At 68.1% G+C, this 54,699-nt stretch carries 58 protein-coding genes and 1 tRNA gene (2 of these 59 only partly in view); 38 read left to right on the top strand and 21 right to left on the bottom strand.

The window, feature by feature from the left end:
• On the bottom strand, positions 1 to 97 hold the 5' portion of the coding sequence (locus FBZ83_RS18215) for a hypothetical protein (RefSeq protein ID WP_114856885.1). Its footprint begins 317 nt before the window's first position; only the first 97 of its 414 coding nucleotides appear in the window; the start codon lies at positions 95 to 97; its stop codon lies off the left edge, out of view.
• Between the two features lie 186 nt (positions 98 to 283).
• Between FBZ83_RS18215 and FBZ83_RS18210 the strand changes: the two genes are divergently transcribed.
• Entirely contained in the window at positions 284 to 991 is a 708-nt protein-coding gene (locus FBZ83_RS18210; RefSeq protein WP_145686621.1) for a Crp/Fnr family transcriptional regulator, read from the top strand.
• A gap of 25 nt (positions 992 to 1,016) precedes the next feature.
• Here the strand turns inward: FBZ83_RS18210 and FBZ83_RS18205 are convergent, their stop codons facing one another.
• Positions 1,017 to 1,430: a response regulator gene (locus FBZ83_RS18205; RefSeq protein WP_145686610.1), complete on the bottom strand. Its 414-nt coding sequence runs from the start codon at positions 1,428 to 1,430 to the stop codon at positions 1,017 to 1,019.
• Positions 1,431 to 1,663: 233 nt separating this feature from the next.
• Positions 1,664 to 2,458: a Crp/Fnr family transcriptional regulator gene (locus tag FBZ83_RS18200; RefSeq protein WP_114856882.1), complete on the bottom strand. Its 795-nt coding sequence runs from the start codon at positions 2,456 to 2,458 to the stop codon at positions 1,664 to 1,666.
• A 297-nt stretch (positions 2,459 to 2,755) separates the two neighbouring features.
• Between FBZ83_RS18200 and FBZ83_RS18195 the strand changes: the two genes are divergently transcribed.
• Positions 2,756 to 2,983 (top strand): hypothetical protein, encoded by a 228-nt coding sequence (locus tag FBZ83_RS18195; protein WP_145686593.1) that lies wholly within the window; start codon positions 2,756 to 2,758, stop codon positions 2,981 to 2,983.
• A 127-nt stretch (positions 2,984 to 3,110) separates the two neighbouring features.
• Here FBZ83_RS18195 and FBZ83_RS18190 read toward each other — a convergent pair whose 3' ends face one another.
• On the bottom strand, positions 3,111 to 5,720 hold the full coding sequence (locus FBZ83_RS18190; RefSeq protein ID WP_145686585.1) for a glycosyltransferase family 2 protein: 2,610 nt from the start codon (positions 5,718 to 5,720) through the stop codon (positions 3,111 to 3,113).
• Between the two features lie 455 nt (positions 5,721 to 6,175).
• Between FBZ83_RS18190 and FBZ83_RS18185 the strand changes: the two genes are divergently transcribed.
• The 3 genes from FBZ83_RS18185 (at position 6,176) to FBZ83_RS18175 (ending at position 7,069) form a co-directional block, all read left to right on the top strand.
• On the top strand, positions 6,176 to 6,589 hold the full coding sequence (locus tag FBZ83_RS18185; RefSeq protein ID WP_145686583.1) for an HIT family protein: 414 nt from the start codon (positions 6,176 to 6,178) through the stop codon (positions 6,587 to 6,589).
• A 121-nt stretch (positions 6,590 to 6,710) separates the two neighbouring features.
• Positions 6,711 to 6,887: a CsbD family protein gene (locus tag FBZ83_RS18180; protein WP_145686581.1), complete on the top strand. Its 177-nt coding sequence runs from the start codon at positions 6,711 to 6,713 to the stop codon at positions 6,885 to 6,887.
• Positions 6,887 to 7,069 carry a hypothetical protein gene (locus FBZ83_RS18175; protein WP_038527592.1) on the top strand — a complete coding sequence of 61 codons (183 nt, stop codon included), beginning with the start codon at positions 6,887 to 6,889 and terminating at the stop codon, positions 7,067 to 7,069. The genes FBZ83_RS18180 and FBZ83_RS18175 overlap by 1 nt, the downstream gene beginning before the upstream one ends.
• A 35-nt stretch (positions 7,070 to 7,104) precedes the next feature.
• On the opposite strand, the gene FBZ83_RS18170 is transcribed toward FBZ83_RS18175, so the two are convergent.
• Positions 7,105 to 7,581: an OsmC family protein gene (locus tag FBZ83_RS18170; protein ID WP_145686574.1), complete on the bottom strand. Its 477-nt coding sequence runs from the start codon at positions 7,579 to 7,581 to the stop codon at positions 7,105 to 7,107.
• Positions 7,582 to 7,713: 132 nt separating this feature from the next.
• Positions 7,714 to 9,540, bottom strand: a complete 1,827-nt coding sequence (gene typA, locus FBZ83_RS18165; protein ID WP_145676661.1) for a translational GTPase TypA — start codon at positions 9,538 to 9,540, stop codon at positions 7,714 to 7,716.
• 270 nt (positions 9,541 to 9,810) lie between these two features.
• Here typA and FBZ83_RS18160 point away from each other — a divergent pair, with 270 nt between their 5' ends.
• From FBZ83_RS18160 to FBZ83_RS18145, 4 genes are all read left to right on the top strand, one after another.
• Complete coding sequence (locus tag FBZ83_RS18160; protein WP_247888351.1) at positions 9,811 to 11,751, top strand: autotransporter assembly complex protein TamA; 1,941 nt, start codon at positions 9,811 to 9,813, stop codon at positions 11,749 to 11,751.
• A 113-nt stretch (positions 11,752 to 11,864) separates the two neighbouring features.
• Positions 11,865 to 16,181 (top strand): translocation/assembly module TamB domain-containing protein, encoded by a 4,317-nt coding sequence (locus tag FBZ83_RS18155; protein ID WP_145686566.1) that lies wholly within the window; start codon positions 11,865 to 11,867, stop codon positions 16,179 to 16,181.
• 126 nt (positions 16,182 to 16,307) lie between these two features.
• Complete coding sequence (locus FBZ83_RS18150; protein ID WP_145686560.1) at positions 16,308 to 17,006, top strand: rhomboid family intramembrane serine protease; 699 nt, start codon at positions 16,308 to 16,310, stop codon at positions 17,004 to 17,006.
• 76 nt (positions 17,007 to 17,082) lie between these two features.
• Complete coding sequence (locus FBZ83_RS18145; RefSeq protein WP_145686551.1) at positions 17,083 to 17,967, top strand: S-methyl-5'-thioadenosine phosphorylase; 885 nt, start codon at positions 17,083 to 17,085, stop codon at positions 17,965 to 17,967.
• 94 nt (positions 17,968 to 18,061) lie between these two features.
• Here the strand turns inward: FBZ83_RS18145 and FBZ83_RS18140 are convergent, their stop codons facing one another.
• The gene (locus tag FBZ83_RS18140; protein ID WP_145676656.1) at positions 18,062 to 18,475 is read right to left on the bottom strand and encodes a hypothetical protein; all 414 of its coding nucleotides are present in this window, start codon (positions 18,473 to 18,475) and stop codon (positions 18,062 to 18,064) included.
• Between the two features lie 109 nt (positions 18,476 to 18,584).
• Positions 18,585 to 19,505 carry a pseudouridine-5'-phosphate glycosidase gene (locus FBZ83_RS18135; RefSeq protein ID WP_145686541.1) on the bottom strand — a complete coding sequence of 307 codons (921 nt, stop codon included), beginning with the start codon at positions 19,503 to 19,505 and terminating at the stop codon, positions 18,585 to 18,587.
• Positions 19,506 to 19,655: 150 nt separating this feature from the next.
• Here FBZ83_RS18135 and FBZ83_RS18130 point away from each other — a divergent pair, with 150 nt between their 5' ends.
• The 3 genes from FBZ83_RS18130 to FBZ83_RS18120 all read left to right on the top strand — a co-directional run bounded on the left by FBZ83_RS18130 (position 19,656) and on the right by FBZ83_RS18120 (position 23,122).
• Positions 19,656 to 20,642 (top strand): ligase-associated DNA damage response exonuclease, encoded by a 987-nt coding sequence (locus FBZ83_RS18130; RefSeq protein WP_145686538.1) that lies wholly within the window; start codon positions 19,656 to 19,658, stop codon positions 20,640 to 20,642.
• A complete protein-coding gene (locus FBZ83_RS18125) occupies positions 20,639 to 22,216 on the top strand; it encodes a cisplatin damage response ATP-dependent DNA ligase (RefSeq protein ID WP_145686527.1) in 1,578 nt (525 codons plus the stop codon). The genes FBZ83_RS18130 and FBZ83_RS18125 overlap by 4 nt, the downstream gene beginning before the upstream one ends.
• Positions 22,217 to 22,348: 132 nt before the next feature.
• Complete coding sequence (locus tag FBZ83_RS18120) at positions 22,349 to 23,122, top strand: hypothetical protein (RefSeq protein ID WP_145686525.1); 774 nt, start codon at positions 22,349 to 22,351, stop codon at positions 23,120 to 23,122.
• 15 nt (positions 23,123 to 23,137) lie between these two features.
• On the opposite strand, the gene FBZ83_RS18115 is transcribed toward FBZ83_RS18120, so the two are convergent.
• From FBZ83_RS18115 to FBZ83_RS18095, 5 genes are all read right to left on the bottom strand, one after another.
• Positions 23,138 to 23,587 carry a GNAT family N-acetyltransferase gene (locus FBZ83_RS18115; RefSeq protein ID WP_145686523.1) on the bottom strand — a complete coding sequence of 150 codons (450 nt, stop codon included), beginning with the start codon at positions 23,585 to 23,587 and terminating at the stop codon, positions 23,138 to 23,140.
• An 8-nt stretch (positions 23,588 to 23,595) separates the two neighbouring features.
• Entirely contained in the window at positions 23,596 to 24,060 is a 465-nt protein-coding gene (locus FBZ83_RS18110; protein ID WP_145686520.1) for a DUF488 domain-containing protein, read from the bottom strand.
• Positions 24,057 to 24,476, bottom strand: coding sequence for a hypothetical protein (locus tag FBZ83_RS18105; RefSeq protein ID WP_145686517.1), 420 nt, complete (start codon positions 24,474 to 24,476; stop codon positions 24,057 to 24,059). The genes FBZ83_RS18110 and FBZ83_RS18105 overlap by 4 nt, the downstream gene beginning before the upstream one ends.
• Positions 24,477 to 24,556: 80 nt before the next feature.
• On the bottom strand, positions 24,557 to 24,979 hold the full coding sequence (locus FBZ83_RS18100; protein ID WP_145686515.1) for a hypothetical protein: 423 nt from the start codon (positions 24,977 to 24,979) through the stop codon (positions 24,557 to 24,559).
• Between the two features lie 113 nt (positions 24,980 to 25,092).
• A complete protein-coding gene (locus FBZ83_RS18095; protein WP_145686512.1) occupies positions 25,093 to 25,605 on the bottom strand; it encodes a ferritin-like domain-containing protein in 513 nt (170 codons plus the stop codon).
• A 128-nt stretch (positions 25,606 to 25,733) separates the two neighbouring features.
• Here FBZ83_RS18095 and FBZ83_RS18090 point away from each other — a divergent pair, with 128 nt between their 5' ends.
• Together FBZ83_RS18090 and FBZ83_RS18085 are read left to right on the top strand one after the other, a co-directional pair.
• Positions 25,734 to 25,976, top strand: coding sequence for a DUF6898 family protein (locus FBZ83_RS18090; RefSeq protein ID WP_145686510.1), 243 nt, complete (start codon positions 25,734 to 25,736; stop codon positions 25,974 to 25,976).
• A 327-nt stretch (positions 25,977 to 26,303) separates the two neighbouring features.
• Positions 26,304 to 26,618, top strand: a complete 315-nt coding sequence (locus tag FBZ83_RS18085) for a hypothetical protein (protein ID WP_186466120.1) — start codon at positions 26,304 to 26,306, stop codon at positions 26,616 to 26,618.
• Positions 26,619 to 26,761: 143 nt separating this feature from the next.
• Here FBZ83_RS18085 and FBZ83_RS18080 read toward each other — a convergent pair whose 3' ends face one another.
• The gene (locus tag FBZ83_RS18080) at positions 26,762 to 27,205 is read right to left on the bottom strand and encodes a MucR family transcriptional regulator (RefSeq protein ID WP_145686508.1); all 444 of its coding nucleotides are present in this window, start codon (positions 27,203 to 27,205) and stop codon (positions 26,762 to 26,764) included.
• A gap of 535 nt (positions 27,206 to 27,740) precedes the next feature.
• Between FBZ83_RS18080 and rpiB the strand changes: the two genes are divergently transcribed.
• From rpiB to FBZ83_RS18025, 11 genes are all read left to right on the top strand, one after another.
• The gene (gene rpiB / locus FBZ83_RS18075; RefSeq protein WP_145686506.1) at positions 27,741 to 28,172 is read left to right on the top strand and encodes a ribose 5-phosphate isomerase B; all 432 of its coding nucleotides are present in this window, start codon (positions 27,741 to 27,743) and stop codon (positions 28,170 to 28,172) included.
• 54 nt (positions 28,173 to 28,226) lie between these two features.
• A complete protein-coding gene (gene glyA, locus FBZ83_RS18070; protein WP_014240730.1) occupies positions 28,227 to 29,537 on the top strand; it encodes a serine hydroxymethyltransferase in 1,311 nt (436 codons plus the stop codon).
• A gap of 32 nt (positions 29,538 to 29,569) precedes the next feature.
• Positions 29,570 to 30,034: a transcriptional regulator NrdR gene (nrdR, locus tag FBZ83_RS18065; protein WP_014240731.1), complete on the top strand. Its 465-nt coding sequence runs from the start codon at positions 29,570 to 29,572 to the stop codon at positions 30,032 to 30,034.
• A gap of 17 nt (positions 30,035 to 30,051) precedes the next feature.
• Positions 30,052 to 31,170: a bifunctional diaminohydroxyphosphoribosylaminopyrimidine deaminase/5-amino-6-(5-phosphoribosylamino)uracil reductase RibD gene (gene ribD, locus FBZ83_RS18060; RefSeq protein ID WP_145686503.1), complete on the top strand. Its 1,119-nt coding sequence runs from the start codon at positions 30,052 to 30,054 to the stop codon at positions 31,168 to 31,170.
• Between the two features lie 113 nt (positions 31,171 to 31,283).
• Entirely contained in the window at positions 31,284 to 31,871 is a 588-nt protein-coding gene (locus tag FBZ83_RS18055; protein ID WP_145676639.1) for a riboflavin synthase, read from the top strand.
• Positions 31,868 to 32,992: a 3,4-dihydroxy-2-butanone-4-phosphate synthase gene (gene ribB, locus FBZ83_RS18050; RefSeq protein WP_145686501.1), complete on the top strand. Its 1,125-nt coding sequence runs from the start codon at positions 31,868 to 31,870 to the stop codon at positions 32,990 to 32,992. Before FBZ83_RS18055 ends, ribB begins: the two co-directional genes overlap by 4 nt.
• A gap of 22 nt (positions 32,993 to 33,014) precedes the next feature.
• Positions 33,015 to 33,479, top strand: a complete 465-nt coding sequence (locus tag FBZ83_RS18045; RefSeq protein WP_145686499.1) for a 6,7-dimethyl-8-ribityllumazine synthase — start codon at positions 33,015 to 33,017, stop codon at positions 33,477 to 33,479.
• A gap of 33 nt (positions 33,480 to 33,512) precedes the next feature.
• Positions 33,513 to 34,085, top strand: coding sequence for a transcription antitermination factor NusB (gene nusB, locus FBZ83_RS18040; protein ID WP_145686497.1), 573 nt, complete (start codon positions 33,513 to 33,515; stop codon positions 34,083 to 34,085).
• Complete coding sequence (gene thiL, locus FBZ83_RS18035) at positions 34,063 to 35,085, top strand: thiamine-phosphate kinase (RefSeq protein ID WP_145686495.1); 1,023 nt, start codon at positions 34,063 to 34,065, stop codon at positions 35,083 to 35,085. The genes nusB and thiL overlap by 23 nt, the downstream gene beginning before the upstream one ends.
• Before the next feature lie 89 nt (positions 35,086 to 35,174).
• A complete protein-coding gene (locus FBZ83_RS18030) occupies positions 35,175 to 35,633 on the top strand; it encodes a hypothetical protein (protein WP_145676634.1) in 459 nt (152 codons plus the stop codon).
• A gap of 205 nt (positions 35,634 to 35,838) precedes the next feature.
• Entirely contained in the window at positions 35,839 to 37,941 is a 2,103-nt protein-coding gene (locus FBZ83_RS18025; RefSeq protein ID WP_145686493.1) for a sodium-translocating pyrophosphatase, read from the top strand.
• Between the two features lie 70 nt (positions 37,942 to 38,011).
• Here FBZ83_RS18025 and FBZ83_RS18020 read toward each other — a convergent pair whose 3' ends face one another.
• Positions 38,012 to 38,479, bottom strand: coding sequence for an outer membrane protein assembly factor BamE (locus FBZ83_RS18020; protein WP_145676631.1), 468 nt, complete (start codon positions 38,477 to 38,479; stop codon positions 38,012 to 38,014).
• 129 nt (positions 38,480 to 38,608) lie between these two features.
• On the opposite strand from FBZ83_RS18020, the gene FBZ83_RS18015 reads away from it, so the two are divergent.
• From FBZ83_RS18015 to FBZ83_RS17980, 8 genes are all read left to right on the top strand, one after another.
• Positions 38,609 to 39,172, top strand: a complete 564-nt coding sequence (locus tag FBZ83_RS18015) for a ubiquinol-cytochrome C chaperone family protein (protein ID WP_145686491.1) — start codon at positions 38,609 to 38,611, stop codon at positions 39,170 to 39,172.
• A gap of 132 nt (positions 39,173 to 39,304) precedes the next feature.
• Positions 39,305 to 39,913 carry a YceD family protein gene (locus tag FBZ83_RS18010; protein ID WP_145686488.1) on the top strand — a complete coding sequence of 203 codons (609 nt, stop codon included), beginning with the start codon at positions 39,305 to 39,307 and terminating at the stop codon, positions 39,911 to 39,913.
• Positions 39,914 to 40,018: 105 nt separating this feature from the next.
• Positions 40,019 to 40,204 carry a 50S ribosomal protein L32 gene (gene rpmF / locus FBZ83_RS18005; protein WP_014240744.1) on the top strand — a complete coding sequence of 62 codons (186 nt, stop codon included), beginning with the start codon at positions 40,019 to 40,021 and terminating at the stop codon, positions 40,202 to 40,204.
• Between the two features lie 49 nt (positions 40,205 to 40,253).
• Entirely contained in the window at positions 40,254 to 41,306 is a 1,053-nt protein-coding gene (plsX, locus tag FBZ83_RS18000) for a phosphate acyltransferase PlsX (protein ID WP_145686486.1), read from the top strand.
• Positions 41,307 to 41,310: 4 nt separating this feature from the next.
• Positions 41,311 to 42,282, top strand: coding sequence for a beta-ketoacyl-ACP synthase III (locus FBZ83_RS17995; protein ID WP_014240746.1), 972 nt, complete (start codon positions 41,311 to 41,313; stop codon positions 42,280 to 42,282).
• Between the two features lie 138 nt (positions 42,283 to 42,420).
• A complete protein-coding gene (locus FBZ83_RS17990; RefSeq protein WP_014240747.1) occupies positions 42,421 to 42,759 on the top strand; it encodes an integration host factor subunit alpha in 339 nt (112 codons plus the stop codon).
• A 40-nt stretch (positions 42,760 to 42,799) separates the two neighbouring features.
• Positions 42,800 to 43,303: a MerR family transcriptional regulator gene (locus FBZ83_RS17985; RefSeq protein WP_145686483.1), complete on the top strand. Its 504-nt coding sequence runs from the start codon at positions 42,800 to 42,802 to the stop codon at positions 43,301 to 43,303.
• An 85-nt stretch (positions 43,304 to 43,388) separates the two neighbouring features.
• Positions 43,389 to 43,465, top strand: a tRNA-Pro gene (locus FBZ83_RS17980).
• A 140-nt stretch (positions 43,466 to 43,605) separates the two neighbouring features.
• On the opposite strand, the gene FBZ83_RS17975 is transcribed toward FBZ83_RS17980, so the two are convergent.
• On the bottom strand, positions 43,606 to 45,384 hold the full coding sequence (locus FBZ83_RS17975) for a cation:proton antiporter (RefSeq protein WP_145686473.1): 1,779 nt from the start codon (positions 45,382 to 45,384) through the stop codon (positions 43,606 to 43,608).
• Between the two features lie 262 nt (positions 45,385 to 45,646).
• On the opposite strand from FBZ83_RS17975, the gene FBZ83_RS17970 reads away from it, so the two are divergent.
• Positions 45,647 to 45,982 carry a hypothetical protein gene (locus tag FBZ83_RS17970; protein ID WP_145686460.1) on the top strand — a complete coding sequence of 112 codons (336 nt, stop codon included), beginning with the start codon at positions 45,647 to 45,649 and terminating at the stop codon, positions 45,980 to 45,982.
• A 49-nt stretch (positions 45,983 to 46,031) separates the two neighbouring features.
• On the opposite strand, the gene FBZ83_RS17965 is transcribed toward FBZ83_RS17970, so the two are convergent.
• From FBZ83_RS17965 to FBZ83_RS17945, 5 genes are read right to left on the bottom strand one after another with little or no spacing between them, the layout of a single operon-like run.
• On the bottom strand, positions 46,032 to 46,529 hold the full coding sequence (locus FBZ83_RS17965; RefSeq protein ID WP_145686451.1) for a DUF934 domain-containing protein: 498 nt from the start codon (positions 46,527 to 46,529) through the stop codon (positions 46,032 to 46,034).
• Positions 46,516 to 48,204, bottom strand: a complete 1,689-nt coding sequence (locus FBZ83_RS17960) for a nitrite/sulfite reductase (protein WP_145686447.1) — start codon at positions 48,202 to 48,204, stop codon at positions 46,516 to 46,518. The genes FBZ83_RS17965 and FBZ83_RS17960 overlap by 14 nt, the downstream gene beginning before the upstream one ends.
• Positions 48,205 to 48,239: 35 nt before the next feature.
• Complete coding sequence (locus tag FBZ83_RS17955) at positions 48,240 to 48,566, bottom strand: DUF2849 domain-containing protein (protein WP_247888350.1); 327 nt, start codon at positions 48,564 to 48,566, stop codon at positions 48,240 to 48,242.
• A gap of 24 nt (positions 48,567 to 48,590) precedes the next feature.
• Positions 48,591 to 49,415: a uroporphyrinogen-III C-methyltransferase gene (gene cobA / locus FBZ83_RS17950; protein ID WP_145686439.1), complete on the bottom strand. Its 825-nt coding sequence runs from the start codon at positions 49,413 to 49,415 to the stop codon at positions 48,591 to 48,593.
• Entirely contained in the window at positions 49,412 to 49,969 is a 558-nt protein-coding gene (locus FBZ83_RS17945) for a precorrin-2 dehydrogenase/sirohydrochlorin ferrochelatase family protein (RefSeq protein WP_145686432.1), read from the bottom strand. The genes cobA and FBZ83_RS17945 overlap by 4 nt, the downstream gene beginning before the upstream one ends.
• 209 nt (positions 49,970 to 50,178) lie before the next feature.
• Here FBZ83_RS17945 and FBZ83_RS17940 point away from each other — a divergent pair, with 209 nt between their 5' ends.
• From FBZ83_RS17940 to FBZ83_RS17925, 4 genes are all read left to right on the top strand, one after another.
• Positions 50,179 to 50,913, top strand: a complete 735-nt coding sequence (locus tag FBZ83_RS17940) for a phosphoadenylyl-sulfate reductase (RefSeq protein WP_145686430.1) — start codon at positions 50,179 to 50,181, stop codon at positions 50,911 to 50,913.
• A complete protein-coding gene (cysD, locus tag FBZ83_RS17935; RefSeq protein WP_035674621.1) occupies positions 50,910 to 51,707 on the top strand; it encodes a sulfate adenylyltransferase subunit CysD in 798 nt (265 codons plus the stop codon). Before FBZ83_RS17940 ends, cysD begins: the two co-directional genes overlap by 4 nt.
• Positions 51,708 to 51,725: 18 nt before the next feature.
• Positions 51,726 to 53,600 (top strand): adenylyl-sulfate kinase, encoded by a 1,875-nt coding sequence (gene cysC, locus FBZ83_RS17930; protein WP_145686428.1) that lies wholly within the window; start codon positions 51,726 to 51,728, stop codon positions 53,598 to 53,600.
• Between the two features lie 196 nt (positions 53,601 to 53,796).
• Positions 53,797 to 54,699: the 5' portion of an ABC transporter substrate-binding protein gene (locus FBZ83_RS17925; RefSeq protein ID WP_145686426.1), read on the top strand. 144 nt of this gene lie beyond the right edge of the window; 903 of the gene's 1,047 nt are visible here — the first part of the coding sequence; it begins with the start codon at positions 53,797 to 53,799; its stop codon lies beyond the right edge, outside the window.

Genomic DNA, 54,699 nt, shown 5'->3' with positions numbered 1-54,699 from the left:
GAATGGCGACGACCGACAGCAGGCGCTGCGAATCCACGCGGCCGGCGTTGGGGATCAGGCTGCGGGGAACGGGGCCGGAGGGCAGTTGGAACGACATGGCTCTCTCAATTCCGGTGGGCGCGTCCCATCCGTTCTGCCGCCTTCAGGGTTAACGGGACGTTAGCGATACCCGTCGGAGGGAGGAGGTTCCACCTTTGCGCAGCCCCGGCTATTCTGCCCGTCCACGACCACAGGCTGCCGCCTGGCAGCAACTGACGACCGCGCCAACGATCAAGGAGACGCCGTGCCCGCCGACGCTGGACCGTCCCGGCTGGATGGAATCACGCTGCTGAGCCCGCTGTCCGCGGAGGAGCGCGCCGCCGTGGCGCGCCTGTGCCGCTGGCGCCGTTTCCATGCGAACGAGCAGATCATCGACCATCAGGGAGACACGCGGGATGTGGCGTTGGTGGTCGACGGGCGCGTGCGGGTGCTGAGCCATTCGCCGGCGGGCCGCGAGATCAGCTTCGACGACATCGAGGCCGGCGGATTCCTGGGCGAGATGGCGGCCATCGACGGGCTTCCCCGCTCGGCCTCCGCGGTGGCGGTGGAGGAAGGGACGCTGATCGCCTTCCTGGCGCCCCGGCCCTTTCAGGACTTGGTGTCCGGCCATCCGGACCTCGCCATGGCGGTGATGCGGCGGCTGTGCCGGGTCGTCCGCATCGCCACCGACCGGGTGATGGAGCTGTCGACGCTGGGCGCCAACAACCGCGTCCACGCCGAATTGCTGCGGCTCGCCAAGCGGGCGCAGGTGGACGGGCGGACGGCGGTGATCGCGCCGATCCCCGTCCATGCCGACATCGCCAGCCGGGTCAGCACCGCCCGCGAGACGGTCGCCCGCGTGCTGAACGACCTCGCCCGCGATGGGCTGGTGGAGCGCCGGGCCGACGCGCTGGTCGTCCACGACCTGCATCGGTTGGAAGCTCTGGTGGAGGATGTCCGGTCCGGGGCCTGACGGGGCTTCGTCCGGAACCGGCGACTCAGTCGGCGCGCTCCAGAACGGTGAGGATCAGGGCGCGGAGCGATTCGGGATCATAGGGCTTGGGAAGGAAATACCAGCCGGCATCGCGGATTTCCGCCTGGGTGGCCGCGGACTCGTCCCCGGTGGTGATGATGACGGGGAGGGCGGGGCCGAGGTCCGCCAGCACCGTCCGCACCGACTCAGGAGCCTTGCCGTGCCGCCCCAGATGATAGTCGGCGACCAGGATGTCGGGGGGAGCCCCGCCGTTCAGCGCGTCCAGGAGAGCGGCGGGGGTCGGGGCGCTGACCAGCTGCATGCCCCAGTCCTCGAACAGGGTTTCCATGCACAGGCACAGCACCATGTCGTCCTCCATGAGGGCGACCGTCAGTGTGCCGGAGCTTGTGGATCGGCCGGCGAGGGGGGCGTCGGTCATGCGGTATCCAAATGAACAGCGGGGGACCAGTGAAACACAGGACGGCGATGCCGGATGCCCGATACCCCTCGTCCGGCCTGTTCGGGAAAACCGGGGCGGGGTGGCCGCTGTCCGCTCGGTGATCGGTTCACTCAATTATCTGAGCAGGCAATTTAGATTCTATATCGAACAGCGCACCACTGCATTGTCATAGGTTAATCGGAAGAGGATATCTTCGGGGTGCGACGATCGGGTCAGTCCCCCGCGCGCTTGCGGTCGGACTTGGCGTCCAGCGCGTGCTCCAGCTGTTTGGGCGCCTGGATCAGGTGGAGGTACAACTCGTCGAATTGGCCGACGGAGGCGAGTTGCTTCACGTCGTGGACGGTGATCTGCTGGCCCGCCAGGTCGATCAGCCCGATGTCGCGCAGCCGGCGGAGCGTCCGGTTGATGTGAACGATGCTGAGCCCCAGCGCGTCGGCCAGGATCTCCTGGGTGACCGGCAGGGTGAAGCGCCCTTCCTCGACCAGCCCGACGATGCTCAGCCGCCGCAGCAACTCCACGATCAAATGGGCGGTGCGTTCCAGCGCGGTGCGGCGGCCGACGCTGAGCAGCCGTTCGGCGATGATCGCCTCTTCCTTGGCGCCAGACCAGGCAAGGGCGGCGGCCAGACGCGGGAAGAGCTTGAACAGTTCAATGATGCGTTCCGGCTGGAAGTTTGCCACTTCAGCGGGAGTCAGAGTGGTGACGCCATGGTCGGCCGTCTCGAAGAGGTTGCAGTAAAAGCCGATGATGTCCCCTGGCAGGACAAAATTGACCACCTGCCGCCGCCCATCGGGAAGCGCCTTGTGACGGATTGCCCAACCTTTGCGCATCACCCGCACGCAACCGTAGCGTTCCCCCTGCTGAAGAAGATCGGATCGCGAGCCGTGCCTGGTAACATTGCGCTCCAATTCGTTGAGGAAGTTCTTCTCCTCATCTGTCAAGCTCATGTAACTCGTTATCTTGCGCCCCAGTGGAGATGAAGGTATGTTGGCCTGGGCGCGGGTCATTTCTGTTCCAGCCTTTGATCGTCCAATTGTTATGGCCCCGAAGCGAGTGCCACTGCCAGCCCAATTCCGGGCGGCCTCGAACGATTAAGCCAAACGATAAAACCATCTATAACATAGGTTAATGGGGCTTAGATTTTCTCGACCGGACAGGTGAGGGATCATATACAAAACTGTTGGTGGCATTGGCCGTATGGGGTTTTGAACGGCCGGCGGTGGTAACAGATCAGTGCGGGGGGCGGCATGGCGGCGGAGCGGGATGCGGCGGGACTGGCTGCCCTCTCGATTTGTGAATCACTTATGCTCGCACTGGTGGAGCGCGGGGTTCTACGGCTCGAGGAAGCGCATGCCGCGCTTGAGGACGCCGCCGCTGCCCACCAGAATCGCGATCCGAAGGTCGAGGACCCCAATCTGCATCGTTTGGCGCTGCAGATTGTCGAGCGCCTGATGATCCAGGTGAACGCCACCCATCCCGCGTCGGCGCAAATTGCGGTCGGCCAGATGGCGGACAGCGGTTCCCAGGACTGAGCAAGCGTGGGGCGGGCCGGACGGGCGATCAGCCAGTCGGGCGATCAGCCGCATCGACAAAACGAAGAGAGCCCCGCCATCGACTGGCGGGGCTCTCTTCGTTTCGCCGTGCGACGGTTGGGAGCGGTCAGTCCGCTCCGGCCCCGGCGGTTTCGGTCGGCTGCGGACGCTGCTTGCCCAACCCGATGTTCGGGAACGCATTGATCAGCGCCGTGATGAAGGCCGACAGGTAGGGCAGGGACTGCACGACCAGCAGGCCCGACCACATGAAGGCGTCGCGGTTCTCGTGGCCGAACACCAGCACGATGGCCAGAGCGGCGCCCCACAGGCCCAGCAGCAGCGCGATCTCCTCCCGCGCCATCAGGAAGGCCTGCATCAGCGCCGGCTGGTTCTCGCACTTCGGCGTGCGGACAAAGGGACGTCCAGAGGTGAGCATGCCCAGCCACATGGCACGGCCGACCGTGTGGGTCAGCGCCATGCCGGCGATGGCCGCCCCCACCTTGTCCCAGAATCCGCACTTCACCCGCGCCTCGTACAGCCAGAGCGAGGCGCCGACCTTGAAGGCGAAGACGCTGAGCGTCGGGATCATGAAGACGCTGGGCGGAAACTCGAAATATTTCGGGAAGGCGAGCAGGCCGATCGACCAGATGATGCCGGCGATGCCGAAGATCATGTGGGCGGCGTCGGCGAACCAGGGCAGCCAGCCGGTGATGAAATGGTACTTCTGCCCAGCGGTCAGGCGCGGGCCGCCCGGCAGCAGGTCGCGCCAGTGATGCTTGAGGATCTGCACGGCGCCGTAGGCCCAGCGGAAGCGCTGCGTTTTGTAGGCGGAGAAGCTGTCGGGGACGAGGCCCTTGCCGTAGCTCTCCGGCATGTAGACGGCTTCGTACTTGTGCTCGAACAGGCGCAGGCCGAGGTCGGCGTCCTCGGTGATGCACCACTCGCCCCAGCGGCCGACCTCCTCCAGCGCCGACTTGCGGATGATGGTCATGGTGCCGTGCTGGATGATCGCGTTGCGCTCGTTGCGCTGAATCATGCCGATGTGGAAGAAGCCAGCGTATTCCCAGTTGATCATCCGCTGGAACAGGTCGTGGCTCCAGTCCCGGTAATCCTGCGGCGACTGCACGAAGCCGACCTCGGGCCGGTCGAAGTGCGGGATGGTCGCCTTCAGCCAGTCTGGATGGACCTGATAGTCGCTGTCGATGACGGCGATGTGCTGGGCGTCCGGCGCCGTCTGGGCGAGGCCGAAGTTCAGCGCGCCGGCCTTGAAGCCCGGCCAGTTGTCCAGGTGGAAGAAGCGGAACTTCGGCCCCAGCTTGCGACAGTACTCCTCGACCGGGCGCCACACTGCCGGGTCCTTGGTGTTGTTGTCGAGCAGCAGGACCTCGTAGTTCGGGTAGTCCAGCCGGGCCAGCGCGTCCAGAGTCTCCATGACCATGTGCGGCGGCTCGTTGTAGCAGGGCACATGGATGGAGACCTTCGGCGCGTTGGGCAGGGGCGCGGCCGAGCAGGGCTGGAACTTGCGCTTGAAGCGGTCCTGCCAGACGACCTCGGTCAGCTCCAGCCCGTCGATCAGCATGACCGCGAGCAGGACGAGCTGGCAGAAGACCAGGATGCCCCAGGCGATTTCCGTGGTGGTGGCGAGGCCGGCGACGCTGGCCGCCGTGAAGGTGAAGACCAGAACCGACGACACGCCCTGGATCATCGCGCCGTAGAAGACCTGCCCGCCGAACTTCAGGTCGCCGCCGCGGCGCCACAGGAAGAAGACGAGCGGCAGGAAGCCCACCGCGATGGAGATGCCGCAGAGCAGCGGCCAGTTCCGCAGCTCCGTCACCTCGCCGATCATCGGGAACTTCGGCTTGCGCCACGCGTCCCACAGGCCCCAGCTGGTGCCGGCGGTGCCTTCGATCTCCCGCTTCCAGGGCTGGTCGAAGGCTTCCATGATGAAGTAGTCGAGCTTGTTCTGCGCCGCGACGTTCAGGAAGGTGCGGATGAACTTGGCCTGGTTGACCTGGCTCGCCTCGGCGCCGCGGCGCCACGGGCCGTCGGCCGGCCAGCCGATTTCCGAGATCAGGATGTGCTTGTTCGGAAACTTGGTCTTCAGCTCGTTGTAGCGGAACATGGCGTAATCGACCGACTGGTCGGCGGGCACGCCTTCCCAGTAGGGCAGCAGATGGACGGCCAGGAAGTCCACCGCGTCGGCCAGTTCCGGATGCTCCAGCCAGACGTGCCACGGCTCCGCGGTGGAGACCGGGACGTTGACCTTCTTCTTCACCCGCTTGATGTATTCGATGGCCTGCGGAACGGTGATGTCGGCGCGCAGGATCGCCTCGTTGCCGACCAGGACGCGGCGGACGTTGTTGTTGTCGCGCGCCAGCTTGATCAGGCCGTTGATCTCCGGCTCGTCGATCTCCGGCTTGCCGGCGATCCAGGCGCCCGCGGTGATCGGAATCCCGTACTTGCGGGCGATGGGCGCCGTCTGCTCCGACCCGTCGGTGGTGGAGTAGATGCGCACGCCCTTGACTGACCCCTCCAGGGCCTTCATGTCCTTCTCGATGTCCTCCGCCGAGGCCTTGTCGCCCTTGGACGGGCTCTTGTCCGGGTGGAAGGGCGTGTAACCGACGCCGCTGATGGCGCCGCCCCAGGACCGTTCGGCGACGGGGCGGTTCCACAGCGCCCAGACTCCGATGTTGCCCAGGATCACGAGAAGAAGAGCCGCGATCGCCGACTTGCGCATGACCGTCTTTCTTTGTCCCAAACGTCTGCCGGCCGTCCTGGCTTGGTCCGCCCCGGCCGGGCATCTTTCAATTCAGCGAAGGGGTTCCACCGGGCCGGCACGCAGGGGGACTCGCCGCCCCGACACCGCCTTCGGACCGAACACCCGAACCCACCACCCTGGTTGCAGGACACGCCTCAATCCGCCGCGCGATCCGTATAAGCCGGAGGACCGAACGCCTCCGACCGGAACATCACCGGACCGAATAAAGATCGTGCGGCAGTTTATACATTTTTCCCAGTCCCGCAACCATTCCCACTCCGACGCGCCGGTGCCCAGACCTGCAGCGGCGGCAATCCCCATTGGACGAAGGCCCCTCTGGACGAACGCGCCACGTGGGCGTTTTCTTCCGCGGACGCCGCAAGGAAGACCTTACGGGCCGAAGGGAAGACAGCACAGGAAAGACACGGGACCCCATGACGATGTTCCATCTGCACGACCGTTTGCAGGCCGATACCGCCCCGATCGCCGAATGGCCGCTGTGCCGCGTCCTCCTGATGGACAACCGGGTGTGGCCATGGCTGATCCTGGTCCCCGCCCGGCATGATCTGACGGAGATCCACCAACTGCCCCGTGAGGACCAGCACCGGCTGGTGGACGAGATCGCCCGGGCGTCGCGCACGCTGGAAACCCTGTTCAGCCCGGACAAGATCAACGTCGGGGCTCTGGGCAATCTGGTTCCGCAGCTTCATATCCATGTCATTGCCCGCTCCAAGGAGGACCCGGCGTGGCCGGGGCCGGTGTGGGGGTCGGGCTTCGCGGAGCGCTACAGCCCGGAGGAGCGGGACAGCCTTATCCGAAAGATCGGGGCAGGGTTGGGCCAAAAGTGAGGCCCGGCGAAACCGAACGCGACGGCTCCCTCTCCCTTTGCGGCCAAGCGGAGGCGTGACGTTTCGCAGACTGCCCTGTTTATGCTCCCTGAAACATTCACCGATCAAAGGAGAGGGCACCATGAACACCGATCGCATCACGGGTGCCGGCAAGGAGCTGAAGGGCGAAGTCAAGAAGCAGGCCGGCGACCTGACCGGCAATCAGGATCTGAAGGACGAGGGCCGCGCCGACAAGGCCGAAGGCAAGCTGGACAAGGTCGTCGGCAAGGTGAAGGACATCCTCAAAGGCGACAAGTGATGGGCACGGAGGAGCGGGGGCATCGCAAGGACGATGCCCCGTCCGACGCCGCCCAGCGGATCGAGGACAAGCTCATCGAGGAAACCGGGCAGGCCTCGGGCGACCCCGACAAGCCGGTCCAGGAGAAGTTCGACGAATTGGGCGAGAAGCCCGATATCAAGAAGAAGAGCTTGCGGGACTAGGAATCGCCCCCTCCCAACCGGGAGGGGGTTTTTCTTTAGCCCTCGCCGGTAATCTGCGCCTCGACCCGCACCGGGAAGGTGACCGAGTTGGCGATGAAGCACTTCTCGTGGGCCTCATGGTGCAGGGCCACGGCCTTCGCGGAATCGCTGCCGGCGGCCAGCGTGACCTGCGGGCGCAGGACCACCTCAGTGAAGCGGCCGCCGCCGGAGGCGTCCTCCGCCATGGTGCCGCTCGCCGGGTCGCTGTAGGCGGTCACCGTGACGCCGTTCACCGCGCACAGGTGCAGGTACCACAGCATGTGGCAGGCCGAGAGCGAGGCCACGAGCATGTCCTCGGGATTGTAGCGCGCGGGATCGCCGCGGAAGGCCGGGTCGGACGAGCCGGGGATCGGCGGCTTGCCGGGGGCCATGATCTCGAGGTCACGGCTGTAGGCTTTGTAGCCAGCGGTTCCGCTTCCCTGGTTGCCCGTCCAGGTGACCGTCGTGTCGTACCGGTGTTCGCGCCCTGACATTGGTCCCTCCGGAGGTGTTTCCGGGAGGGTAACCGCGAACAATGGTGCTGAAAAGAAAACGGGCCATAAAAAAAGCGGGAGGGCCGAAGCCCTCCCGCGATCTCAATGCAGAGCTGCCGTAAGGCTTGCGCCTCAGCTGGCTTCCGCCGCGCGGGCGTGACGCTTGCGCTCGTTCGGGTCGAGGTAGCGCTTGCGCAGGCGGATGGACTTCGGCGTCACCTCCACCAGCTCGTCGTCGCCGATGTAGGACAGGGCGCGCTCCAGCGTCATCTGGATCGGCGGGGTCAGGCGGACCGCCTCGTCCTTGCTGGTGGTGCGGATGTTGGTGAGCTGCTTGCCCTTGATGACGTTGACCTCGAGGTCGTTGCCGCGGGTGTGCTCACCGATGATCATGCCCTGATAGACCGGAACGCCCGGATCGATCAGCATCGGGCCGCGATCCTCCAGGTTCCACAGCGCGTAGGCGACCGCGGTGCCGTCGGCGTTGGAGATCAGCACGCCGGTGCGCCGGCCGGCGATCGTGCCCTTGTAGGGGGCGTAGCCGTGGAACAGCCGGTTCATGATGCCGGTGCCGCGGGTGTCGGTCAGGAACTCGCCCTGGTAACCGATCAGGCCGCGCGACGGGGCGTGGAAGACGATGCGGGTCTTGTTGCCGCCCGACGGTCGCATCTCGATGAGGTCCGCCTTGCGCTCCGCCATCTTCTGCACGACGGTGCCGGAGAACTCCTCGTCCACGTCGACGACGACTTCCTCGATCGGCTCCAGGCGCTGGCCGTTCAGCGGGTCGGTCTTGAACAGCACGCGCGGGCGGCTGATGGCCAGCTCGTAGCCCTCGCGGCGCATCGTCTCGATCAGGATGCCGAGCTGCAGTTCGCCGCGGCCCGCCACCTCGAAGGCGTCGCCGCCCTCGGTGTCGGAGATGCGCAGCGCCACGTTGCCTTCGGCCTCGCGGAACAGGCGGTCGCGGATCATGCGGCTGGTGACCTTGTCGCCCTCGCGGCCGGCCAGCGGGCTGTCGTTGACCGAGAAGGTCATCGCCAGGGTCGGCGGGTCGATCGGCTGGGCGTTCAGCGGCTCGGCGACTTCCGGCGCGCAGATGGTGTCGGCCACGGTGGTGGTGGTCAGGCCGGCCAGGGCGACGATGTCGCCGGCGTGCGCCTCGTCCACCGGAACGCGCTCAAGGCCGCGGAAGGCCAGCACCTTGCTGATGCGGGCGTTTTCGATCAGCTTGCCGTCGCGGCTCAGCGACTTGATGGCCATGTTGACCTTGACGCTGCCGGTCTGGATGCGGCCGGTCAGGATGCGGCCCAGATAGGGGTTCGCCTCCAGCGTGGTCGCCAGCATGGCGAAGGGCAGGTCCTCTTCCACCTTGGGCGGCGGGACGTGGTCGCGGATCAGCTCGAACAGCGGGGTCAGCGTCTCGCGGGCGCCGTTCTCCAGGTCCGTGGTCGCCCAGCCGTTGCGGCCCGAGGCGAACAGGGTCGGGAAGTCGAGCTGCTCGTTCGAGGCGTCGAGCGAGGCGAACAGGTCGAACACCTCGTCGTGCACCTCGTGCGGACGGCCGTCGGGACGGTCCACCTTGTTGATGACGACGATCGGGCGCAGGCCCAGCTTCAGCGCCTTGCCCAGCACGAACTTGGTCTGCGGCAGCGGCCCTTCGGCGGCGTCGCAGAGCAGGACCACGCCGTCCACCATGGAGAGGATGCGCTCGACTTCGCCGCCGAAATCGGCGTGGCCGGGGGTGTCCACGATGTTGATGCGCAGGTCGTTCCACAGGACCGACGTGCACTTGGCCAGGATGGTGATGCCGCGCTCGCGCTCCAGGTCGTTGGAGTCCATGGCGCGTTCGGCGACCTGCTGGTTCTCGCGGAACGAACCGGCCTGCTTGAGGAGCTGATCGACCAGGGTCGTCTTGCCGTGGTCGACGTGCGCGATGATGGCGACGTTACGAAGATTCATGTGTCGGGGACTCTTAAATCCGCTTGGGGCTTCCGTTGCGCAATGCCGCCCCGACACCGCGGCTCGTCGGCCGCGCACAACAAAAAAACCCTCCGAAATTGGTCGGGGGGCTCTGCCGGGGAAACTGTTGCGACGCAATATAATGATCCGGCTTCATAACGCAAGCGGCGAGGTGAGGGAAACTCGCCCAAAGCGCCTATGCGGAATTTCCTTGCGTCACAGCGACCGAATCATTGGCGTCTGGAACAAGGAATCTTACATGGTCGGTTGATGACCCGCCGCGTTTCCGCTTCCCGCCTCGCCATCCTCCTCCTGTCCAGCGCGCTCGTCGCCGTGCCGGGCGACCCGTCGCGCGCGCAGGACCCGGCGCCGGACCCGGTTCAGGAGGCCGCTCCGCCGCCCGCGGCGCCGGACGGCTCCGCGCCGGACGATCCCACGCCCAACGCCCCCGGCCCGCAAATCCCCTATGAGGTGGAGTTCACCGGGATGGAGGACGACGAGCTGCGCGACCTGCTGCGCGACAGCTCCTCGCTGGTCAGCCTGAAGGGCGATCCGCCACCGTCGGTGCTGGGGCTGGAACGGCGTGCCGACAGCGACCGGGAGCGCCTGCAGACGGCGCTGCGTTCCGCCGGCTTCTACGACGCGGTGCTCGACATCCGGGTGGACGCGGCCCAGACGCCGGCCAAGGTGACCGTGGCGGTGACGCCGGGTACGGCCTACCGCTTCAAGACCATCACCATCGCCTCCACCGACGGCGCGCCGCTGCCGGGCGGCGACGTGACGCCGGCCGACATCGGCCTGCCGGTGGGGGAGCGGGCGCGGGCGCCGCAGGTGGTCGACGCCCAGTCCGCTCTGCTGCGCCGGATGACCGACCGCGGCCACCCCTTCGCCACCGTCGCCGAGCGGCGGGTGGTGGTGGATCACGACGACCACAGCATGGACGTCACCTATTCGGTCGATCCCGGCCCGCTGGTGATGTTCGGCGACACCAAAATCGACGGGCTGGCCAGCGTCGACGAGACGCTGATCCGCGGGCGCCTGCCCTGGAAACAGGGCGACATTTACAGCCCGGCCAAGGTCGACCGGGCGCGCCAGCAGATCGCCCAACTCGACGTGTTCGACACCGTGCGGGTGCGGCTGGCCGAGGAGCCGGGGCCGGGCGGCGTCACGCCGGTGGACGTGACCCTGGCCGAGAAGCTGCACCGCTTCATCGGGGCCAGCGCCTTCTACTCGTCGGAGGATGGCGTGGGCGGCTCGGCCTATTGGGGCCACCGCAACCTGTTCGGCGGGGCGGAGCGGCTGCGGCTGGGCGTCGAGGTGGGGCGAATCGGCGGCGACAACGGCGCCGCGCAGGGACCGCGCGGCAGCCTGGACCTGCCGGACATCCGCCTGTCGGCCAATTTCCGCAAGCCCGATTTCCTGGCGCCGCGCCAGTCGCTGATCCTGGATTTCCAGGTCGCGTCGGAGCAGCCGCCGGCCTACGACCGCGTCGCCACCATCGGCTCGGCCTCGCTGGAGCGGCAGGTGACCGACCAGCTCAAAGTCTCCTACGGCGTGTCGGGAGAACGCGGGCGGGTGCGCTCCAACCTGCGGGAGTATCAGACCGGATTCATCGGCGTGCCGCTGGGCGTCGCCTGGGACGGCTCGGACAACCTGCTGAACCCGTCCAGGGGCTACCGCGCCTCGCTGCTTGCCACCCCCTGGTTCCCCTACGCCGGGGATACGGACTCGATCTTCACCAGCTTCCAGATCAACGCGTCGGCCTACCGCGACCTGTCCGACGACGGGCGCTACGTCGCGGCGGCGCGCATCGGAGTCGGCAGCACGGTGGGAGCCTCCCTGGACCAGGTTCCGCCGGACCACCGCTTCTATGCGGGCGGCGGCGGGTCGGTGCGCGGCTACGGCTTCCAGAAGGCCGGACCGCGCGACATCTACGGCGACCCGACCGGCGGACGCTCGCTGTTCGAAGCCGGCTTGGAACTGCGCGTCAAGGTGACGGAGACCGTCGGCATCGTGCCCTTCGTCGACGCCGGCACCGTCTTCGACAGCGCCTTCCCGGACTTCAAGGAGCCGCTGAAGGTCGGCGCGGGCATCGGCGCCCGCTACTACACCGATTTCGGGCCGCTGCGCGCCGACGTCGCCTTCCCGCTGAACGCAGACTCCGGCGATGCGAAGTGGCAGCTCTACCTCAGTCTGGGTCAGGCTTTCTGATTCGTCCTTTCAACCGGTGATGCCGGTTCGGGTCGCATTTTTGCCACTTGGATCGGGATCGCCCATGCTCTTTCCCGTTATACCATTCGGGGAATGCCGCAACGGGGTGCGTGGTGTCGGTTTTGCGTCGTCTGATCGTCCTTCTTCTGGCCATCACTGTCCTCAGCGGGGCGGTCCTGACGGAGGCCGCCCGCGCGGCCGACACCGACGGGGGCGGCTGGGGTCCGGCCAACGCCGTCCGGCGCTGGATCGCCCAGACCATCGAGAAGGCGGTCAACGGTCCGGACCTTCAGGTCAAGATCGGCACCATCGGTGGCGCGGTGCCCGTCAACTTCACGATCTCCGACGTCACCGTCGCCGACCGCGAGGGTGTGTGGCTGCGGCTGGAGGACCTGCGCGTCAACCTCGCCCCGACCGCGCTGCTGACCGGGCGGGCCAAGGCCGACGCCATCGAGGCGCAGCGCGTCGTCGTCGAGCGCGCGCCGCTGCCCGCCGAAGGGCCGGAGCCGCCACCTGACCAGGGGCCGACCTCCCTGCTGCCCAGCCTGCCGGTGGGCGTCGCCGTGGACAAGCTGGCCATCGCCGAGCTGGTCCTGGCCGAGCCGCTGATCGGGCAGGAGGCGCGGCTGAAGATCGACGGGTCGCTCGACCTCGCGTCCGGCGGGTCGTCGCTGGAGGCGCATCTGAACGTGGACCGTCTCGGCGAACAGCCGGGCACGGTGGCGCTCGACGTCGCCTTCAACCCCGACGACAAGCGGCTCGACCTGAATCTGAAGGCGTCGGAGCCGGCGGGCGGGCTGATCGCCACCGCGCTGAACATCCCCGGTGCACCGCCGGTCAGCGCGTCGCTGGACGGGCAGGGCTCGCTGGACGATTGGAAGGGCACCTTCACCGCGGCGGCGGAGAACGCCGCCCGGCTGGCCGCCGACGCGACGATCAAGGCGGTGCCGGAGGGGCACGCCGTGACACTCGCGGCGACCGGCGACGTGGCGTCACTGCTCGGCCCCGACATCGCGCCGCTGGCCGGCCCGCAGCCGGCGCTCAAGGGCACGGTGGTGGTCGCTCCGGACGGCGCCCTGACCCTGCAGCCGGTGGCCGTCGAGACCGCCGCCGCCACGGCCAACCTCTCGGGCCGCGTCGGCGCTGACCGCCGCAGCCTCGACCTGCGCTACGAGGTGCAGGCCGGGCCGGACTCCACCCTGCACGGCTTCGCCCCCGGCATCGCCTGGCGGGAAGGCACCGTGTCGGGCACCGCCCAGGGCACGCTGGACGCGCTGACCGTGGTGGTGGAAGGGCTGATCCGCGACCTCGCCGCCGACGATCCCGCCCTGGCCTCGGTCGCCGGGCCGGAGGTGCGGCTGGACGGGCGGGCGCGGATCAACGCCGACACCGGCGCGGTGGGGATCGACGGGGTGACCCTGACCACCGCGGCGGCCAGCGTTGGAGCGCAGGGCAGCGTGACCGGTTGGGGCCAGACCGCCGACGTGACGGTGTCGCTGAACGCCGACGACCTGTCGCGCCTCTCCGCCCTTGCCGGGCAGCCTTTGGCCGGCTCGCTGGCCCTGGCCGGGCCGGTGCGCCGGCAGGAGGACGGCACGCTGACGGCCGGTCTCAGCGGCGCGCTGCGCGGCCTGCAGACCGGAACGCCGGCCGACGGCGTGCTCGGCCGCGACGTCAGCCTGGGCGCCCAGGCGGTGATGGAGCCGGGCGGCGCCATGCGCCTCACCGACCTGACGGTGGATGGCCGCAACGGGCGACTGACCGGTGCCGCGGCCTTGGTGGATGGGGCCGTGGACGCGAAGACCCGCTTGGAGATCGCCGACCTCGCCCCGGTGGGCACCGCCGCCGGCACGGAGATGGCCGGCGGCCTGACGCTCGACGCGACGGCGAAAGGCCCGTTGGACAAGCTGGTGGCCGAGGCGGCGCTGCACGCGCGGAACCTCGCCGTGCAGGGGCGCCGCTTCGGCGACACGCGGCTGAACGCCACCGCCCAGAATTTGCCGGGCGCCCCGCAGGGGCGCGTGTCGGCCCGCACCGAACTGGCTGGCGCCGGCCTGACCGCGGACGCCGCCTACGCGCTGGAGGGGCAGGCGCTGCGCATCAGCGACCTCGCCGTGGCGAACGGGCCGAACCGGATCACCGGTGCGGTGCGCGTTGCGCTCGACGCCATGACCGCGACCGGCAAGCTCGACGGCAACCTGCCGCAGCTTCAGGCCCTGTCGGAGCTGGCCGGCGTGCCGCTCACCGGGGCGGCGGGCTTTACCGTTGCGCTCGACGCGCCGAACGGCAAGCAGGCGGCCAACCTGGCCGCCAACGCCACCAACCTCCGCGTCGAGGGGGAGGGCGGTCCGCTGTTCGCCGCGCGCCGCCTGACCGCCAACGCCGACGTCGCCGACGCGCTGGGCAACGCCAGCGGCAAGGCGCGGGTGGAGCTTCAGGACGGGGCCGCCGCCGGCAACGACTTGGCCCGTGTGACCGCCAGCGTGGACGGCTCGCTCGCCAAGGCGGCCTTCCGGGCGGAAGCCGCCGGCGCCGGGCGCGACCCGCTGGGGCTCGATCTGGCCGGCGAATTCACCCAGAACGGCGCGCTGAACCGCATCCGGCTGGACCGGCTCCAGGGCCGCTACAGCGGCGAATCCTTCCGGCTGACCCAGCCCGCCGCCATCGCCCTGGGCGAGCGGCGCTACGAGGTCTCCGGCCTGCGGCTGGTCAGCGGCAACGCCCAGCTCGCCGCCGATCTCGGCCTGAACGGAGAGCGGCTGTCGGGCGAGCTGCGGCTCGACCGCGTGCCGATGGCGCTGGCCCGGCTGGCCAACCCGACCCTGCGGCTGGACGGCACGCTGAACGCCCAGGCGACGCTCGGCGGCACCGTCCGCCGTCCGCAGGCCGACGCCACGCTGCGCATCGCCAACCTGAAGGCGCAGCAGACCACCCAGGCCGGCGTGCCGGGCCTGAACGCCACGGTCAACGCGCGCTGGCGGGAGGCCCGCCTGTCGGTGGATGGCGACGTCGCCACCAGCAACAACGCGGGCCGGGTGACCCTGACCGCCGCCGCACCGCTGGCGATGGACCCGGACACGCTGGCCTTCTCGGTGCCGGAGCGCGGCCGGCTGGAGGCGGCGCTGCGCGGCGCCATCGACGCCTCGCTCGCCAACGACCTGCTGGCGGCCAGCGGCGACCGGGCGCGCGGCACGCTGCGGCTGGACGTCAGCGTCGACGGCACGGTGGCGGCCCCCCGGCTGGGCGGCACGGTGACCCTGGCCAACGGACGCTACGAGAACCGGGCGAGCGGCGCCATCATCAGCAACATCGACGCCCGCATCGTCGGCGACGGCGACGTCTTCACCATCCAGAGCTTCCGCGGGCGGACCACCAACGGCGGCGAGATCAGCGCCCGCGGCGTGATCCGTCCCGCCGCCGCGGACCCGCAGCAGCAGCTCGACCTCGCCATCCAGGCCGACCGGGCCCGGCTGGTGCAGAACGATCTGGCGGTGGTCACCCTCGGCACCAATCTGACGCTGACCGGCAGCTTCCTGAATCCGCGTCTCGCCGGTCCTGTGCGGATCGAGCGGGCGGAAATCCAGATCCCCAACCAGACCCCGCCCAATGTGGTTGACCTGAAGGTCGTCGAGGTCGGCAAGGGCCGCAAGGCGCAGCCGGTCAGCCTGAAGAACGGGCCGGCTGGAAACGGGCCGGCGGCGCCGGAACCGGCCTTCGCGATGATCCTCGACCTGACGATCAACGCGCAGAACCAGATCTTCGTCCGGGGCCGCGGGTTGGAGGCGGAGTTCGCCGGCCAGCTCACCGTCACCGGCACCTCCAGCCAGCCGCTGGTCGGTGGGCGGCTGAACATGCTGAAAGGCGAATTGGACCTTCTCGCCAAGACCTTCGTCTTCAAGCGCGGCATCATCGAGTTCGACGGGGGACCCACCATCGACCCGCGGCTGGATTTCCTGGCGGAGGCTACGGCCAACGACGTGACCGCCCAGGTCCTCGTCACCGGCACTGCCGGGCAGCCGAAGCTGGAACTGACCTCCCCGCAAGGGCTGCCGCAGGACGAGGTGCTGTCCGCCGTGCTGTTCGGGAAGTCGGTCGGCAACCTGAACGCGGTGGAGGCGGTCCAGCTCGCGCAATCCGCGGCGACCCTGGCCGGCTTCGGCGGTGGCGGGCCCGGCCTGCTCGGCAATCTGCGTCGCGGTCTCGGCGTCGACCGGCTGGAGTTCACCGGCGGTGCCGACGGCAAGGGCGGGGCGGTGGAAGCCGGGCGCTACGTCAGCGACCGCGTCTATGTCGGGGTGGAGCAGGGCATCGGCGCGAACCAGAGCCGCGCCACGGTCGAGGTCGACATCACCAAGAACATCAAGGCCCAGGCCGACGTCGGCGCGGATTCCGACACCCGTGTCGGCGTCAAGTGGGAGTGGAACTACTAGGCGTCGCCCGCCTTTCTGCGGTCCATGCGCGGCGTTCGGGCGCTGGTCATCGGCGCAAGAGCCCCCATATCGAACAAGGATGAAGGCCGCGCCGCCAAGGCTCCGGTCATCGGCGAAGGGGGAGCGGTGCGCGCTGCCAGAAGGATTCCCTACGTCAACCAGGGCATCGTCATGGCCTGCACGCTGGCCTTCGTGCTGGGCGTGCCGCCGGAATCCCTCGCCTTCGTCCCCGCCTATTTCTTCGGAACGGTGGAGACGGCGGGGCCGCTGCCGAGTTGGGCGGTGTGGCGCGGTCTGTTCGGCCATGTCCTGATCCACAGCGACATCGTGCATCTGGTCAGCAACATGCTGGCGCTCTGGGCCTTCGGCGGAGCGGTCGAGCTGGCGATGGGCAGCCTGCGCTACCTGCTGTTCTTCCTGCTGTGCGCCGCGTCGGGGGCCGTGGTCGAGGGGGCGTTGGCCGTCGATCCCATGGCGCCGCTGGTCGGGGCGAGCGGGGGCATTTGCGGGGTGATGGGCGCCTTCCTGCTGCTGCATCCGCAGGCCACCCTCGGCGTGACGCCCGGGCCGCGCGTTCCGGCCTCCTTCGTGGTGGGCAGCTTCCTGGCGATCAACGTGGCGATGACGCTGATGCCGCCGTCCCCGGACTCCAGCCTGGGCGACGTGGCCTGGGCGGCCCATTTGGGCGGGTTCGGCGCGGGGATGGCGCTGGTCGCCTTGTTCCGCCGCCCCGGCGTGGCGCTGTGGAGCGTGGCGCGCCTCAGCACCGCGGCGAAGGCCGCCGTCTATCTGACGCTGGTCGTGGTTCTGCTCCGCACCCTGTGACGGTCCCTGCCGTGACCGTTGCCTTTGCCGGGCCGGGGCGGAATACTGCGCCCTCCATTGACGGAGGCATGTGACTATGGCGGAAACCGGGTCCGCGCCGGTGCTCGGCGTGATCGGCGGCAGCGGCGTCTACGACATCGACGGGCTGGAGAACCAGCGCTGGGTGAAGGTGGAGACGCCCTTCGGCGACCCGTCGGACGAGCTGCTGACGGGCGAGCTGAACGGCCAGACGCTGGTCTTCCTGCCGCGCCATGGCCGCGGCCACCGCATCCCGCCGTCGGAGCTAAACTTCCGCGCCAACATCTACGCGCTGAAGGCGCTTGGCGTGACCGAGATTCTGTCGGTGTCCGCCGTCGGCTCGCTGAAGGAGCATCTGCCGCCGGGCACCTTCGTGGTGATCGACCAGTTCGTCGATCGCACCTTCGCCCGCAACAAGAGCTTCTTCGGCACCGGTCTGGTGGCGCATGTGGCGTTGGGCCATCCGGTCTGCGGGCGGATGGGCGACCTGATCGAGGAGGCGTTGGTCGAGTTGAAGGTCCCGCACCAGCGTCGCGGCACCTACATGGTCATGGAGGGCCCTCAGTTCTCGACCAAGGCCGAGTCCGAGCTGTACCGGAGCTGGGGCTGCGACGTCATCGGCATGACCAACATGCCAGAGGCCAAACTCGCCCGCGAGGCGGAGATGTGCTACGCGACCGTCGCCATGGTCACCGACTTCGACTGCTGGCATCCGGACCATGACCACGTCACCGTCGACGCCGTCATCCGGGTGGTGGTCGCCAACGCCGGCAAGGCGCGGTCGCTGGTCAGGACGCTCGCTCCGAAGCTCCAGGTGCGCGACGGGCTGTGCGCCCAGGGCTGCCACACCGCGCTCGACCACGCGATCATGACCGCGCCGGACAAGCGCGACCCGGAGATGCTGAGAAATCTCGGCATCATCCTCGCCCGCGCGCTGGGCTGAGGACGCCAACGCAAAAAGCCGCGGGACCCGGCGTGCGTCCGGGTCCCGCGGCTTTTTACTTTGGATCGCTTGGAAGGGGATCGGGCGGAAGGCCTCAGTGGCGGGTGCGCGCCGGGGTCACGTAGACGCCGTCCCAATCGACGCCGAACAGCGCGTCGTCGCCGGCTTCTTCCACCAGCTCGTCATAATCGCTGATCTCGATCAGGCCGAAGATTGAGGCGGTGCCCGAGGCGTCCAGGTCGCAGGTGATGACGCGGCCGGCGAACTCGACGGACGTGAAGAACACCTCCGGCAGTTCCATGCTGTCGAGGTCGGCGGATACCGCGCACTCGATCTCATGGACCAGGCGCGAGGAGAGGGACCCCCGCAGTTTCGCCGCCTGGGAGGCCCAGACGATCTTCTTGACCCGCGCAGCCGGGCGGTTGTCGGCTTCGCCGATGCCCTCGTCGGGCTGGGCGGCCATGGCGATCATCCGGGAAACCAGGTTCGACGGGCTGGGCGCACGCATAGAGACCTCCGTGAAGAACGAGCGCAGATTCACTCGGCGTCGGTTAACGGGGACTTAAATCCGGACGTCACGGATGGCTTACCTCTTATGCATAATGGTCTATGACCGATCAGGATGCCGGCGATGCGTAGGCGGCGGCCAGCCGAGCCGCGGTCACGGCGTTGTTCCGGATCAGCGCCATGTTGGCGGTCAGGCTGCGCCCATCGGTGATCCGCTCCAGCGCCGCAAGGAGGAAAGGCGTGACGGATTTTCCCGTGATTCCATGATGTTCCGCATCCTTTAGCGCCTGCGCGATGGCCCGCTCCATGGCGTCGCCATCCAGCGCGTTGGCCTCCGGGATGGGGTTGGCGAGGACCACGCCACCCTCCAGCCCAAGCTCCCATTTAGCCCTCAGGATCGCCGCGACCTCATGCACGTTGTCACAGCGATGAGAGACAGGCAGACCAGAGTTGCGGCTGTAGAAGGCCGGAAATTCGTCGGTGCCCAGCCCCAGGACGGGGACGCCGCGAGTCTCCAGCACCTCCAGCGTCTTCGGCAGGTCGAGAATCGACTTCGCACCCGCGCAGACGACGCAGACGCTGGTGCGGGCCAACTCGTCGAGGTCCGCCGACACGTCGAAACTGGTTTCGGCGCCGCGATGCACCCCGCCCAGGCCGCCGGTGGCGAAGACGGCGATCCCGGCCAGCCTTGCGGCGATCATCGTGGCGGCCACCGTGGTGGCGCCCGGCACGCCGGTCGCCAGCGCGACGGGCAGGTCGCGGCGGCTCAGCTTCAGGACGCCGGTGCCGCCCTTGGCGAGCCGTTCCAGGGACTCGGCGTCCAGCCCGACGCGGATGCGACCGTCGAGGACGGCGACGGTGGCGGGCACCGCCCCCTCGGCCCGCACCGCGTCCTCCAGCGCCGTCGCCGTCTCCAGATTCTTCGGATAGGGCATGCCGTGCGAGATGACGGTGGATTCCAGCGCCACTACGGGCCGCCCCTCGGCCAGGGCGGCGGCGACCTCGGGCGTTGGGGACAGGCGGTGGTGCATGGTCGGAGTCTCCCTGGTTCTTCCGCATCCTGCGCTGCGCTCCGCCTCGGCGCAACCGGGGGGAATCGGAATTTTGTCCTTTCGCGAGAGCGGCCTATATTGCAGCACATGCCTGCACAAAGCCCCGCCCGCCCCCCCGCCGAACGCTGGATGAAGGTCTGCTCCGAGGGGCTCTACGTCGAGCCCGGCGGCTTCTACGTCGACCCGCTGCGCCCGGTGGAGCGCGCGGTCGTCACCCACGGCCATTCCGACCACGCCCGGCCCGGCCACGCCCATGTGCTCGCCACCGCCGGGACGCTTGCCATCATGCGGCAACGGCTGGGCGAGGGGGCCGGTGCGACGACCCAGACGCTCGACTACGGCGAGGCGATCCGCATCGGCGACGTGACGGTGCGGCTGGTCCCCGCCGGCCATGTGCTGGGCAGCGCGCAGGTGGTGCTGGAGCATGAGGGCACGCGGGTGGTGGTGTCCGGCGACTACAAGCGGCGCTTCGACCGCACCTGCGCCCCGTTCGAGCCGGTGCCCTGCGACGTCTTCATCACCGAGGCGACTTTCGGCCTGCCGGTCTTCCGCCACCCGCCGGACCTGGGGGAGATCGACAAGCTTCTGCACTCGCTGTCGATTTTTCCGGAGCGCAGCCATGTCGTCGGGGCCTACGCGCTGGGCAAATGCCAGCGGGTGATCTCCCTGCTGCGCGCCGCCGGCTACGACCGGCCGATCTACCTGCACGGCGCCCTGGAGCCGATCTGCAAACTCTACGAGGGCTTCGGCGTGCCCCTGGGCGAGCTTCGCCCGGCCACCGTCGCGGCGAAGGAGGAGCTGAAGGGCGCGCTGGTGCTGGCCCCGCCCGGCGCGGTGGCCGACCGCTGGGCGCGCCGGCTGACCGACCCGGTGGTGGCGATGGCCTCCGGCTGGATGCGCGTTCGCCAGCGCGCCCGCCAGCGCGGCGTCGAGCTGCCGCTGGTCATCTCCGACCACGCCGATTGGGACGAACTGACCCAGACGCTCGACGAGGTCTCGGCCCCCGAGGTTTGGGTGACCCATGGCCGGGAGGAAGCGCTGGTCCACCACGCTACCCAGCGCGGCATCCGCGCCCGCGCCCTGGCCCTGGTCGGCTTCGAGGAGGAGGGGGCGTGAGGAACTTCTCCGCGCTGATCGACGGGCTGGTCTTCATGCCGGCGCGCAATGGGAAGATCCGCCTGCTGGCCGACTTCTTCGCCACCACGCCCGACCCCGACCGCGGCTGGGCGCTGGCGGCGCTGACGGAATCGCTGGTCTTCCACGAGGCCAAGCCGGCGGCCATCCGGCAGTTGGTCGCCACCCGCGTCGATCCGGAGCTGTTTGCCCTGTCCTACGATTATGTCGGCGATCTTGCCGAGACGGTGGCGCTGATCTGGCCGGAGCGTCCGGAGCGGGCGAACAGCCTCCCGCCCTCCCTGACCGAGGTCGTGGAGACGCTGCGCGCGACCAAGCGCGGGCAGGTGATGGGGCTGGTGGAGGGGTGGCTCGACACGCTCGATTCCTCGGGCCGCTTCGCTCTGCTGAAGCTCATCACCGGCAGCCTGCGGGTGGGTGTGTCGGCGCGGCTGGCCAAGACGGCACTGGCGGAGTGGGGAAAGGTCGATCTCGGCGACCTCGAGGAGTGCTGGCATGGGCTGACCCCGCCCTATGCGGACCTGTTCGCCTGGCTGGAAGGGAAGTCCGACCGGCCGGCGGCGGGGAAGGGCGCCGGCTTCCGCCCGCTGATGCTCTCCCACCCGTTGGAAGAGGAGGACATGGCCGGGCTCGATCCGGCCGACTACGCCGCGGAATGGAAATGGGACGGCATCCGCGTGCAGTTGGCGGCCCGCGGCGGCGAGCGGCGCATCTACAGCCGCACCGGCGATGACGTGTCCGGCGCTTTTCCGGACATCGCGGACCACATGACCTTCGACGCCGTGCTGGATGGCGAACTGCTGGTCGCCCGCGACGAGGGCGAGATCGCGCCGTTCAACGACCTTCAGCAGCGGCTGAACCGCAAGACGGTGACCGCCGCGATGCTCAAGGAGTTTCCCGCCTGGGTGCGGCTCTACGACATCCTGTTCGATGGCGAGGAGGATCTGCGGAGCCTGCCCTTCACCGAGCGGCGCGCCCGGCTGGAGCGCTGGCACGACGCGGTGCGCCCCCGGCGGATGGACCTGTCGCCGCTGGTGCCGTTCGAGGGCTGGGAGGCGCTGAAGGGCCTGCGCGAGGGCAGCCGGGAGAACAGCATCGAAGGGCTGATGCTGAAGCGCAAGGACAGCGTCTACGTCGCCGGGCGTCCCAAGGGACCCTGGTTCAAGTGGAAGCGCGGGGCGTTGACCCTCGACACCGTGCTGATGTACGCCCAGCGCGGGCACGGCAAGCGGTCCAGCTATTATTCGGACTTCACCTTCGGCGTCTGGCGCGGCGAGGAGCTGGTGCCGGTCGGCAAGGCCTATTTCGGCTTCACCGACGCGGAGCTGGTGGAACTCGACCGCTGGGTGCGCAACCGCACCACCCGCCGTTACGGCCCGGTGCGCGAGGTTGAGCCGGGGCTGGTGCTGGAGGTCGCCTTCGACAGCGTGCACCCGTCGAACCGCCACAAGAGCGGTCTTGCCATGCGCTTCCCGCGCGTCCACCGCATCCGCTGGGACAAGCCGGCGGCGGAGGCCGACCGGCTGGAGACTCTCCAGGCGATGGTCGTCGGTTAGGTTGGGCGAGTAAACCGCACCGCTTCTTCCATTTTGAACCGGGTCCGCGTTGACGCTGGTGGGGCAGCGCTTAGTCTTCTGCAACCGTTCGCTGCGGTCGAGCGGGGAAGACATCAAGCCGGAGACCTGACCATGCCGTTCGCCGCCGCTCCCGAATTCAAGAAACACAAGGCGAAGTGCGAGGCCGAGGCGAAGAAGATTCCGAACTCGGGCGACGCCCTGGCGGTGGTGAAGAAGTCCGGCGACGTCGAGAAGGCCGCCGCGGCCTGGGACAAGGCCTACAAGGCCGGGGACGCCAAGGCGCTGCGCGCGGCGCTGGCCGATCTGCTCCAGGCGACCAAGATCTTCCGGGCGAAGCTCAGCGCGGTCATCGTCAAGGCGCAGAAGGCGAAGAACGAGGGCGCCGTCGAGGTGGCGGCCGACATGCTGGGCGGCGCCATGAACGTCGAACAGATGGCCCAGTTGGAAAGCCAGTCCGCCCTGAAGAAGCTGGAGAAGGCGGGCAGCGCCAAGGAGATGCCCGCCACCACCTTCTTCGCCGACTGGACCTCCGCCAAGAAGATGTTCGAGGCGCTGACCGGCAAGAAGAAGCCGGCCGAGGGCTTCCTGCTCGCCTTCCGGGCGTCGAGCGGGCTGGAAAAGGCGACAAAGGCGCTGGACGCCGCCACACGCGCCAACGACGTCGACGCCCTGCAAAAGGCCATCAAGGGATTTGAGAAGACCGGCAGCGAGTATTTCGCCACCGTGAAGAAGAAGGCCAAGGTCTCCGTCGCGGCCGACGACACCGACATCCCGGACGAGTCGGAGGAGGCCTTCAACTACGATCAGGCGCTGGCGATCCTGTTGAAGAACCTGAACGTCATCCGCAAGGAAGCCGGCGACATCCTGGCCGAAGCGAAGAAGTAGACAGGATTCTCCGCCCTATCGGCTCAGCCGCATGTCGATGTGGTCGATGCCGACATCGTCGTAGACGGCGCTGACACGTCGCAAGCCGAAGCCGCCGTAGAAGCTTTCCAGATAAAGCTGTGCACTGATCTGCACGTCGTGCTCCGGCCATTCCCGGGCCAGCCGCTCCAGGCACTCGGCGACCAGCCGGCGGCCCAGCGCCTTGCCGCGCCACGCCGGCGCGACCGCCAACCGCCCGAAGGAGGTGGCGCCGGTTTCCGGATCGGGGCCGAAGATGCGGGCGTAGCCGACCGGTGTCGGCACGTCGCCGTCATACAGCGCCAGATGCTGCGCCACCGGATCGCGGCCGTCGAGGTCGGCGAAGGGCGATGCCTGCTCCACCACCAGCACGCTCTGGCGGAGGTGGAGCATGTCGTGGAAGGTGCCGGCGGACAGGTCGGCGAAGCGGTACCAGCGGGAATGCATGTCAGCCCCTAGAAGGAAAGGTCGGTGGGGTTCAGATGCTCCACCGTGAAGCCGAAGCGGCTGTGAAGACTCTCGCCGACGCGGAGCCGGTGGCAGAGGTGCGGCGACGCCTCGAAGCAGAGAAGGCAGGCCGGGCGTTCCCGTGCCAGGGCGGCGGCGCGGTTCAGGTCGTGCTCGGCTTCCGGAGTCTGCATCTTCGCGTCGACGATCGCCCAGAAGCGGTCCAGATCGCCCTGGTGGGCGGCGACGCGGCCCTCCTTGGGCGTGCCCAGCCCCTTCAGATGGACGTAGCCGATTCCGGCCTCCTCCAGACCGGCGGACAGCGGCCTTTTCGAGAAGCCGGCGCGGCGGGACAGGGGCAACTCGCGCACATCGAGCAGAACCCCGACTCCCCGCGCCTTCAATGCACGCAGGACGGAGTCGAAGGAGGCGCCTTCGTAACCAATGGTGTAGAGCGGCGGCGGGCTGCTCATGACGGGGAGGGGAGGGCGTTGCGGATCATGTACTCCGCGATGTCCTTCGGCTTCACCTTGACGTCGGTCAGCGGCTCGTCGGCGGACATCGCCTTGGCGACGAGAAGGCTGTTCTGCACGTTGGTCAGGGTGATCCGGAAGACGCCGGAGGCGCCCTTCAGCTTCGGGTAATAGGTCGGGTCGATGACCTTTTCCTTGCGCATCAGGCGCTCGATCACCGCTTCCTCGTCAAGCTCCGCCACCTCCTGGCTGTGAACCGGGCGCCAGTCGCTCTCGCCCGCCCAGCCGGCGTCGATGGCGGCCTTGGCGGCGTCCGTGTCGGCGGCCACGCCCAGCTTGAAGATGTGCTTCCCCTGTCCGACGTCGGACGCCCATTTCGTCAGCGCGGCGCTGCGCGCCACATAAACCACGGCCATTCTCGCGTTTCCCTAGCGGTCAGGCGGCCATGCTGCCGCGAAGCGGCCGGGGAGGCAACCGCCGGAACGGGGGAGGGGGGTCAGGGGAAGGAGGATTGCCGGGCGAGCGGGGTGATGAGGATGCGGCTGACCACGTCCTTGCCGAACAGCTTGACGCTCTCCTCGTCGATCTTGCGACGCAGGGCGGGCATGTTGGCGATGTTGCCGCGGACGATCCACCCCTCTTCGATGCCCAGATAGACGGCGCGCAGGGCGGCGTCGTGCAGCCGCGGGATGGCGACCTGGACCTCGCCCAGCCGGGTGGCGTTCGCCACCTCCAGCATCACCTCGATCTGGGTGTAACGCTCGACCTGCCCGCGGCTGACGATGGGGACCATCACCGGCTTGATGCGGACGGAGGGTGGCAGGGCCGCCGGCCCCTCCGCCGCCTGAGCCACCATGGCCGAACCGGCGACCGTGGCGACGATGAGAAGGCAACCGAGGAAGGACGCGACCCTGCGCATAAACGGGCACCGGAGAAATCGATTGGGTGACCCCGATAGTAGGGGCTCACCCGCCCGCCTTCAATGGCCCCTGCTGTAACAAGAGATTCGGCTTATGACCCGGCGCGCCGTTTTCAGGCCGCCTTCTGTCCGCTGGCCTGGATCGCCTTCTTGTTGACGTCGTTGATGGCCAGAACATTCAGCTTCTTGTCGGTTTCCTTCTCTTCGTTCAGGGTCTGCTCCAGCAGATCCGCCACCTTGGTGAGGCCGCAGGCGGTGGCGTAGGCGTGGACGGTGCCGTAGCTGGCGATCTCGTAATGCTCCACCTTCTGGGCGGCGGCGATCAGGGCGGCGTCCTGAACCTCCGGGGCAAGGCCCATCTCCATGATCTCGCGGGCCTCGCTGATCAGCCCTTCCATCGCGTCGCAATGCTTGCCGCGGGTGCGGGTGTCCAGCTCTTCGAAGACCTGCTCCAGCCGTTCGATCTGGCCGCGGGTCTCCTCCAGATGGGACTCGAAGGCCGCGCGGAGCTTCTCGGAATGCGCCGCCTTGGCGAGCTTCGGCAAGGCCTTGGTGAGCTGCTTTTCGGCGTGGTAGATGTCGCGGAGTTCTTCGATCAGCAGATCCTGCATGGTTTTGGCTGCCATGGTGCCGGTGCTCCCTTGCTGTGTTCGTCGTCCGCCAACAACAGGACGTGGCAGATGGGGTTCCGGGACGGTTGCGCTGTGCTAAGGTGGTATCGGGACCGGCGAAGGCCGGCGATGGAGAGAAAGCAATGGTGGGCAATCGGGCGCCTGGAAAAGGCCAGACGGCTGGAAACGGCGCGGGAAACGGCCCCGGCGAGGTGCTGTTCGAGTTCCAGCGGGTCGGCAGCTACCTGAAGGTGATGGCCATCGATCCGGTCACCGCGACGGAGGTGTCGGTCGTCGGGCCGGCCACCGGCAGCCTGGAACTGCTGAAACGGACCGCGATCAGCAAGCTCCAGTTCGTCATGAAGCGCGACGCGGCCAAACGCTGACGCAGATCCGGACAGGCGGACGCCAAGAAGCGCGCCCTCCCGGCGGGGCGGGGGGCGCGGCTAGTCTTGGCTTCTGCTGATGGTGAGCACTGACATCCCGGTGCCGGACCTGCGGAACCGGTCCGGGGGTGAACTGCTCGACTCCGACTCTAGACCTATGCCGCGCCGTGGGCACTGGTGCATCGGATGTAACGCCTGTAGAAACCGTTCCACGAACGAACGGACCGCCGTGCGTCCCGGGCAGCGCTTTCCGGGCGCGGCGGCCCTGACCGAATGCGGAGGGAGACGATCGCAATGCGTTGCGTGACGGTCTTGCGGAGAATGCCCGTGCTGTTGAGAAAGACCCTGGCGCCGGTGGCCGCGCTGCTGGTGCTGGTGCTGGCCGTGACGGCGCAAAGCCCGGCGCGGGCGGAAACCACCATCATCTGCACGAAGCCCGGCGTTCCGCTCTGCATGAGCGACACCACCACCTTCGTCAGCGCGGACAAGATGGCCGCCTGCCAGTTCGAGGTGAAGGAGTACGTGGACAAGACCATGGACTATCTGCGCTGCCTGAACGAGGAAAACACCAGCACCGGGCAGGAACTGACCCGCAATGTCGAGCGATTCAACTGTCGCCTGTCCGGCCGCAACTGTGGGTGATGAGAGGCGCGGGCGGGTTCGGCAACGTCCCCCGCGCAACGGTCCGGACGGTCCGGGCCTGGGAAAGGCATAAGGGCGAAACGACACAGGGCCGGCCTCCCATCGGGGAGGCCGGCCCTGTTCGTTCAGGACGGTGCTGGCGCTCAGCCGGCCTTGCGGCGGGTCTGGCGGCCGGAGCTGCGGCCGAGGCCGATCCGCTTGGCGAACTCCGAGCGCTGCGCCGCGTAGTTCGGCGCGACCATCGGGTAATCCGGCGGCAGGCTCCAGCGCGCCCGGTATTCGTCCGGCGACATGTTGTAGGTGGAGCGCAGATGGCGCTTCAGCATCTTCAGCTTTTTGCCGTCTTCCAGGCAGACGATGTATTCGGGCGTCACCGACTTGCGGATCGGCACGGCGGGCTTCAGAGGCTCCGTCGGAATTTCTCGGGGCTGCGTGTTCAGCCCGGTCAGCGACGAGTAGACCGTGTTGATCACCTCGGGAATCTGCTGCGCCGGCAGAACGTTCTTGCTGACATATGCGGAGACGATGTCCGCGGTCATCCGCAGAAGCTCGTTATCGGGCACATCGGCGCGAAGCTGGTCACTCATTGCCATTAGTCCTGATTTTTCATTTTGTCCCTAGCAACCAAGTTGCACAGCGTGATTTGGGTGTCAATATAATTTCGAAAGCAGCGAATTAAGTTATTTGCGATCTGCATGAAGTTACAAGGCGTGGCAAATCAGATGTCCCAGGAAATGGCCGGACGGGGGCTGCACTGCCCCGCGTTTAGGCATCGTCTAGTGAGGGGAAATTAGGCAAGACCATGGGAATCGGGCCCCGCAACTGACCGATTCGTGGTGCGACACCGAATCGCTCAACATGCTTACTGGCCGTTAACGTCAACGGGCACGGGAAATAGAGAAACATTTGTTCTCGGCATGTATCGCGAGCTCCGTCCATTTTTCCGCTTCAGCCCCCGCCATGCCGCCTTCTGCGGTTCTGTGCCCGGCGCAAAGCCCCTGTGCGTTGTGTCCTTCTGGCGGTTCGGGGCGACATCTGGTAGCTTGCCGCCATGCCGCCGTCCCCGCAGGGTGTTCCCTCCGGGCCGGCGCCATTCGTATTCGTGCACGGAGTTTTTCTTTCATGACCACCATCGCGATCGCGTCCGATCACGCGGGGTACGAGATGAAGGCCCAGATCGCCTCCTGGCTGGCCGGCAACGGCTACGAGGTGCTGGACCTCGGCTGCAACGGTCCGGAATCGGTGGATTACCCGGATTTCGCCACGGCGCTGGCGGGTGCCATCAACGACAAGCGCGCGGCGCTCGGTGTGTTGATCTGCGGCAGCGGCATCGGTATCAGCATCGCGGCGAACCGCCATCCGGGCATCCGTGCCGCCCTGGTGCACGACGTGACCACCGCCCGCCTCGCGCGTCAGCACAACGACGCGAACGTGGTCGCGCTGGGCGCCCGCATCATCGGCGCGGAGATCGCGAAGGACTGCGTGGACGCCTTCCTGAAGACCGATTTCGAAGGCGGTGAGCGGCACAGCCGGCGAATCGCCAAGATGGGATGAGACGGCCCTTCACCCGGCCCGTGACTGCTTTCTGAACCAAGGACCTGCCCTGCCATGACCGTGACCAACGCCGACCCCCGCGCCGAGATCGGCCGCTTCTTCGCCGCCTCGCTCGCCGAGACCGATCCCGAACTGGCCCGCGCGGTGCGCGACGAGCTGGTCCGCCAGCAGGAGCAGATCGAGCTGATCGCGTCCGAGAACATCGTCTCCCAGGCGGTGCTGGAGGCCCAGGGCTCGGTCATGACCAACAAGTACGCCGAGGGCTATCCGGGCCGGCGCTACTACGGCGGTTGCGAGTATGTGGACGTGGCCGAGACGCTGGCGATCGAGCGCGCCTGCAAGCTGTTCGGCTGCGGCTTCGCCAACGTCCAGCCGAACTCGGGGTCGCAGGCCAACCAGGCGGTCAACCTCGCCCTGCTCCAGCCGGGCGACACCATCCTCGGCATGTCCCTGGCGGCCGGCGGCCACCTGACCCATGGCGCCGCCCCGAACCTGTCGGGCAAGTGGTTCAAGGCCGTGCAGTACGGTGTGCGCCGTGACGACCACCTGATCGACTTCGACGAGGTCGAGCGTCTGGCCCGCGAGCACAAGCCGAAGCTCATCATCGCCGGCGGCTCCGCCTACCCGCGCGTCCTCGACTACCAGCGCTTCCGCGCCATCGCGGACGAGGTCGGCGCCTACTTCATGGTGGACATCGCCCACTACGCCGGCCTGATCGCCGGCGGCGTCTACCCGAACCCGTTCCCCTACGCCGACGTGGTCACCACCACCACCCACAAGACGCTGCGCGGCCCGCGCGGCGGCATGGTGCTGACCAACAGCGAGGAGATCGCCAAGAAGATCAACTCGGCGGTCTTCCCCGGCCTGCAGGGCGGCCCGCTGATGCACGTCATCGCCGCCAAGGCGGTGGCCTTCGCCGAGGCGCTGCGTCCGGAGTTCAAGACCTACGCCAAGAGCGTCCTGGACAACGCCCGCGCCCTGTCGAAGGTGCTGATCGAGGGCGGCCTGGACATCGTGTCCGGCGGCACCGACAGCCACATCGTGCTGGTCGACCTGCGTCCGAAGAACCTGACCGGCAAGGCCGCCGAGGCGAGCCTGGAGCACGCCGGCATGACCTGCAACAAAAACGGCGTGCCGTTCGACCCGCAGAAGCCGATGGTCACCTCCGGCGTCCGTCTGGGCAGCCCGGCGGCCACCACCCGCGGCTTCGGCGTGGCCGAGTTCGAGCAGGTCGGCCGCCTGATCGTCGAGACGCTGGACGGTCTGGCCGCCAGCAACTCCGGCGACAACGCGGCGGTCGAGGCGAAGGTGCGGGAAGAAGTGCGCGAGCTGTGCCGCCGCTTCCCCATCTACCCGACCCTGTAATCATCACGACCGACTAAGGGGAAAGGCCGGACATGCGCTGCCCGTTCTGCGGACACGAGGACACCCAGGTCAAGGACTCGCGACCGACCGAGGACAACTCGGCGATCCGCAGGCGGCGGTTCTGCCCCAGTTGCAGCGCGCGCTTCACCACCTTCGAGCGCGTTCAGCTCCGTGAGCTGACGGTGGTGAAGAGCACCGGCCAGCGGGAGCCTTTCGACCGCGAAAAGCTCCTGCGCTCCATGCGCATCGCTCTGCGCAAGCGCCCGATCGACGCCGACCGCATCGACCGGGTGGTGAACAGCCTGGTGCGCCAGCTCGAATCCTCAGGCGAGAGCGAGATCCCGTCGAAGCAGATCGGCGAGATGATCATGGTGGCGCTCCAGACGCTCGATCAGGTCGCCTACATCCGCTACGCCTCGGTCTACAAGGACTTCCGCGAGGCGTCGGACTTCAACGAGTTCGTCGAGCAACTCGCCCCCGAAGCCCAGAACGGGTGAGGGGGCGGGCGGTGCCCATGGCGAAGCAAGCCATCCACCCCGATGACCTCCGCCACATGCGGGCCGCGCTGGCCCTGGCGGCGCGCGGTCTCGGCAACACATGGCCGAACCCGGCGGTGGGCTGCGTCATCGTGCGCGACGGCGTGGTGGTCGGGCGCGGCTGGACCCAGCCGGGCGGGCGGCCCCACGCCGAGACGGAAGCGCTGTCGCGGGCCGGTGGGGCTGCGCGCGGCGCAACCGCCTATGTGACTCTGGAGCCCTGCAACCACTACGGGAAGACGCCGCCCTGCGCTCTGGCGCTGATCGAGGCCGGGGTGGCGCGGGTGGTCGTGGCCTGCGGCGATCCCGATCCGCGGGTCGCCGGCGGCGGGCTGGAGCGGCTGCGCGCCGCGGGGATCGCGGTGGACACCGACGTCTGTGAGGACGAGGCCTGGACGCTCAACGAAGGCTTCTTCCGGCGCATCCAGGACGAACGGCCACTCTACACGCTCAAGGCGGCGACGACGCTGGACGGACGCATCGCCACCCACAGCGGCCAGTCGCAGTGGATCACCGGGCCGACGGCGCGGGCCTGGGGACACCGGCTGCGCGCCACCCACGACGCCATCATGGTCGGCATCCGCACCGCCCTGGCCGACGATCCGGAACTCACCTGCCGCCTGCCGGGTCTCAGCCACCGGTCGCCCGTGCGCATCGTGGTGGACAGCCGCCTGCGCCTGCCGCTGACCGGGAAGCTGGCCGTGGGCGCGCGCTCGGTGCCGACCTGGGTGGTCACGCGCGAGGATGCGGACCCGAGCCGCCTGGCCGTCTTCCAGGATTGCGGACTCGAGGTGATCCGCGTGCCCGCCGACTCCGCCGGCCTGCCGGATCTGGCCGCGGCGAGCACGGCCCTGGCCCGCCGCGGGCTGACCCGCGTGCTGGTGGAGGGCGGGGCCACGCTGGCGGCCTCGCTGCTGCGCGCCAATCTGGTGGACCGGCTGGAATGGTTCCGCGCCGCCTCGGTCATGGGCGGCGACGGGCTGCCGGCGGTTCACGCCTTCGGGGTGGACGGGCTGGAGCGCATGGCGCGATTCCGCCGCACCGACCTGCGTCCGGCCGGAGACGATCTCGTGGAAAGCTACGTCCGCCGCGGGTGAGCGGCGCCGTTTTTCAGGACGTCCGGCACCGTGCCGGGCGCAACAGTCCGTTGCGTGGCACGCCGTGCGGATGAATCTTTCACACGATTGAAAACCTGCTAAATTGCCGGCCCATGTTCACCGGAATCATCACCGATGTTGGGCGCGTTCGGGCCGTGGAACGGCAGGGCGACACCCGGTTCACCGTCGAGACCGTCTTCGCTATGGAGACGGTTCCCATCGGCGCGTCCATCGCCAACAACGGCGTCTGCCTGACCGTGGTCGAGAAGGGCCCGGGCTGGTTTGCCGTCCAGGCCTCCGCCGAGACCCTGTCGAAGACGACGCTGGGCGGCTGGGCCGAAGGCACGCGCGTCAATCTGGAGCGGGCGCTCAAGGTTGGCGACGAGCTGGGCGGGCACATCGTGTCCGGCCATGTCGACGGCGTCGCCACCGTGGTGGACATCCGCGCCGACGGCGAGTCGAAGCGCTTCACCTTCGAGGCGCCGGCCTCCCTGGCGAAATACATCGCTTCCAAGGGGTCGGTGGCGCTGGACGGCGTGTCGCTGACGGTGAACGAGGTCGATGGTGCGCGCTTCGGCGTGAACATCATCCCGCACACCCAGGATGCGACCACCTTCGGCGCGCTGAAGGCCGGGGACCGGGTGAACCTGGAAATCGATATGCTCGCGCGGTATGTGGCGCGGCTGGCAGGGCAGGAATGACGTCCGAGTTTCACGAGTATCTGTCGCGCCCCGAGGAGATCATCGAGGAAGCGCGCCAGGGCAAGATGTTCATCCTCGTCGATGACGAGGACCGCGAGAACGAAGGCGATCTGGTCATCCCGGCTCAGTGCGCGACCCCCGAGGCCGTGAACTTCATGGCCAAGTACGGGCGCGGCCTGATCTGCCTCGCCATGGACCAGAACCACATCGAGCGGCTGCGCCTGCCGCTGATGGCGCAGCAGAACGGCACCCGCCACCAGACCGCCTTCACCGTCTCCATCGAGGCGCGCGAGGGCGTGACGACCGGGATCTCCGCCGCCGACCGCGCCCGCACGATCCAGGTCGCCATCGACCCGACGGCCGGGCCGGACGCCATCGTGACGCCGGGCCACGTCTTCCCGCTGCTCGCCCGCGACGGCGGCGTGCTGGTCCGCGCCGGCCACACGGAAGCCTCGGTGGACATCGCCCGCATGGCCGGCATGACCGCGGCGGGCGTGATCTGCGAGATCATGAACGACGACGGCACCATGGCCCGCCTGCCGGATCTGGTGAAGTTCGCCCAGTTCCACGGGCTGAAGGTGGGCACCATCGCCGACCTGATCGCCTACCGCCGCCGCACCGAGACGATCGTCGAGCAGAAACTGGCGGCGACCCTGGACAGCCGCTTCGGCGGGCGTTTCCAGATGTACGTCTATGTCAACAAGGTGGCTTATGCGGAGCACATCGCGCTGGTGCGCGGCGACATCTCCGGCGACGAGCCGGTGCTGGTGCGCATGCACGCCCTGTCGGTGCTGGACGACGTGCTGGGCGACAAGAGCGCCGCGCGCGACGGCGAACTTCAGGCCTCCATGGAGATGATCGCGCGGGAAGGCCGCGGCGTCATCGTCCTGCTGCGCGAGCCGATGGCGAACAGCCTGACGGAATCGGTGCTGGCGCGGCTGGAAGGCCATGACAACCCGACCCCCGCGCTGCGGGATTATGGCGTCGGCGCGCAGATCCTGCTGGACCTGGGCGTGCGCGACATGGTTCTGCTGTCGAACCGCAAGAAGTCCATCATCGGGCTGGAGGGGTACGGCCTGACCGTGCTCGGCCACCGCCCGATTCCCCTGCAAGACCAGTAACGGCCAGCCGAGCGACCGAGAGATGACCGAAAAGCCCCATCTGATGATCGTGGAAGCCCGCTTCTACGAGGACATCGCCGACGAGCTGGTGAAAGGCGCCATCACCGAGATCGAGAAGGAGGGCGCCACCTACCAGCGCGTCTCGGTCCCGGGGTGCCTGGAGATTCCGGCGGCGATCCTGTACGCCCTGCGTTCCATGGACTTCTTCACGGCGCGCAAGCGTTTTGACGGCTATGTCGGGCTGGGCTGCGTGATCCGTGGCGAGACCACCCATTACGACATCGTCTGCAACGAGAGCGCCCGCGGTCTCCAGGACCTCGCGCTGCGCTACGCCCTGGCCATCGGCAACGGCGTGCTGACCGTGGAAAACCGCGAGCAGGCTTGGGCGCGGGCCTCCGTGACGGCCAAGAACAAGGGCGGTTTCGCGGCGCGCGCCTGCCTTGACATGATCGAACTCAAGCGCCAATTCCGCCTCTATCCGCGGTGACCCCGCGGTGCAATTCCTGACAGACTGAGCAACATGAGCAACGACGACGCGGCTGGCCGCGCGAAACAGAAGCGCGGCTCCCGGAACCGGACGGGTGGCGGATCGGCCAAGGCCCGGCGCAAGGCCGCGCGCCTTGCCGCCGTTCAGGCCCTGTACCAGATCGACCTGAACCAGATCGAACCGACCGGCATCGCCGTGGAATCCGTGATCGGTGAATTCATCAATCACCGGCTGGGCGAGGAGATCGACGGGGCGAAGTTCGTCTCCGCCGACCCGCAGCTGTTCGCCGACATCGTCCGCGGCGCCGCGCACCGCCGGACGGAAGTGGACGGCATGCTGGCCTCGGCCCTGGAGCCGCGCTATGCGCTCGACCGCCTGGAACTCCTGATGCGCGCCATCCTGCGGGCCGGCGCCTACGAGCTGTTCGTCCACAACGACACGCACCCGCGCATCCTCATCAGCGAGTATGTGGATGTGGCGCACGCCTTCTTCGCGGCGCGCGAGCCGGGCATGGTGAACGGCGTGCTCGACCACGTGGCCCGCGCGCTGCGGCCGGACGAGCTGGCCCAGCCGGACCCCAGCCGTGACCAGCCCAAAGACCGCTAGCTCGTCCGAAGCCGGTAGGCCGCTCGGCGAGTTCGGGCGGATCGACCGCTATTTCAGGCCGCTGGCGTCCGGTTTTCCGGGCGCCCGCGGGCTCGCCGACGACGCCGCCGTGTTCGGCGTCCCGGCGGACCAGGAACTGGTCGTCACCACGGACGCCATGGTTGCCGGCGTCCATTTCTTTCCCGACGACGCACCCGCCGACATCGCTGCGAAGCTGCTGCGCACCAACCTGTCGGACCTCGCCGCCATGGGGGCGGCCCCCTACGCCTACACGCTGGTCACCGCCCTGCCGAAGACGGTGGGCGAGGACTGGCTGGCCGGCTTCGCAGCCGGGCTGGGCGAGGATCAGGCCCGGTTCGGCATCGCGCTCGCGGGCGGCGACTCGGTCTCGACCTCAGGACCCATCACCCTGTCGGTGACCGCCTTCGGTCTGGTGCCGAAGGGCGGGGCCGTGCCGCGCTGGGGCGGGCGCCCCGGCGACCGAGTCTACGTCACCGGCAGCATCGGCGATGCGGCGCTCGGCCTGCGGATCGCCTACGGAACGCTGGAGGTGGCCGACGACTCGGCGCGCGCCGTTCTGCTGGCGCGCCTGCGGCGGCCCGATCCGCGGACCACGTTGGGGCCGCGTCTGGTCGGGCTGGCGACCGGTTGTCTCGACGTCTCCGACGGTCTGGTCGCGGATCTCGGCCATCTCTGCGAGGAATCGGGCTGCGCCGCGGCTCTGGACTCGGATCGCGTGCCCCTGTCGGGCGCCGCGCGGTCGGTGATCGGCGACGATCCGGTGCGCTTCGCCATGGCGCTGACCGGCGGCGACGATTACGAACTGCTCTTCACCGCCCCGGAGGATGCCGCCCCGGCGCTCGCCGCCCTGTCGGCGGAGACCGGTGTGCCGGTGACCGCGATCGGTCATCTGCTGGACGGGCCGGCGGGCGAGGTCACGGTGACCGACGCACAGGGGCGAAGACTCGACCTGCCGACTCGCGGCTGGGACCATTTCTGACGGCGGGGCGGCCCTGCGACTCCGCTTAACGCAATCGAAAGCAGGGCGGCACTAGGCTCGACCCGTTCCGTTTCCGGGAAAGGGTTGGCGTGATCAAGGCCGTCATATTGCTGGTTTTGGGCCTGCTGCTGCTGGGCGGCGCGGGCTTCGGCGGCTGGATGATCTACAACAAGTATTTCGTCGAGCATGGCGAATCGGCTCCCAAGAAGGAGGAACCACCGCCCAAGCCGCCGACCGGCTTCGTCCGCATGGCCCCCCTGGTCGTTCCGGCCATCGGCACGCAGAAGGTCGAGCAGTTCGTGACCGTGGTCGTCACGCTGGAGGTCGTTCTCGACAAGGTTCCTTTCGTCCAGGCCCGCCAGCCGCTCGTCTACGACCGCTGCCTGTCGGCCCTTTATGCGGCGGTGGACGACCGGTCGGTGATGACCGGCAACTTGGTCAACATCATTGCCGTAAAAGAAAAACTCGCCGCCGCCGCCGCGAAAGTCGTGGGGGAGGGGGTGGTGCAAAATGTTCTTGTTCAGGTGGTTACACAGCGCAATTTGTAACCGTTCTGAAAAAAGCCTACCCGAAAGTCAGGAGCGCCTCGGCCAAATCGCCGCGCCTATTCGGGCGTGGCGGCTGTTGCATTGTGCCCTTCTCTTCGGCATCCTTTTCGTGAACAACTCGCCCGTCATCCACCTTCGTTTGTACGGGTCGTTTTCACGACAAGGCGGTAATCGGGCCCGAAACCATAAGAATTTGGGGGAACCGATGGCAGCAGCGTTCGTCATCATCATCGCCAGTGGCCTGTTGGCCCTGGCGTATGGGTACCACGCGGGCAAGCAAGTCATGGCGGCCTCCGCCGGTTCCGACCGCATGCAGGAAATCGCTGCGGCCGTGCAGGAGGGCGCCCGAGCCTATCTGAATCGCCAGTACACCACCATCGCCATCGCCGGCGTGGTGCTTCTCGTCATCCTCGGCGCCTTCCTCGGCCTTCATGTGGCCATCGGCTTCCTGATCGGATCGGTCCTGTCGGGGGCCGCCGGCTACATCGGGATGAACGTGTCGGTGCGGGCCAACGTGCGCACCGCCCAGGCGGCGACCCAGGGCCTGGCTCCGGCGCTGGACATCGCCTTCAAGGCGGGCGCGATCACCGGCATGCTGGTGGTCGGTCTGGGCCTGCTGGGGGTGGGGGTCTATTACGGCATCCTGACGATGATCTACCGCGTGACCGACCCGATCCAGGTCCGCGCCGTGCTGGAGGCCCTGGTCGCCCTCAGCTTCGGCGCCTCGCTGATCTCGATCTTCGCGCGGCTCGGCGGCGGCATCTTCACCAAGGGGGCCGACGTCGGCGCCGATCTGGTGGGCAAGGTCGAGGCCGGCATTCCGGAGGACGACCCCCGCAACCCCGCGGTGATCGCGGACAATGTGGGCGACAACGTCGGCGACTGCGCCGGGATGGCCGCCGACCTCTTCGAAACCTACGCCGTCACCATCGTCGCCACCATGCTGCTGGCGGCGATTTTCTTTTCGGGCGAGGTGATCCGCCTGCTGCTCGTCTACCCGCTGGTCATCGGTGCGGTCTGCATCGCCGCCTCCGTCGCCGGCACCTTCTTCGTGAAGCTGGGCAGCAACAACAACATCATGGCCGCCCTCTACAAGGGGCTGGCGGCCACCGCGGGCATCTCGCTGGTGCTGATCCTGATCGTGACCGCGATCATGTTCGGCTTCACCCGGCCGATTCCCTTGAACAGCGGCGGCTACGTCACCGGCGGCAACCTGTTCATATCGTCGCTGGTCGGGCTGGGCGTGACCGGCCTCCTGGTGTGGATCACCGAATATTACACCTCCACCGCCTTCCGCCCGGTGCGCAGCGTCGCCCGCTCGTCGGAGACGGGGCATGGCACCAACGTGATCCAGGGGCTGGCGGTCTCGATGGAGGCGACGGCGCTTCCCGTGCTGGTCATCTGCGTCGGCATCATCATCGCCTACGGGCAGGCCGGCATCTTCGGGATCGGCATCGCCGCGACCACGATGCTCGCTCTGGCCGGCATGGTGGTGGCGCTCGACGCCTACGGGCCGGTGACCGACAACGCCGGCGGCATCGCGGAAATGGCCGACATGCCCAAGGACATCCGCGTGACGACCGACGCGCTGGACGCCGTCGGCAACACCACCAAGGCGGTGACCAAGGGCTACGCCATCGGCTCCGCCGGTCTCGCCGCGCTGGTTCTGTTCGCCGCCTATGTGCAGGACCTGAAGCATTATTTCCCGAACGTGACGGTCGAGTTCCGGCTGGACGATCCCTATGTGGTCGTCGGGCTGCTGATCGGCGGCCTGCTGCCCTACCTGTTCGGGGCGATGGGCATGACCGCGGTCGGACGCGCCGCCGGTTCGGTGGTGGTGGAAGTCCGCCGCCAGTTCCGCGAGATCAGCGGCATCATGGAAGGCACCGCCAAGCCCGACTATGGCCGCGCCGTCGACATGCTGACCCGCGCCGCCATCAAGGAGATGATCATCCCGTCGCTCCTGCCGGTGCTGGCGCCGGTGGTGCTGTACATCGTGATCGCCGCCATCGCCGGCCAGGCGCAGGCCTTCGCCGCGCTGGGCGCCATGCTGCTGGGCACCATCGTGACCGGGATCTTCGTCGCCATCTCGATGACCTCGGGCGGCGGTGCCTGGGACAACGCCAAGAAGTACATCGAGGAGGGCAACCACGGCGGCAAGGGTTCCGACGCGCACAAGGCGGCGGTGACCGGCGACACCGTCGGCGACCCGTACAAGGACACCGCCGGCCCGGCGGTCAACCCGATGATCAAGATCACCAACATCGTGGCGATCCTGTTGCTGGCGATCCTCGCCCAGATTGGCTGATACCCGATCGGCACAAAAAGAAAAGCCCCGCGGAAGCGGGGCTTTTTTTGTCTCGGAAGACCGTTCGGCGTCAGCGGCCGGGACCGCGGTTCCGCGAATCCTTGGCGGAGAAACGACCGACGTTGCCGAGCATCTGCTCCAGCAGGCTAAGCTCGCGTCCCGCGGTGGGCGTGCTGCGGTCGACGATGTCGACCCGCTGGCCGTCGGCCGCGTCGAGCTGCTTCATCTCCTTCACCACGCCGGCGTCGTCGAAATGGACCACGACGACGCGGCGCTCCATCACGCTCGGCTCGAAGAAGGCGAGCTTTTCCGTCTTCTGGCCGATGTAGTACCAGACATTCTGGTCGAAGGTTCCCACGGAAGTCGGCGTGCCGAGGATGTCCGCCACATCCTCCCGCCGCGACTGGCCGGCCTTGATCTCGGCGATGCGGTCGGGGTCCGCCATGTTGCCACGGGTCGCCACGGTGGGCGAGCACGCGGAGACGGCGAGACCCAGAAAGGCGAAGGCGCACAGCGCCGAAGGAATCGATCTCGTCATGGTGCTCAGGCTATGATGGCGCGGGCGGACCGCCGGACTCGAGCGGCAGGCCGGATTCCGCCCGCAATGGCGGGACAATCGCATCACGCGGTTTGTCCTGTCAACGAAACTCCGAGCGAGAGAGAAACCGTGCTTGACCGCCTGTTCCGGCGTCGGCGTGAAGCCCGCGCCGTCGCCGATTTCTATCTCACGATCGCGGCGCAGGCCCGCCTGCCGGGCTTTTACCGTGACCTTGGCGTTCCCGACACGCTGGATGGCCGCTTCGACATGGTGGTGCTTCATGTCTTCTTGGTGATGCGCCGCCTGAAGGGGCAGGGGGCCGCCGCCGCGGACCGCTCGCGCTTGCTCTTCGAGGCGATGATCGACCATTTCGAGAAGTCGCTGATGGAGCAGGGGGTGGGCGACAGCGGAGTCGGGCGGCGCATCAAGACCATGGCCCGCGGCATCGCCGGCCGGATCGAGGTCTACGACCGCGCGCTCGCCGCCTCGGACGCCGGTGACAACGCCGCGGCGTTGGAGGTCGCCCTCGACAACAACGTCTATGGCACCGCATCGGATGTGCCGCCGCACCGGCTGGCCGTCATGGCCGCCTATGTCCGGCGCGAGGCCGCCGGGCTGGAGGCGCAGCCGCTGGAGTCGCTCATGGCCGGGGAGGTGCGCTTCGGTCCGCCGCCCGGCGCCGGGGCGGATTGACCGACTCCGTCGAGTCTCTTCTTCTATAGGGGGGCGCCGAATGGGCTTGCCTTTCCCGGCGTCCGAATTCATCTGACAGTGAGACGAAGGCGCCCGCTGAAGAACGGGCGCTGTGACAAGGAATTGCCTGACATGCGCAACACGACCCAGCCTTCCGCCGGCCCCGCGCCGGAGTTCTCGCGCATCGTCCGCGCCGAGGCCGTCCATCGCGACGGCGACCTGGTCGAAACGATCGAGGCGACGGAAGCCGAGCGCAAGGCGTTGGCCGAGCGGTTCGAGTTGGAGGAAATCCGGCGGCTGACCGCCCGGGTCCGCCTGCGTTCCGTGCGCGGCGACCAGATGGTGCGCGTCGAGGGAGAGCTGGAGGCCGACGTGGTGCAGACCTGCGTCATCACGCTGGAGCCGGTGCCGGCCCAGGTTTCCGACCGCTTCGGCGCTCTGTTCGCTCCGGAGTCGCTGGTTCCCAGCGAGGACGACGAGATCGAGATCGACCCGAACATCGCCGAGGAGGACATCCCGGAGGCCATGACCAACGGGCGCATCGACATCGGCGAACTGACCGCCCAGCATTTGTCCCTGGCGCTCGACCCCTATCCTCATGCAGAAGGCGTGGCGTTCGACGGATACAACGAAGGCGAAGAGGAGGAGGAGGCCCCGGCCCCCGCCGATGATGATGCCGCCGCCGATCCGGAGAAGCCGAACCCGTTCGCCGTGCTGGAACGTCTGAAACGACAGAATTGAGGGCGGAACGGGCTTGCCCTTCGGGGGCAATTGCCGTATTGAATGCCGCTCGCGTCAGGCGGCCCCTCTTCGGGCCGCCTTTTACAATGAAGAGAGTTTACGGCCATGGCTGTTCCGAAGAAGAAGACCTCCAAGTCGCGCCGCAACATGCGTCGCTCGCACCACGCTCTCCCGACCTCGTCCTACGCCGAGTGCTCGAACTGTGGCGAGCTGAAGCGTCCGCACCATGTCTGCGGTTCCTGCGGTCACTACGACCAGCGCGAAGTGGTTCAGAGCGCTCCGGCGGCCTGATGGCGGTTTGGTTGGCCGCCCTACGTCCTAGCCAGGGAGCCTGTCCGCGGTGAGCCAGCGCCTGACCATTGCCCTTGATGCCATGGGCGGTGACAAAGGACCCGACATGGTGATTGCCGGGGCGGATATCGCCCGCGAGCGTCACCCGCAGGTGCATTACCTGCTGTTCGGGGACACCGCCCGCATCGAGCCGCTGCTTGCGCAGCGACCCGCCCTGAGAGCGGTGGCCGAGGTGCGTCACACTCCGGACGCCGTGGCCGGCGACGCCAAGCCGTCGGTCGCGTTGCGCGCCGGGCGTCAGTCGAGCATGCGCCTCGCCATCGATTCGGTGGCGGGCGGGCAAGCCGCCTGCGTCGTATCCGCCGGCAACACCGGCGCGCTCATGGCCATGGCCAAGTTCGTGCTGAAGACGATTCCCGGGATCGACCGCCCGGCCATCGCCTCCTTCTTCCCGACCCTGCGGGGGGAGAGCGTCATGCTCGACCTCGGCGCCAACACCGAATGCCAGCCCGAGAACCTCGTGCAGTTCGCCGTGATGGGCGCGGTCTTCGCGCGCACCGCGCTGAGCCTGTCCGAGCCGACGATCGGCGTGCTGAACATCGGTTCGGAAGAGGTGAAGGGGAACGAGGTGGTGCGCGCCGCCGCGACCCGTCTGCGCGAGATGCCGCTTCCCGGGCGCTTCCATGGATTCGTCGAGGGCAACGACATCGCCACCGGCACGGTGGACGTGATCGTGACCGACGGCTTCACCGGCAACGTCGCCCTGAAGACCGCCGAAGGCACGGCGAAGCTCTTCACGGAGTTCCTGCGCCGGACGTTCCAGTCCTCCTGGACGGCGCGTCTCGGCTATCTGCTGGCCCGCGGGGCCTTCAAGCGGTTGAAGCAGCGCACCGATCCGCGCCGCTACAACGGCGCCATGTTCCTGGGGCTGCGCGGAGTCTGCGTGAAGAGCCACGGGGGCACCGACGCCATCGGGTTCGCCAACGCCATCGGTGTGGCCTACAATCTGGCGGCAAACGGTTTCAACGACCGAATCAAGGAAGAGATGCAGCGTCTCGGCGACGCCAAGCCTCTTCCCGACACGAAGGCGGCGGCGGTCTAACATCATGGTCAAGCGTTCCCGAGTTCTCGGCTGCGGTTCCTATCTCCCGGCCAACGTCGTCACGAATCGCGATCTCGAAGCCCGTGTGGACACCTCGGACGAGTGGATCGTCCAGCGCACCGGCATCAAGTCGCGCCACATCGCCGCCGACGGGGAACTGACCTCCGACCTCGCCATCGCCGCGGCGACCCGCGCGCTGGAGCATGCCGGGGTGGACGCCGCCAGCATCGACTGCATCGTGCTGGCGACGACGACTCCGGACAACACCTTCCCGGCCACCGCGACGAAGGTGCAGGCGGCGCTGGGGACCAAGGGCTTCGCGCTGGACATCCAGGCGGTGTGCGCCGGCTTCGTCTACGCGATGTCGATCGCCGACAACTTCATCCGCATCGGGCAGGCCAACCGCGCCCTGGTCATCGGCGCGGAGACCTTCTCCCGGCTGCTCGACTGGAAGGACCGCACCACCTGCGTCCTGTTCGGCGACGGCGCCGGGGCCGTGGTGATGGACGGCTACGACGCCGCCGGAACGTCGGCGGACCGCGGCGTGCTGTCGACCCACCTCCATTCGGACGGCGCCCAGTACGGGCTGCTCTACGTCGACGGCGGGCCGTCGACCACCGGCACGGCCGGGCATGTGCGGATGAACGGCCAGGACGTGTTCCGCCACGCCGTCAGCAAGCTGTCCTCGGTCGTCGAGGAGGCCCTGGCCGCCAACGGTCTGGAGCCGTCGGCGGTGGACTGGCTGGTGCCGCACCAGGCCAACCAGCGGATCATCGACGGCATCGCCCGCAAGCTGAAGCTGCCGTCCGACAAGGTCGTGCTGACGGTGGACCGCCACGGCAACACCTCCGCCGCCTCGATCCCGCTGGCGCTGTGCGAGGCGGTGCATGACGGCCGCGTGAAGCGCGGCGACCTGATCCTCATGGAGGCCATCGGCGGCGGCCTGACCTGGGGCGCCGCGATGGTGCGCTGGTAAGCGGCAAAGCCGCTTTGCCTCCCCAACGGGCCGCGTTTGCGGTACCGCTCACGACGACGCGATCCAAGCTTTTGAATTGACCGGGTTCTTTCCCCGGATTACGGTTTTTCCCCTATGGTTTCGGGGGGGAAGCGAACCATGTCACAGAACACCGTTACCCGCGCGCAGCTCAGTGAAGCGGTCTACCAAGAGGTCGGCCTGTCGCGCAACGAATCCGCCGATCTGGTCGAGAGCGTTCTGGAGGAGATCTCCGACGCCCTGGCCCGCGGCGAGATGGTCAAGATCTCATCCTTCGGCAGTTTCCAGATCCGGCAGAAGGGGCAGCGGGTCGGCCGCAACCCGAAGACCGGCGAAGAGGTTCCGATCCTGCCCAGGCGCGTCCTGGTCTTCCGGGCGAGCCATGTCCTGAAGAACCGCATCAACGAGGTCGTCGAGGCGGAGGAAGCCGAAGCGCAGCGCGTGAAGGCGGTTTCCTGATCCGCCTCACGGAGCGGTCGACAACAAGGGTTTTCCGGACATGAAGGCGCGCGGCCCCACGAAGTCCGCCACGGCGTTCCGCACGATCAGCGAGGTGTCGTCCGACCTGGACGTGCCGCAGCATGTGCTGCGTTTCTGGGAGGGCAAGTTCCCGCAGCTCCGCCCGCTCAAGCGCGGTGGGGGGAGGCGCTACTACCGCCCGGAAGACGTGGACCTGTTGCGGCAGATTCAGAACCTGCTGTATGGCGAGGGCTACACGATCAAGGGTGTCCAGCGCCTTCTGAAGGACGGGAAGGTGGACGACGATCCGGAGGCCCGGAGGATGGAGGAGACGCCGGACGAACCGTATGTCCCCGACACCTTCGAGGCCGTTCCTATTGAAGCGGCCATGCCCTCGCTCGGCGGGGAGGAGGGCGCTCCGGTCGTTGCGCTCGATGGCCTGTCGGACACCATCCGGCAGGCCATCGCCCAGGCGCTTGACGAGTTGAAGGAAGCGCGCCTTCTGCTCGCTTTGGGAGAGGAAAAAGAAATTCGAGAGGTGTGAAAAAAAGTGAACTGTAGCGCTTGCGTTGGACCAAGGTCCCGGCTATAGTCCCGCTCCCTTCCAGAACGAAGGGCGGTCCGTCGAACGGAGCGTAGCGCAGCCTGGTAGCGCATCAGACTGGGGGTCTGGGGGTCGCAGGTTCAAATCCTGTCGCTCCGACCAATGTTCTGGAAGATGAAAAGGCCTTGGAGCTGATCGGCTCCAAGGCCTTTTCTTTTGCTTTTCTCCAACGACCGGTTCGCGGAAGCCGCCGGGCCTTTGCGGAAAGGGCCGGCGGCGATTCCGTTGCAACGCGCGTCCGTTCAGGCGGCGCTCTCCGACGCGGCCACGGCCCCGTCGGTGGCGGCGTCCTGCTGGTTCATCTTGCGCCGTTGCGCGGCCATGTCGATCAGGGCGGTGCGCAGCGCCGGGTGGCGGGCGGTGAACTGGTTGAAGTCGCGCCGCTCCAGCACCTGGAACTGGCAGTAGTCGACCGCGGCGACGTCGGCGTTGCGTCGCTGGCCGCTCAGCAGAGCCATTTCGCCGAACATCGTGCCGGCGCCCAGGCGGATGGTCTGGCCGTCCATGAGCACCTCCACGGCGCCGGAGGCGATGAAGTACATGGCGTTGGCGCGGTCGCCCTTGCGGATGATCCGCTCGCCCGGCACCGCCGACTTGGGCCGGAACAGCATCATCAGCCGCTCCTGCTCGTGGGCGTCCAGCAGGGACAGCACGGGGAAGGTCTTGGCCAGCGCCTGGATCTGCAGGTCGTGCTCCTTCTCGCGCTCCTCCGCCTGATGGCGGGCGTCGGCGAGGCTGCTCTGGAGCTGCTCGAACTGCTCCCAGCCATAAGGCGGCACTCCGGGGGCGCGCTTGGCCTGGAGATGCTTGCGCAGCGCCGCGACCGCCGCGAAGACCGCTGGGTTCAGCGTGATCGACAGCAGCGCCCCGGCCAGCACGAGGTCGCGCCCTTCCTCCGGCAGCAGGCCGAGCGACAGGCCCAGCCCGACGAGGATGAAGGAGAATTCGCCGATCTGCGCGAGGCTGGCCGACACCGCCAGACCCATGCCCACCGGGAAACGCAGCAGGATCACGATGCCGAAGGCGATCAGCGACTTGCCGATCACGATCAGGGCCACCACGGCGATCACCGCCAGCGGGTCGCGCAGGAGGATTGACGGGTCGAACAGCATGCCGACCGACACGAAGAACAGAACGGCGAAAGCGTCCTGCAGCGGCATCGAATCGGTGGCCGCCTTGTGGCTGAAGCGCGACTCGTTCAGCACCACGCCGGCGAAGAAGGCGCCCAGCGCAAAGGACACGCCGAACAGCACCGCCGAGCCGTAGGCGACGCCGAGCGCGATGGCCAGGACCGACAGGGTGAACAGCTCGCGCGAGCCGGTGCGCGCCACGTTGGTCAGGATCACCGGGACGACGCGCGGGCCGAGCACGATCGCCAGAACGGAGAAGGCCGCCACCTTGCCCAGCGTCAGGGCCAGGGTGAGCCAGATCGGCCCGTCGGACCCGCCGCCATGACCCCCAGCGGCGCCCCCAGCGGCGCCCGGCGCGTGGCCGCCCAGGACCTCCGCCAGGGCCGGCAGCAGCACGAGCGCCAGAACCATCGCGAGATCCTCGACGATCAGCCAGCCGACCGCCACGCGGCCTTCGGCGGTGTTCAGCATGTCGCGCTCTTCCAGCGCCTTCAGCAGCACGACCGTGCTCGCCACCGACAGGCTGAGGCCCAGCACAAGACCGGCGCCGAGACTCCAGCCCCACAGCCAGGCCAGCCCGACGCCCAGCGCGGTGGCGAGGCCGATCTGGCCGACCGCGCCGGGAACGGCGATCTTCCGGACTGCCAACAGGTCCGAGGGCGAGAAATGAAGACCGACACCGAACATCAGCAGAATGACGCCGATTTCGGCCAACTGCGCTGCCAGGGCACCATCGGCAACGAAGCCCGGCGTGAAGGGACCGATGATGACACCGGCGAGCAGATAACCGACGAGGGGAGGCAAGCGAATGCGGTCGGCGAGGTATCCGAAGATGAAGGCCAACCCGAATGCGATGGCGATCATTGAAATAAGCGGAACGTCATGGGACATGCGAGAATCCTGGCTGCATCGGCGCGATGCCGCATAGTACGGATTTTGCTGGTGCCTGTGGGCGGTGTCGTCGGGATTTTTTCCAGTCTCGCGTTCGCTTTTTCGGGAACTGAAACGCGATTTGCGTGAATTCCCCTCAATTGCCCAATGATTCGGCGCGGGGTGGAAAAGGCGGTGTGACCTTGCTGGCCCGCCGTGATCAAGGGGTGGATAACCAGGGCGGGGCCGCTATGCTTCGCCGGGCGACGGTGAGGTGAGGAGCATGGCGAGCAAAAGACGCAAGGCATCCAGGAAGGCGGGCCGGGGTCGTCCGGGCACGGGGCGTCCGCTGGCGGGCGAATCGATGGTTCTGGAGGGGCGGACGGCGCGACCGCCGGTCCGGACGGCTCCCGCGGCGCGCGGCCGGAGCGTGGCGAAGCGCGCCCTGTCCTTGGATGGCGACTCAGGGGCGTTTCTCGGGCCCGAGCAGCAGTATCTGCTGAAGAAGCGCCAGGAGGTCGAGCGGCGCGAGGCCCGGTTGCGGCGCACCGTCGGCGGTGTGCTGGCGGCGGTCGCGGCGGCGGCGGCCGGGCTCTACTGGCTGTTCGGCGGACTGTGAACCGCGCCGCGCCCGCTCCCCTCGGGATGCGGGCGCGGCGCGATGCGTGTCAGGACCCGAGGCGGCGGCGCAGGAGCGACAGCGGCTGAGGGTCGTCCAGCGAGGGCTGGAAGGCGACGGTGATCTCCGTCAGGGCGTGCGCCCAGCTCTCCGGGTTGGTGTTTTCCGGCGCCTCGGCGGAGGTGAATCCGGTGCGCAGGAGGAAGCGGTACTGGTCGGGGATGACGTGCCCGACCGCCCGGATCTCACCCTGATAACCGAAGCGCTCCCGCAGCTCGCGCGCCGTGGAGAAGCCGCGGCCGTCGCGGAACTTGGGGAACTCGATCGCCACCAGGGCGAAGCGGTCCAGGTCCGGCGCGATGGCCGGGGCCAGAGTGCCGCTCTTGACCCGGACGCCGAGCGCCGCGTTGCGTCCGTCGAAGCTCGCGCGCTCCGCCTGCCAGCGCTCGAAGGTGACGATGGCGGGGCGGTCGGCGGGGACCGGCTCGCCGTCGGCGACCGCGACCCAGTCGTCTTCGACGATGCGGCCGTCCTTAATGAGCGGCATAGACTCTCTCCTTGAACGGGCCGTGGCCGACACGCTTCAACGTGTCGATGAAGCGCTCCCCGTCGTGCCGGTTGGACAGATAGACCTCGACGATGGCCTCAATGGCGTCCACCGTCTCGTCGGCGGTCACCGCCGGGCCGAGGATGTCGCCGATGGCCGTGGTCAGGGTCGGGTCGCCGCCGACGGTGATCTGGTAGAATTCCTCGCCCTTCTTATCCACGCCCAGGATGCCGATGGCGCCGACATGGTGGTGGCCGCAGGCGTTGATGCAGCCGCTGATCTTGATGCCCAGCTCGCCGATGGTCTGCTGGCGCGCCGGGTCGGCGAAGCGGGCCGAGATGGCCTGGGCCAGCGGGATCGAGCGGGCGTTGGCCAGCGCGCAGTAGTCGAGGCCGGGGCAGGCGATGATGTCGCCGATCAGCCCGGCGTTCGGCGTGCCCAGCCCGTTGGCCTCCAGCGCCGTCCACAGGGTGAACAGTTCGTCCTGCCGGACATGGGCGAGCACGAGGTTCTGGGCGTGGCTGACGCGCAGTTCGCCGAAGCTGTGCGCGTCGGCCAGATCGGCGATCAGCTCCATCTGCTCCGAGGTGGCGTCGCCGGGGATGCCGCCGGCGGGCTTCAGCGAGATGGTGGCGGCGGCGTAGCCGGGAACCTTGTGGGCCAGCACGTTGACCGCCACCCAGCGGGCGAAGTCCGGGTTCGCGGCCTTGGCGGCCTGGAAGGACTCCGGCTCGTCGGTCAGCGTTTCGTAGGCCGGGCCACCAAAGCGGCGGCGGATCTCGTCGACGACCTCCGGGGCGAGGCGGTATTTCGGACCGCGCAGGCGGGCGAACTCCTCCTCCACCTCCTGGGTGAACTTCTCCTGGCCCAGCTCGTGGACGAGGATCTTGATGCGCGCCTTGTAGATGTTGTCGCGCCGGCCGTACTGGTTGTAGACGCGCAGGATGGCTTCGAGATAGGCGACGAAGTCCTCCTCCGGCACCCAGTCGCGGACCAGCTTGCCGATGAAGGGCGAGCGGCCGAGGCCGCCGCCGACGTAGAAGGTGAAGCCGACCTCGCCCCGCTCGTTGCGCTTGGCGAAGACGCCGACGTCATGGACGCGGATGGCCGCGCGGTCGGCGTCCGACCCCATGATGGCGATCTTGAACTTGCGCGGCAGGAAGGTGAATTCGGGGTGCAGGGTCGTCCACTGCCGCAGGATCTCGGCGTAGACGCGCCCGTCCACCACCTCGTCCCGCGCGGCACCCACGAACTGGTCGGTGGTGACGTTGCGCACGCAGTTGCCGCTGGTCTGCAGCGCGTGCATGTCCACCTCGGCCAGCTCGTGCAGGATGGCCGGGGTGTCCTCCAGCTTGATCCAGTTGAACTGAAGGTTCTGGCGGGTGGTGAAGTGGCCGTAGCCCTTGTCGTACTTGCGCCCGATCTCGGCCAGCTTGCGGAGCTGTTGCGCGGTCAGGACGCCGTAGGGAACGGCGATGCGCAGCATGTAGGCGTGGAGCTGGAGGTAGAGGCCGTTCATCAGCCGCAGGGGCTTGAACTCGTCCTCCGTCAGCTCGCCGGACAGGCGGCGCTCGACCTGGGCGCGGAACTGCTCCACGCGCTCCGCGACGAAGCGGCGGTCGATGTCGTCGTAGCTGTAGACCCCGGCGTTGCGGCCGGGCGCGATGTGGTTCATGGAACTCGCCCTTGTCAAAAAAGTGGCCGCCCGGTTCAGGCCGCAGCCTGCTTGCCGAGATCGATGCGGACGGTGGGGCCGAGCGCCCGGATGCGCTCGCGCGTCTTGACCGGCACCCGCTGCCCGTCCACGACGCGCAGGTCGAAGGTGTAGACGTCCACGGCGAACTGCTCACCCTCCGCCTGCGCCTTGGCGGCGGCCAGGGCGGTTTCGGCGGCGGAGTCCTCGAACAGGGCGGCGTCGTCCAGACGCTCCACCCAGCCGGACCCGGGGGCGAGGAAGATCACCTCGCCGTCGCGCAGGCGGTTGGCGGTGATGGCCTTCAGCACCGCCTCGTTCCTGGACTTGTCGCTCAACGCCATGCCTTCAACTCCTAAAACGAACGCTCACGCCGACACGGCGATGGGAAACGGGTTCTGGCCGGTGGTCTGCTGCCACGCGCCGATCAGGGCGCGCAGCCGCACGACCTCGCCGACCACGACGATCGCGGGGCGCTTGGCCTGTAGCCGCACGACGTCCCGCGCGCAATGGGCAAGATTGGTCTCGATGACGTCCTGCGCCTCGGTGCTGGCGCTCGACACGATGGCGACCGGGGTCATCGGCGGCTTGCCGGCGGCTTCGAGCCGCTCGGCGATGTTCCCGATGGTGCCCAGCGCCATGTAGAACACCAGCGCGCCGGGCATCCGCGCCAACACGCCCCAGTCCAGATCGGCGGGCAGGCCGCCGGCCTTGTCGTGACCGGTGACGAAGGTCGCGGTGGTGCCGAAGCCGCGGTGGGTCACCGGGATGCCGGCGTAGGCCAGCCCGCCAATCCCCGCGGTGACGCCGGGCACCACGCGGAAGGGAATCTCGGCCTCGGCCAGCGCCAGGCATTCCTCGCCGCCGCGTCCGAAGACGAAGGGGTCGCCGCCCTTCAGCCGCAGCACCCGCCGGCCTTCCCGCGCCAGATCCACCAGCCGCGCGTTGATCGCCTCCTGCTTGGGGGAGGGGTGGCCGGCGCGCTTGCCCATGTCCACCAGCAGCGCGTCGGGGTTGGCGGCCTCCAAAATGCCGCCGCCGACCAGCGCGTCGTGGACGATGGCGTCGGCCTCGCCCAGCGCCTTGGCGGCCAGCAGGGTCAGCAGGCCCGGATCGCCGGGGCCGGCTCCGGCCAGCCAGACGCTGCCCGGCTCAAAGGCGGGCAGACGGGACAGAAGAGACGATGCGATCATGGCAGCCATCCTTTGGCGGCGATCAGATCCCGGCAGGCGCGCAGCACCTCGGGTCCCTTGGCGCCCGTGGCGCGCAGGCGGTCGCGGAGCGCGGCGAGTTCCGCCAGCCGGTCCGCCCAGACGGCGGGGAACAGCGTCTCCAGCCGTTCGCGGAGCACCTGGGCCAGCGCCGGGCTTTTGCCCCCGGTGGAGACGGTCATGAGAAGGTCGCCGCGACGTATCACAGACGGCGCGTGGAAATCACAGAGCGGAATCACATCCTCGACATTGACCAGGATGCTGCGGTCGCGTGCCTGACGGGCCAGCGACTCCGCGGTTGGGTCGTCGATGCCGACGACGAACAGCACCTGCACGCCCTCCAAGTCGGCGGGCGAGGGCAGGGCGCGGCGCAGGGCCGCTCCCGCGAGGGCGAGCAATTCCGCATCCGGTTCCGGTGAATAGACCGCCGGTGCCGCGCCGCCTTCCCGCAGCTGCGTAAGGCGGCGCTTCGCCAGCGGTCCCTGGCCAACCAGGGCAATCCGCGCATGCGCCGGGTCAAGGGCGATCGGGATCATCGCCGCCCCCTGGAATGCACACCGAAGCCATCGTGAAAAGACATCATGGGCGCATTTAAGCGCGATGGCGGGGTGTAATCAACAGATTTCACAAACTCGCTTAAACCTATAATACATGTAGACAATGTATATGCATTGCAACGACGTGAAACTGGTGTTAATGTGCAATTCAGAACAAATACTCCACTTCGTGGATAGGCAAACAGGCCATGCTCGATGGACTCGCTCGTGCTGTGAAATTCGACCGCGTGGCCGACCTGACCGAACGCTATGGGCGGTTGGACGGGGCGGTGCTTCTGAACGCGCTTCTGCGCGATGAATTCAACGGTCGCGTTGCTGTCGTTTCATCCTTCGGAACGGAATCGGCGGTGCTGCTCGCCTTGGCGGCGGAGGCCGATCCGTCCTTCCCGGTGGTCTTCGTCGACACGGGAAAGTTGTTCGGTGAGACCCTGCGCTACCGCGACAAGCTGATCGCCGCCCTGGGCCTGACCGGGGTGCGCACCATCGGCCCGACCGACGCGGATCTGGCGGCGGCGGACCCCGACGGCCTGCTGTTCACCCGCTCGCCCGACGCCTGTTGCCATCTGCGCAAGACCGTGCCGCTCGACCGCGCGCTGGAAGGCTTCGACGCCTGGGTGACCGGGCGCAAGCGCTTCCAGGCCACCACGCGCTCCGCCCTTCCCCTGTTCGAGGAGGAAGAGGGCACGGGCCGCATCAAGATCAACCCGCTGGCCCACTGGGACCGCGAGCGGATCGAGCAGGAATTCACCCGGCGCAACCTGCCGCGCCACCCGCTTGAAGCCGACGGCTTCCTGTCCATCGGCTGCTTCACCTGCACCGAGCGCGTCGCTCCCGGTGCGGACCCGCGGTCGGGCCGCTGGGCCGGAACCGCCAAGACCGAATGCGGCATTCACACCTTCAAGAAGACCGGAACCGCACAATGACCGCCGATCTCGATTACCTTGAGAGCCAGAGCATCTACATCCTCCGCGAGGCCTACAACCGCATCGACAAGCTGGCTCTGCTGTGGTCGATCGGAAAGGACAGCAACGTCCTGCTCTGGCTCTGCCGCAAGGCGTTCTTTGGGCGCGTGCCGTTCCCGGTCGTTCAGCTCGACACCGCGATGGAGCTGCAGGAGGTCTACGACTTCCGCGACCGCATCGCCGGGGAGTGGGACCTCGACCTGCGGGTGGAGGCGTGCCCGCCGGAAGCGGACATGGACCAGACCCTGCCGCCGCTGACCCGCGCCGCCGCCCGCAAGACGGAGGGGCTGAAGAACCTCCTGCGCACCGGCAAGTACCAGGGGATCATGGTCGGCATCCGCCGCGACGAGCAGGCGACCCGCGCCAAGGAGCGCGTCTTCTCGCCCCGCTCGCTGGAAGGCGACTGGGACGTGAAGGACCAACCGGCGGAGTTCTGGGACCATTACAAGACCCGGTTCGACGAAGGCACCCACGTCCGCATTCACCCCTTGCTGCATTGGACCGAGCTGGACATCTGGCGCTACTCCAAGCGCGAGGGGATTCCCATCGTCCCGCTGTACTTCGCCAAGGACGGCAAGCGCTACCGCTCGCTGGGCGAGAAGAACATCACCTTCCCGGTGGACAGCACCGCCGGCACCATCGACGAGATCATCGCCGAACTGGTCGTGACCCGCATTCCGGAGCGCGCCGGCCGCGCCATGGACAACGAGGCCGAGGACAGCTTCGAGCGCCTGCGCAGCTCGGGCTACATGTAAGAAGCGGGGATTGGGACCATGGACATCCGGAACGAATTGAACGGCCAGCTCCGCATCGTCATCGTCGGCCATGTCGACCACGGCAAGTCGACGCTGATCGGGCGCCTGCTGAACGACACCGGCAGCCTGCCCGACGGCAAGGTGGAGCAGGTCCACGAGATGAGCCGCAAGCGCGGCATGCCCTTCGAATGGGCCTTCGTGATGGACGCGCTCCAGGCCGAACGCGACCAGGGAATCACCATCGACACCACGCAGATCCACTTCAAGACGGAGCAACGCCCCTACGTCATCATCGACGCGCCGGGCCACACCGAGTTCCTGAAGAACATGGTGACCGGCGCCTCGCAGGCCGACGCCGCCCTGCTGGTGATCGACGCTGCCGAGGGCGCGCTGGAGCAGTCGCGCCGCCACGCCTTCCTGCTGCATCTGCTGGGCGTGCGCCAAGTGGCCGTCGCCGTCAACAAGATGGACCGCGTCGACTTCGACCAGTACCGGTTCGAGGCGGTCTCGCAGGAGATCCGCGCCTATCTGGCGGAACTCGGCCTGCACACCTCCACGGTGATTCCGATCGCGGCGCGCCACGGTGACAACATCGTCAGCCGCTCCGACAAGGCGCCCTGGTACGAGGGGCCGACCGTGGTGGAGGCGCTGGACGCCTTCCGTCCGCAGCAGGCGCCGACCGAACTGCCGCTGCGCTTCCCGCTGCAGGACGTCTACAAGCCCGACGACCGCCGCATCCTGGCGGGCCGCATCGAGAGCGGGCGCTTGCGCGTCGGCGACACGCTGCGCTTCTCGCCGACCGGCGCCACCGCCACGGTGGTCAGCATCGAGGGGTGGAACCACAGCCAGCCCATCGTCGCCGCCCAGGCCGGGCAGAGCATCGGCATCACGCTGGACAAGCGCATCTTCGCCGAGCGCGGCCACGTTGCGCACCATGAGGAAGGGGCGCCGCACGTCACCCACCGGCTGGGCGTCCGCGCCTTCTGGCTGACCTCGGAGCCGCTGGCGGTCGGCAAGACCTACACGCTGAAGATCACGACGGGCGAGCACCGCGTGACGGTGGAGAGCATCACCGCCGTCATCGACATCGAGGACCTGTCGAGCACCCCGGCCAAGGCGGTCCACCGCAACGAGGTGGCCGAGGTCGTCCTGCGCTCCCGCTCGCCGATCGCCGTCGACCTCGCGTCGGCGCTGTCGCGGACCGGGCGCGGCGTGCTGATCGATGGTCACGACGTGGTCGGCGGCTGCATCGTCGTCGAGGTGGATGAGGGCCCCGCGGCCTCGGCCAACACGACCGAGGTGTCGCACGCCGTCACGGCGGACGAGCGCAACGCCGCCAACGGCCACAAGGGCGGCGTCCTCTGGCTGACCGGCCTGTCCGGGGCCGGCAAGTCCACGCTGGCCATGGCGCTGGAGCGTGCCCTGTTCGACCGCGGCTGGCAGGTCTTCGTGCTGGACGGCGACAATGTGCGCAATGGGCTGAACGCCGGGCTCGGCTTCTCGGCGGAGGACCGGGCGGAGAACATCCGGCGCGTCGCCGAGACGGCCAAGCTGTTCGCGGACGCCGGCGTTCTGGTCATCGCCTCGCTGATCTCGCCGCTCCAGGCCGACCGGGCGCGGGCGCGGGCCATCGGCGGCGAGCGCTTCCACGAGGTCTATGTGGCCGCCGATCTCGCCACCTGCGAATCGCGCGATCCCAAGGGCCTGTACCGCCGGGCGCGCGCCGGGGAGATCCCGGAGTTCACCGGCGTGTCCGCCCCCTACGAAGCTCCGGAGGCGGCGGAGCTGACCATCGACACCGGTGCGGTCACCCCGGTGGAGGCGCTCGGTGAACTGCTCGACTATGTGGACGGCGCGTTCGGCCGGAACGCCCTGAAGCGCGACCGGGTGTAACGGCTTCCCTCGTCCGTTCGGGAAAAAGCCCCTTCGCGTCGCCGCGAAGGGGCTTTTCCTATGGTGGATTGGATTTCACATTGCGAGACGCATTATGTGAAATCGGGCATTTCATCATTCAATAATGTGCAATTCGCTCTTCCTTCCGATAGGAGATGTGCTAAATAGGCGGGCAATTTCCTGCGAGGATGGAACCATGACCGCCCTGACCCGACGCTCCGCGATGCTGGCTGTGGCCGCCGTCGCATCCCTGACCGCCGCGTCCCTGACCGCCCTGACGCCCGGCGCGGCCCGCGCCGCCGATCCGGTGAAGCTGGAGGTCGGCTACATCCCCATCCTTGCCGCCGCGCCGCTGTTCATCCTGGAAGGGGAGGGCTGGGCGCGCGAGGCGGGCATCGACCTGAAGCTGACCAAGTTCGAATCCGGCCCGCATGCGATCCAGGCGATGGCCGCCGGCAAGATCGACCTGCTCTACGCCGGCGTCGCCCCGGTCCTGGTCGCCCGCTCGAAGGGCGCGGACGTGTCGGTGATCGCCAACTCGGCGGTCGAGGAGATGGTCGTCGCCAGCCGCGGCGAGTTCGCCAAGGCGCTGGGCGGCAAGGCCACCGCTGACTCGATCGCGAAGTTCGTCGCCGACAGTGGCCGCAAGGTCAAGATCGGCACGCAGCCGCCGGGCTCGGTCCCGGACACGGTGCTGCGCCACTGGCTGTTCAAGGTGGTGAAGGCCGATCCGGCGAACGTGGAGATCATCTCCATGGGCATCGAGAAGACCCAGCAAGCCCTGCTCGCCGGCGCGCTCGACGCCGCGACGATCCGTGAGCCGACGGTGACCGTGACCCAGAAGGTCGACCCGAACGTCGGCCTGCTCGCCACCGGCGCGGAGATGTTCCCCAACCAGCCCGGCACCGTCATCGCGGTCCGCGGCCCGGTCGCCAAGGAACATGGCGAGGCGCTGACCCGCCTGCTCAAGGCGCACATCCGCGCCGTCGACCTGATCGCCAAGGACCCGGCCCGCTCCGCCAAGGTCGCCAACGAGTATCTGGGCAAGGGCCTGATGGAGCCGGCCACGCTGGAGGCCGCCTTCCGCTCGCCGGGCTCC

This window comes from Azospirillum brasilense (assembly GCF_007827815.1).
Classification (GTDB): domain Bacteria; phylum Pseudomonadota; class Alphaproteobacteria; order Azospirillales; family Azospirillaceae; genus Azospirillum; species Azospirillum brasilense_C.
Note: the sequence above shows the minus strand (reverse complement) of the source record. Positions and strands in the feature narration are given on the sequence as shown.

Coding starts and splice junctions, on each gene's coding strand:
- FBZ83_RS18205 (WP_145686610.1), bottom strand. CDS start 1,430: ATGACCGACGCCCCCCTCGCCGGCCGATCCACAAGCTCCGGCACACTG.
- FBZ83_RS18200 (WP_114856882.1), bottom strand. CDS start 2,458: ATGACCCGCGCCCAGGCCAACATACCTTCATCTCCACTGGGGCGCAAG.
- FBZ83_RS18195 (WP_145686593.1), top strand. CDS start 2,756: ATGCTCGCACTGGTGGAGCGCGGGGTTCTACGGCTCGAGGAAGCGCAT.
- FBZ83_RS18190 (WP_145686585.1), bottom strand. CDS start 5,720: ATGCGCAAGTCGGCGATCGCGGCTCTTCTTCTCGTGATCCTGGGCAAC.
- FBZ83_RS18185 (WP_145686583.1), top strand. CDS start 6,176: ATGACGATGTTCCATCTGCACGACCGTTTGCAGGCCGATACCGCCCCG.
- FBZ83_RS18180 (WP_145686581.1), top strand. CDS start 6,711: ATGAACACCGATCGCATCACGGGTGCCGGCAAGGAGCTGAAGGGCGAA.
- FBZ83_RS18175 (WP_038527592.1), top strand. CDS start 6,887: ATGGGCACGGAGGAGCGGGGGCATCGCAAGGACGATGCCCCGTCCGAC.
- FBZ83_RS18170 (WP_145686574.1), bottom strand. CDS start 7,581: ATGTCAGGGCGCGAACACCGGTACGACACGACGGTCACCTGGACGGGC.
- typA (WP_145676661.1), bottom strand. CDS start 9,540: ATGAATCTTCGTAACGTCGCCATCATCGCGCACGTCGACCACGGCAAG.
- FBZ83_RS18160 (WP_247888351.1), top strand. CDS start 9,811: ATGACCCGCCGCGTTTCCGCTTCCCGCCTCGCCATCCTCCTCCTGTCC.
- FBZ83_RS18145 (WP_145686551.1), top strand. CDS start 17,083: ATGGCGGAAACCGGGTCCGCGCCGGTGCTCGGCGTGATCGGCGGCAGC.
- FBZ83_RS18140 (WP_145676656.1), bottom strand. CDS start 18,475: ATGCGTGCGCCCAGCCCGTCGAACCTGGTTTCCCGGATGATCGCCATG.
- FBZ83_RS18135 (WP_145686541.1), bottom strand. CDS start 19,505: ATGCACCACCGCCTGTCCCCAACGCCCGAGGTCGCCGCCGCCCTGGCC.
- FBZ83_RS18130 (WP_145686538.1), top strand. CDS start 19,656: ATGAAGGTCTGCTCCGAGGGGCTCTACGTCGAGCCCGGCGGCTTCTAC.
- FBZ83_RS18120 (WP_145686525.1), top strand. CDS start 22,349: ATGCCGTTCGCCGCCGCTCCCGAATTCAAGAAACACAAGGCGAAGTGC.
- FBZ83_RS18115 (WP_145686523.1), bottom strand. CDS start 23,587: ATGCATTCCCGCTGGTACCGCTTCGCCGACCTGTCCGCCGGCACCTTC.
- FBZ83_RS18110 (WP_145686520.1), bottom strand. CDS start 24,060: ATGAGCAGCCCGCCGCCGCTCTACACCATTGGTTACGAAGGCGCCTCC.
- FBZ83_RS18105 (WP_145686517.1), bottom strand. CDS start 24,476: ATGGCCGTGGTTTATGTGGCGCGCAGCGCCGCGCTGACGAAATGGGCG.
- FBZ83_RS18100 (WP_145686515.1), bottom strand. CDS start 24,979: ATGCGCAGGGTCGCGTCCTTCCTCGGTTGCCTTCTCATCGTCGCCACG.
- FBZ83_RS18095 (WP_145686512.1), bottom strand. CDS start 25,605: ATGGCAGCCAAAACCATGCAGGATCTGCTGATCGAAGAACTCCGCGAC.
- FBZ83_RS18090 (WP_145686510.1), top strand. CDS start 25,734: ATGGTGGGCAATCGGGCGCCTGGAAAAGGCCAGACGGCTGGAAACGGC.
- FBZ83_RS18080 (WP_145686508.1), bottom strand. CDS start 27,205: ATGAGTGACCAGCTTCGCGCCGATGTGCCCGATAACGAGCTTCTGCGG.
- rpiB (WP_145686506.1), top strand. CDS start 27,741: ATGACCACCATCGCGATCGCGTCCGATCACGCGGGGTACGAGATGAAG.
- glyA (WP_014240730.1), top strand. CDS start 28,227: ATGACCGTGACCAACGCCGACCCCCGCGCCGAGATCGGCCGCTTCTTC.
- nrdR (WP_014240731.1), top strand. CDS start 29,570: ATGCGCTGCCCGTTCTGCGGACACGAGGACACCCAGGTCAAGGACTCG.
- ribD (WP_145686503.1), top strand. CDS start 30,052: ATGGCGAAGCAAGCCATCCACCCCGATGACCTCCGCCACATGCGGGCC.
- FBZ83_RS18055 (WP_145676639.1), top strand. CDS start 31,284: ATGTTCACCGGAATCATCACCGATGTTGGGCGCGTTCGGGCCGTGGAA.
- ribB (WP_145686501.1), top strand. CDS start 31,868: ATGACGTCCGAGTTTCACGAGTATCTGTCGCGCCCCGAGGAGATCATC.
- FBZ83_RS18045 (WP_145686499.1), top strand. CDS start 33,015: ATGACCGAAAAGCCCCATCTGATGATCGTGGAAGCCCGCTTCTACGAG.
- nusB (WP_145686497.1), top strand. CDS start 33,513: ATGAGCAACGACGACGCGGCTGGCCGCGCGAAACAGAAGCGCGGCTCC.
- FBZ83_RS18025 (WP_145686493.1), top strand. CDS start 35,839: ATGGCAGCAGCGTTCGTCATCATCATCGCCAGTGGCCTGTTGGCCCTG.
- FBZ83_RS18020 (WP_145676631.1), bottom strand. CDS start 38,479: ATGACGAGATCGATTCCTTCGGCGCTGTGCGCCTTCGCCTTTCTGGGT.
- FBZ83_RS18010 (WP_145686488.1), top strand. CDS start 39,305: ATGCGCAACACGACCCAGCCTTCCGCCGGCCCCGCGCCGGAGTTCTCG.
- rpmF (WP_014240744.1), top strand. CDS start 40,019: ATGGCTGTTCCGAAGAAGAAGACCTCCAAGTCGCGCCGCAACATGCGT.
- FBZ83_RS17995 (WP_014240746.1), top strand. CDS start 41,311: ATGGTCAAGCGTTCCCGAGTTCTCGGCTGCGGTTCCTATCTCCCGGCC.
- FBZ83_RS17990 (WP_014240747.1), top strand. CDS start 42,421: ATGTCACAGAACACCGTTACCCGCGCGCAGCTCAGTGAAGCGGTCTAC.
- FBZ83_RS17985 (WP_145686483.1), top strand. CDS start 42,800: ATGAAGGCGCGCGGCCCCACGAAGTCCGCCACGGCGTTCCGCACGATC.
- FBZ83_RS17975 (WP_145686473.1), bottom strand. CDS start 45,384: ATGTCCCATGACGTTCCGCTTATTTCAATGATCGCCATCGCATTCGGG.
- FBZ83_RS17970 (WP_145686460.1), top strand. CDS start 45,647: ATGGCGAGCAAAAGACGCAAGGCATCCAGGAAGGCGGGCCGGGGTCGT.
- FBZ83_RS17965 (WP_145686451.1), bottom strand. CDS start 46,529: ATGCCGCTCATTAAGGACGGCCGCATCGTCGAAGACGACTGGGTCGCG.
- FBZ83_RS17960 (WP_145686447.1), bottom strand. CDS start 48,204: ATGAACCACATCGCGCCCGGCCGCAACGCCGGGGTCTACAGCTACGAC.
- FBZ83_RS17955 (WP_247888350.1), bottom strand. CDS start 48,566: ATGGCGTTGAGCGACAAGTCCAGGAACGAGGCGGTGCTGAAGGCCATC.
- cobA (WP_145686439.1), bottom strand. CDS start 49,415: ATGATCGCATCGTCTCTTCTGTCCCGTCTGCCCGCCTTTGAGCCGGGC.
- FBZ83_RS17945 (WP_145686432.1), bottom strand. CDS start 49,969: ATGATCCCGATCGCCCTTGACCCGGCGCATGCGCGGATTGCCCTGGTT.
- FBZ83_RS17940 (WP_145686430.1), top strand. CDS start 50,179: ATGCTCGATGGACTCGCTCGTGCTGTGAAATTCGACCGCGTGGCCGAC.
- cysD (WP_035674621.1), top strand. CDS start 50,910: ATGACCGCCGATCTCGATTACCTTGAGAGCCAGAGCATCTACATCCTC.
- cysC (WP_145686428.1), top strand. CDS start 51,726: ATGGACATCCGGAACGAATTGAACGGCCAGCTCCGCATCGTCATCGTC.